The 57,671-nt window shown below is 43.6% G+C and carries 51 protein-coding genes and 1 pseudogene (1 of these 52 running past the window's edge); 18 read left to right on the top strand and 34 right to left on the bottom strand.

Annotation, left to right across the window (positions count from 1 at the left end):
• A protein-coding gene (locus L2747_RS14970; protein ID WP_248999818.1) for an aryl-sulfate sulfotransferase crosses the window boundary here: on the bottom strand, positions 1-579 show its 5' portion. 1,182 nt of this gene lie to the left of the window's left edge; 579 of the gene's 1,761 nt are visible here — the first part of the coding sequence; the start codon lies at positions 577-579; its stop codon lies off the left edge, out of view.
• A gap of 14 nt (positions 580-593) precedes the next feature.
• On the bottom strand, positions 594-1,340 hold the full coding sequence (locus L2747_RS14965; RefSeq protein WP_248999817.1) for an outer membrane protein OmpK: 747 nt from the start codon (positions 1,338-1,340) through the stop codon (positions 594-596).
• Between the two features lie 164 nt (positions 1,341-1,504).
• Between L2747_RS14965 and L2747_RS14960 the strand changes: the two genes are divergently transcribed.
• Positions 1,505-2,191, top strand: coding sequence for a TetR/AcrR family transcriptional regulator (locus tag L2747_RS14960; RefSeq protein ID WP_248999816.1), 687 nt, complete (start codon positions 1,505-1,507; stop codon positions 2,189-2,191).
• 38 nt (positions 2,192-2,229) lie between these two features.
• Here L2747_RS14960 and L2747_RS14955 read toward each other — a convergent pair whose 3' ends face one another.
• From L2747_RS14955 to L2747_RS14940, 4 genes are all read right to left on the bottom strand, one after another.
• Positions 2,230-3,582 (bottom strand): alkyl/aryl-sulfatase, encoded by a 1,353-nt coding sequence (locus L2747_RS14955; RefSeq protein ID WP_248999815.1) that lies wholly within the window; start codon positions 3,580-3,582, stop codon positions 2,230-2,232.
• A 92-nt stretch (positions 3,583-3,674) separates the two neighbouring features.
• Complete coding sequence (locus L2747_RS14950) at positions 3,675-4,505, bottom strand: helix-turn-helix domain-containing protein (protein ID WP_248999814.1); 831 nt, start codon at positions 4,503-4,505, stop codon at positions 3,675-3,677.
• 111 nt (positions 4,506-4,616) lie between these two features.
• The gene (locus L2747_RS14945; RefSeq protein ID WP_248999813.1) at positions 4,617-5,225 is read right to left on the bottom strand and encodes a disulfide bond formation protein B; all 609 of its coding nucleotides are present in this window, start codon (positions 5,223-5,225) and stop codon (positions 4,617-4,619) included.
• A 9-nt stretch (positions 5,226-5,234) separates the two neighbouring features.
• Positions 5,235-5,846, bottom strand: coding sequence for a thiol:disulfide interchange protein DsbA/DsbL (locus L2747_RS14940; protein ID WP_248999812.1), 612 nt, complete (start codon positions 5,844-5,846; stop codon positions 5,235-5,237).
• Between the two features lie 459 nt (positions 5,847-6,305).
• On the opposite strand from L2747_RS14940, the gene L2747_RS14935 reads away from it, so the two are divergent.
• The 4 genes from L2747_RS14935 to L2747_RS14920 all read left to right on the top strand — a co-directional run bounded on the left by L2747_RS14935 (position 6,306) and on the right by L2747_RS14920 (position 10,780).
• Positions 6,306-8,096, top strand: coding sequence for an aryl-sulfate sulfotransferase (locus L2747_RS14935; protein WP_248999811.1), 1,791 nt, complete (start codon positions 6,306-6,308; stop codon positions 8,094-8,096).
• Between the two features lie 51 nt (positions 8,097-8,147).
• Positions 8,148-8,906, top strand: a complete 759-nt coding sequence (locus L2747_RS14930) for an outer membrane protein OmpK (protein ID WP_248999810.1) — start codon at positions 8,148-8,150, stop codon at positions 8,904-8,906.
• 154 nt (positions 8,907-9,060) lie between these two features.
• On the top strand, positions 9,061-10,068 hold the full coding sequence (locus L2747_RS14925) for a LysR family transcriptional regulator (RefSeq protein WP_248999809.1): 1,008 nt from the start codon (positions 9,061-9,063) through the stop codon (positions 10,066-10,068).
• Between the two features lie 238 nt (positions 10,069-10,306).
• Positions 10,307-10,780 carry a peroxiredoxin gene (locus L2747_RS14920; protein ID WP_248999808.1) on the top strand — a complete coding sequence of 158 codons (474 nt, stop codon included), beginning with the start codon at positions 10,307-10,309 and terminating at the stop codon, positions 10,778-10,780.
• Positions 10,781-10,824: 44 nt separating this feature from the next.
• On the opposite strand, the gene L2747_RS14915 is transcribed toward L2747_RS14920, so the two are convergent.
• The 3 genes from L2747_RS14915 to ompR form a co-directional block, all read right to left on the bottom strand.
• Positions 10,825-12,765: a methyl-accepting chemotaxis protein gene (locus L2747_RS14915; RefSeq protein WP_248999807.1), complete on the bottom strand. Its 1,941-nt coding sequence runs from the start codon at positions 12,763-12,765 to the stop codon at positions 10,825-10,827.
• 95 nt (positions 12,766-12,860) lie between these two features.
• Positions 12,861-14,183, bottom strand: coding sequence for a two-component system sensor histidine kinase EnvZ (gene envZ, locus L2747_RS14910; RefSeq protein WP_248999806.1), 1,323 nt, complete (start codon positions 14,181-14,183; stop codon positions 12,861-12,863).
• A gap of 15 nt (positions 14,184-14,198) precedes the next feature.
• Positions 14,199-14,924, bottom strand: coding sequence for an osmolarity response regulator transcription factor OmpR (gene ompR, locus L2747_RS14905; RefSeq protein WP_248999805.1), 726 nt, complete (start codon positions 14,922-14,924; stop codon positions 14,199-14,201).
• A gap of 452 nt (positions 14,925-15,376) precedes the next feature.
• On the opposite strand from ompR, the gene greB reads away from it, so the two are divergent.
• Positions 15,377-15,856, top strand: a complete 480-nt coding sequence (gene greB / locus L2747_RS14900) for a transcription elongation factor GreB (RefSeq protein ID WP_220778305.1) — start codon at positions 15,377-15,379, stop codon at positions 15,854-15,856.
• Positions 15,857-15,996: 140 nt separating this feature from the next.
• Complete coding sequence (locus tag L2747_RS14895; protein WP_248999804.1) at positions 15,997-18,342, top strand: Tex family protein; 2,346 nt, start codon at positions 15,997-15,999, stop codon at positions 18,340-18,342.
• Between the two features lie 152 nt (positions 18,343-18,494).
• Here L2747_RS14895 and L2747_RS14890 read toward each other — a convergent pair whose 3' ends face one another.
• Together L2747_RS14890 and bioH are read right to left on the bottom strand one after the other, a co-directional pair.
• Positions 18,495-18,989: a hypothetical protein gene (locus L2747_RS14890; RefSeq protein ID WP_248999803.1), complete on the bottom strand. Its 495-nt coding sequence runs from the start codon at positions 18,987-18,989 to the stop codon at positions 18,495-18,497.
• Positions 18,990-19,092: 103 nt separating this feature from the next.
• Positions 19,093-19,878, bottom strand: a complete 786-nt coding sequence (gene bioH, locus L2747_RS14885) for a pimeloyl-ACP methyl ester esterase BioH (protein ID WP_248999802.1) — start codon at positions 19,876-19,878, stop codon at positions 19,093-19,095.
• Positions 19,879-19,958: 80 nt separating this feature from the next.
• Here bioH and L2747_RS14880 point away from each other — a divergent pair, with 80 nt between their 5' ends.
• On the top strand, positions 19,959-20,642 hold the full coding sequence (locus L2747_RS14880) for a ComF family protein (protein ID WP_248999801.1): 684 nt from the start codon (positions 19,959-19,961) through the stop codon (positions 20,640-20,642).
• A gap of 8 nt (positions 20,643-20,650) precedes the next feature.
• Here the strand turns inward: L2747_RS14880 and L2747_RS14875 are convergent, their stop codons facing one another.
• Positions 20,651-23,191, bottom strand: coding sequence for a M14 family zinc carboxypeptidase (locus L2747_RS14875; protein WP_248999800.1), 2,541 nt, complete (start codon positions 23,189-23,191; stop codon positions 20,651-20,653).
• Positions 23,192-23,401: 210 nt separating this feature from the next.
• On the opposite strand from L2747_RS14875, the gene nfuA reads away from it, so the two are divergent.
• A complete protein-coding gene (nfuA, locus tag L2747_RS14870) occupies positions 23,402-23,980 on the top strand; it encodes a Fe-S biogenesis protein NfuA (RefSeq protein WP_220778295.1) in 579 nt (192 codons plus the stop codon).
• A 95-nt stretch (positions 23,981-24,075) separates the two neighbouring features.
• Here nfuA and L2747_RS14865 read toward each other — a convergent pair whose 3' ends face one another.
• On the bottom strand, positions 24,076-25,407 hold the full coding sequence (locus L2747_RS14865) for an MATE family efflux transporter (protein ID WP_248999799.1): 1,332 nt from the start codon (positions 25,405-25,407) through the stop codon (positions 24,076-24,078).
• 18 nt (positions 25,408-25,425) lie between these two features.
• Here L2747_RS14865 and L2747_RS14860 point away from each other — a divergent pair, with 18 nt between their 5' ends.
• Positions 25,426-26,472: a polysaccharide deacetylase family protein gene (locus L2747_RS14860; protein ID WP_248999798.1), complete on the top strand. Its 1,047-nt coding sequence runs from the start codon at positions 25,426-25,428 to the stop codon at positions 26,470-26,472.
• A gap of 41 nt (positions 26,473-26,513) precedes the next feature.
• On the opposite strand, the gene L2747_RS14855 is transcribed toward L2747_RS14860, so the two are convergent.
• From L2747_RS14855 to L2747_RS14835, 5 genes are all read right to left on the bottom strand, one after another.
• Complete coding sequence (locus L2747_RS14855; RefSeq protein ID WP_248999797.1) at positions 26,514-27,143, bottom strand: SCO family protein; 630 nt, start codon at positions 27,141-27,143, stop codon at positions 26,514-26,516.
• Positions 27,144-27,231: 88 nt separating this feature from the next.
• Positions 27,232-28,137 (bottom strand): heme o synthase, encoded by a 906-nt coding sequence (gene cyoE / locus L2747_RS14850; RefSeq protein ID WP_248999796.1) that lies wholly within the window; start codon positions 28,135-28,137, stop codon positions 27,232-27,234.
• 68 nt (positions 28,138-28,205) lie between these two features.
• Positions 28,206-29,189, bottom strand: coding sequence for a COX15/CtaA family protein (locus tag L2747_RS14845; protein ID WP_248999795.1), 984 nt, complete (start codon positions 29,187-29,189; stop codon positions 28,206-28,208).
• 11 nt (positions 29,190-29,200) lie between these two features.
• Complete coding sequence (locus tag L2747_RS14840) at positions 29,201-29,743, bottom strand: hypothetical protein (RefSeq protein ID WP_248999794.1); 543 nt, start codon at positions 29,741-29,743, stop codon at positions 29,201-29,203.
• A 193-nt stretch (positions 29,744-29,936) separates the two neighbouring features.
• Positions 29,937-30,671, bottom strand: a complete 735-nt coding sequence (locus tag L2747_RS14835; RefSeq protein ID WP_248999793.1) for an SURF1 family protein — start codon at positions 30,669-30,671, stop codon at positions 29,937-29,939.
• Between L2747_RS14835 and L2747_RS14830 the strand changes: the two genes are divergently transcribed.
• Entirely contained in the window at positions 30,670-30,888 is a 219-nt protein-coding gene (locus L2747_RS14830; RefSeq protein WP_248999792.1) for a DUF2909 family protein, read from the top strand. The two genes, L2747_RS14835 and L2747_RS14830, sit on opposite strands and share 2 nt — an antisense overlap.
• A 17-nt stretch (positions 30,889-30,905) precedes the next feature.
• Here L2747_RS14830 and L2747_RS14825 read toward each other — a convergent pair whose 3' ends face one another.
• The 6 genes from L2747_RS14825 to lexA all read right to left on the bottom strand — a co-directional run bounded on the left by L2747_RS14825 (position 30,906) and on the right by lexA (position 37,167).
• On the bottom strand, positions 30,906-31,784 hold the full coding sequence (locus L2747_RS14825) for a cytochrome c oxidase subunit 3 (protein ID WP_248999791.1): 879 nt from the start codon (positions 31,782-31,784) through the stop codon (positions 30,906-30,908).
• Positions 31,781-32,356, bottom strand: coding sequence for a cytochrome c oxidase assembly protein (locus tag L2747_RS14820; RefSeq protein WP_248999790.1), 576 nt, complete (start codon positions 32,354-32,356; stop codon positions 31,781-31,783). The genes L2747_RS14825 and L2747_RS14820 overlap by 4 nt, the downstream gene beginning before the upstream one ends.
• 2 nt (positions 32,357-32,358) lie before the next feature.
• Positions 32,359-33,963, bottom strand: coding sequence for a cytochrome c oxidase subunit I (ctaD, locus tag L2747_RS14815; RefSeq protein ID WP_220765678.1), 1,605 nt, complete (start codon positions 33,961-33,963; stop codon positions 32,359-32,361).
• Between the two features lie 9 nt (positions 33,964-33,972).
• Entirely contained in the window at positions 33,973-35,541 is a 1,569-nt protein-coding gene (gene coxB, locus L2747_RS14810; RefSeq protein WP_248999789.1) for a cytochrome c oxidase subunit II, read from the bottom strand.
• A gap of 472 nt (positions 35,542-36,013) precedes the next feature.
• Positions 36,014-36,550: a cell division inhibitor SulA gene (locus tag L2747_RS14805; protein WP_248999788.1), complete on the bottom strand. Its 537-nt coding sequence runs from the start codon at positions 36,548-36,550 to the stop codon at positions 36,014-36,016.
• Positions 36,547-37,167, bottom strand: coding sequence for a transcriptional repressor LexA (lexA, locus tag L2747_RS14800; protein ID WP_248999787.1), 621 nt, complete (start codon positions 37,165-37,167; stop codon positions 36,547-36,549). The genes L2747_RS14805 and lexA overlap by 4 nt, the downstream gene beginning before the upstream one ends.
• A 593-nt stretch (positions 37,168-37,760) precedes the next feature.
• Here lexA and plsB point away from each other — a divergent pair.
• Both plsB and mtr read left to right on the top strand, forming a co-directional pair.
• Positions 37,761-40,184: a glycerol-3-phosphate 1-O-acyltransferase PlsB gene (gene plsB / locus L2747_RS14795; RefSeq protein WP_248999786.1), complete on the top strand. Its 2,424-nt coding sequence runs from the start codon at positions 37,761-37,763 to the stop codon at positions 40,182-40,184.
• A complete protein-coding gene (gene mtr, locus L2747_RS14790; protein WP_248999785.1) occupies positions 40,184-41,440 on the top strand; it encodes a tryptophan permease in 1,257 nt (418 codons plus the stop codon). The genes plsB and mtr overlap by 1 nt, the downstream gene beginning before the upstream one ends.
• A gap of 38 nt (positions 41,441-41,478) precedes the next feature.
• On the opposite strand, the gene L2747_RS14785 is transcribed toward mtr, so the two are convergent.
• On the bottom strand, positions 41,479-42,507 hold the full coding sequence (locus L2747_RS14785) for an AraC family transcriptional regulator (protein WP_248999784.1): 1,029 nt from the start codon (positions 42,505-42,507) through the stop codon (positions 41,479-41,481).
• 135 nt (positions 42,508-42,642) lie between these two features.
• Here L2747_RS14785 and L2747_RS14780 point away from each other — a divergent pair, with 135 nt between their 5' ends.
• Together L2747_RS14780 and L2747_RS14775 are read left to right on the top strand one after the other, a co-directional pair.
• On the top strand, positions 42,643-42,984 hold the full coding sequence (locus L2747_RS14780) for an MFS transporter (RefSeq protein ID WP_248999783.1): 342 nt from the start codon (positions 42,643-42,645) through the stop codon (positions 42,982-42,984).
• Positions 42,977-44,200 (top strand): HlyD family secretion protein, encoded by a 1,224-nt coding sequence (locus tag L2747_RS14775; RefSeq protein WP_248999782.1) that lies wholly within the window; start codon positions 42,977-42,979, stop codon positions 44,198-44,200. The genes L2747_RS14780 and L2747_RS14775 overlap by 8 nt, the downstream gene beginning before the upstream one ends.
• 58 nt (positions 44,201-44,258) lie before the next feature.
• On the opposite strand, the gene L2747_RS14770 is transcribed toward L2747_RS14775, so the two are convergent.
• Positions 44,259-45,449, bottom strand: a complete 1,191-nt coding sequence (locus L2747_RS14770) for a GGDEF domain-containing protein (protein WP_248999781.1) — start codon at positions 45,447-45,449, stop codon at positions 44,259-44,261.
• Positions 45,450-45,591: 142 nt separating this feature from the next.
• On the opposite strand from L2747_RS14770, the gene L2747_RS14765 reads away from it, so the two are divergent.
• Positions 45,592-46,374, top strand: a complete 783-nt coding sequence (locus L2747_RS14765) for a VOC family protein (RefSeq protein ID WP_248999780.1) — start codon at positions 45,592-45,594, stop codon at positions 46,372-46,374.
• Positions 46,375-46,520: 146 nt separating this feature from the next.
• Here the strand turns inward: L2747_RS14765 and L2747_RS14760 are convergent, their stop codons facing one another.
• From L2747_RS14760 to L2747_RS14735, 6 genes are all read right to left on the bottom strand, one after another.
• Complete coding sequence (locus L2747_RS14760) at positions 46,521-49,658, bottom strand: efflux RND transporter permease subunit (RefSeq protein WP_248999779.1); 3,138 nt, start codon at positions 49,656-49,658, stop codon at positions 46,521-46,523.
• 14 nt (positions 49,659-49,672) lie between these two features.
• Positions 49,673-51,466 carry an efflux RND transporter periplasmic adaptor subunit gene (locus L2747_RS14755; RefSeq protein WP_248999778.1) on the bottom strand — a complete coding sequence of 598 codons (1,794 nt, stop codon included), beginning with the start codon at positions 51,464-51,466 and terminating at the stop codon, positions 49,673-49,675.
• Positions 51,467-51,490: 24 nt separating this feature from the next.
• Complete coding sequence (locus L2747_RS14750) at positions 51,491-52,105, bottom strand: heavy metal-binding domain-containing protein (RefSeq protein WP_248999777.1); 615 nt, start codon at positions 52,103-52,105, stop codon at positions 51,491-51,493.
• 141 nt (positions 52,106-52,246) lie between these two features.
• Positions 52,247-52,663 carry a hypothetical protein gene (locus L2747_RS14745; RefSeq protein ID WP_248999776.1) on the bottom strand — a complete coding sequence of 139 codons (417 nt, stop codon included), beginning with the start codon at positions 52,661-52,663 and terminating at the stop codon, positions 52,247-52,249.
• Between the two features lie 117 nt (positions 52,664-52,780).
• Entirely contained in the window at positions 52,781-53,200 is a 420-nt protein-coding gene (locus tag L2747_RS14740) for a DUF2057 family protein (RefSeq protein ID WP_248999775.1), read from the bottom strand.
• Positions 53,201-53,366: 166 nt separating this feature from the next.
• Positions 53,367-53,834, bottom strand: a complete 468-nt coding sequence (locus tag L2747_RS14735; RefSeq protein WP_248999774.1) for a hypothetical protein — start codon at positions 53,832-53,834, stop codon at positions 53,367-53,369.
• 392 nt (positions 53,835-54,226) lie between these two features.
• Here L2747_RS14735 and L2747_RS14730 point away from each other — a divergent pair, with 392 nt between their 5' ends.
• Positions 54,227-54,790 (top strand): NapC/NirT family cytochrome c, encoded by a 564-nt coding sequence (locus L2747_RS14730; protein ID WP_248472219.1) that lies wholly within the window; start codon positions 54,227-54,229, stop codon positions 54,788-54,790.
• Between the two features lie 597 nt (positions 54,791-55,387).
• Here L2747_RS14730 and L2747_RS14725 read toward each other — a convergent pair.
• Together L2747_RS14725 and rsmD are read right to left on the bottom strand one after the other, a co-directional pair.
• Complete coding sequence (locus tag L2747_RS14725; RefSeq protein WP_248999773.1) at positions 55,388-55,672, bottom strand: DUF1145 domain-containing protein; 285 nt, start codon at positions 55,670-55,672, stop codon at positions 55,388-55,390.
• A complete protein-coding gene (gene rsmD / locus L2747_RS14720) occupies positions 55,673-56,296 on the bottom strand; it encodes a 16S rRNA (guanine(966)-N(2))-methyltransferase RsmD (RefSeq protein ID WP_248999772.1) in 624 nt (207 codons plus the stop codon).
• A gap of 225 nt (positions 56,297-56,521) precedes the next feature.
• Between rsmD and L2747_RS14715 the strand changes: the two are divergent.
• Positions 56,522-57,671 (top strand): annotated as a pseudogene (locus tag L2747_RS14715) (hypothetical protein); the annotation flags it as partial.

Raw genomic sequence — 57,671 nt, 5'->3', positions numbered from 1 at the left:
ATCACCATTGGTATCAATAATGTTTTGGGTTGGCTTCCAATCCCATTTGTCACGTAGGTTGGGGGTAATGACTTGACCGTCAACTAGGTAAAATCTATCTTCGAATCCTTTTGCAACTTTAACTGGCTCATATTCATATTGGGTTCTATCTTGGCCATCGATATGTTGATGTGGGATGTCATTAGTACGGATCTTATAAGTCTCTTTGACTTTTTTTCCATCAAGCTTATAAGACAGCTCTACTTCATTTAAGTGATCTGGATATAGACCAAATACAGGAATGCCGTTGTGGGTATTTAGTTGCGTTGTACTAACAGGGTAATCGATATCAATTCCCTTCTTGCCTTTGCCTTTTACGGTGACTTTAGCGTTTGAAATTGTTTTACCGCCTAAATCAATGACAGCAACCAATGGACTGAAGTCATAAGGGTCGACATAAACAAAGCCTAATTGTCCTTGTGCAACAGCTGAAGAAGATGTTCCTGGTAAATCACCTGCAGCATTAGCCGATAATGAAATTGTGGTACAGGTTAATACTGATGCTGCAAAAAAAGCAGACATTATTTTATTAAGTTTCATAATTAATCTCTTTGTTAGAATTTATATTGAACTGAGTAAAAAAATGCATCGTGATAGCCTTTTTTACCTAAATTGTTTTCTGCGTATCGATAGCTAATAGCGGTTGACCAATTATTATTAATTATCCAGTTAGCACGCAGTTGCCCATTAAAGCCCACATCCTCCATATCTCCTGCTAATGCAAGGTAATGTTCGTTACGACCAAAATAGAATTCCTGCCACCAGACAAATTTAAAATCTTGATTAAATATATTTAAATCTTGGCTGATATTTAAATATGCGTATCCACCGTTAAATCCTTGCTCATCAAAGCTAGAGTCAAATGCTTTATATGTAGCATTTACAATATGTGCAGCTAACGCTAGTTGAACGTAAGTATCGTCATAAGATTTATCCCAGCTGAAACCGAGTAAAGTATTGGTTTCTCCCCAGACAGGCATAGATTTATCAAAGACTTGGCCATACAAGTTAAAGTCAGTATCACCAAGGTTTATCTGCCCAACTAGATTAATCTCAGTACCAAATAAATCAGTATCATCTATATTTTCAAGTGATACATGGGCATAAATATCACCAAAATCAGTGCCATACGCACCTATCATTTTAACGTAAGGGTTATCGTTTTTTGCTTCACCAAAGTAATCTGATGCACTATTTCTCCAATCCATCAATCCGGCTTCTACAGATAACATTGCGGCATTTGAAGTAAGGGGAATACAGACTGATAAAGCTGCGATTCCTGATAATATTTTTTTATTCATAACTCACCTCTACTGAAAGTGATTAGGATGTTACGAATCTGAATAAGTTGATAACTAGATGGTGCTCACAAAAAAAAATTGGGAACTATTTATATTGTCGAATTATTGATTGCAGGCTTAAAAAATAATAAATTATTTTTTTTAGAGACAGGATTCACATAAAAATGGAAAGTAAGACTTCAGAGCATATTTTAAATGTTTCAGAGAAACTTATTTCTAGGGATGGTGTTGTTGGATTTAAATTTTGTTCTATAGCTAAAGAGGCTGGAATATCTACGACTAGTTTATATAAGTTATTTAGTAATAAAGAAGATATATTAGTAGCTTTATCTAGTAAAAGCTTTTCTAATACGAAGAACAAGAAATGGTGGCTAGATTTAGAGGTTGATGCATTAACAAAAGTGGTTGCGTATTATATCTTTGAGCTGGAACTTGTGAGGAACTTGCCTTTCTATTCTTCGATGTCAACGCTAACAAGTAATCCGCTTATTTGTGGGCGCTCTGTGCATCCGCATATAAGCGAACTGAACAAACATGCCTATGGATTTTGGCAAACACCGATTGCTTTATTAAAACAGTCAAGAGAGCAAGGGCGTTGCCAGTTAAGTGATGAAGCCATTGCTAGATTGTGCGCATTACTCTCAGTCATCATTCGGGGGCAGGAAGTTGTTTCATGTGCCGAGGTGGGTAAAAACTGTAGTGAAGAGGCAAATTTAACTACCGATTGGATCATTGAGTTTTGTTTTATGCAGTCAGGGTTTGAGCATCATTTGATTGCTGATTGTATACGTCAGGCTCAGGAGTTGATCGTAAAGCAAGGACTTAGATCGCAATGCATTGTGAGTGAATAGGGCATCAGGTATTTACCTAGACACCCTATTGCAAGTATTTACTTAATCAATATTTGTTCTAGCTCATTAGCATAGCTGAAGTAATAGTTTCTATTTGGCGCATTGTACTCTCGCGCCGCCAATGCTCTTAGACTACTAATTTGCGCTAGGATTACCTGTTGTGAATCGATCTCGGGCAAATAACTTAGGTGGCTTGCAAGTTCTAGCGCCCATTGAAATTCTTGCGTAGAAACCGCCAGTTGTAACTGGTTGAGTAATTGTTGGCTACCACCCGCCAGTACAGCCATTTTTTTAGCTAATTCTAGGTTTGATAACGGATTAAGGTTTTTAGGGTTGCCGTCAAACCAGCCAAGCATGCCTGAGTATATGGCTCGTGATGCATGGCTGGCTGTGCCGTAAAACTCAGTTAAGTATGGTTTGTCATGTAAATGACTTGGCAATTTAATACTTTGGCCAATACTGATGGGATCGAGCCCGTTATTCATACCAGCAATAGTTTGTTCGAAAACAGATTGGATCGCCTCGCTATAATCTTTTAGGGCGGCAGTTGCTTGTTTTTTACCAATGATAGGTGAAGTGTGGCCGCCAACTATAGCTGTTGGCTCAAATGCTGCCATTTTCGTGACAGATTTAGCCCATACTCGAACATCACGGTAAGGGGTACCACGTATTGCATAAAGGTTAGGAAATGCTTGGTAGAAGTTATCACCACTAAAAAGTACTTGTTCCTTGGGAAGCCATATAAACATGGTGTCATTAGTCTCTCCTGCAGCACGGTAAATCTCAATATCAACGCCAGAAATTTGGGTTTTATAGCGGTCATCAACTCTTATATTTGGTGGAATAAAGCCCTTACCTCGGTCGTGGTCTATCGTTTTTGCTTGGGCTACGCCACGATTGCTTTGCTCATGCGTAGGAAGGGTGCGACCAAATTGACGCATTTCTCTTTTTTTCATGATGTTGTCTAGTGTGGTATCGGTACCATGATGATTATTCATCCCGGATGGGCCGATAATTGTGACATTTTGACCTTGAGTAAACGCGGAAGTCCCACCAACATGATCACCATGACTGTGAGTGTAAATTATCGCTTTAACTGGTTTTTTTGAGTATTTTCGAAAATCGGTAAGCGCATTTTTTGCGCTAGATGGACCCATTAAGGTGTCAATGATAATAACGCCATCGTCGCCAACAATCATAGAGGTTGTCGCACCGTGATAGCCCACAGCGGTATATACATTAGGGGAGACTTGTACAATGCGCTGTTTAAAATGTTGTGCTTGTTTCTGTAGCATTTGCTCCGCTTTATCTGGAGCGACGAGGGTGGTTGCTGAGAGTGAATTGCTACAAGCAAGCGCACATAAAGATAGGGTTAAAATTAACTTTTTCATAGGAGCCTTATTAAATAATCGTTATGGCTAGATGCTATGAAAATTCGATAATTAAGAGCAGGTATAAAGTGATTGTAAAATGGTAAATCTTGTCACTCTCGATGGCGAAATTGCTTTGGTGTGACTCCTGTGTGCTTTTTGAAAAACTTGCAGAAGTTAGTGGTTTCATCAAAGCCGAGTCGATCCGATATCTGATTAATATTCAGCTTTTCAGTAACGAGTAAGCGCTTAGCTTCCAATATTATTTGGTTGTCGATAGTTCGTTTCAGTGTGTAACCACTTACTTTGACACAAATGCCGTTTAATTTGGTAAAGCTCATTGCCATTAACCGACAATAATCAATGCCGTGGCGGCTAGAGACCATGTTAGCCTGAATCAAGGCCTGTAATTGTTGATACTGATGCAGTATTAGGGGGGATTCCGTCGCGCAGCGCTGTCCTTGAGTTGCAATAAGTAACAAGTTAGCGAGTGCTAACTCTTGGCTAAGCAGTGGTAGCCGGTTGAGTTGTTGCTGTTTGAGTAATTCTATACAGCGGGTTAATACTAATGCACTTTCTGGCTGTGGCCGTAATATAGGTTGCTGGCGAAATAGCTTAAGGCTGTCGTCAGGCAGCAGAGTTCGTATTTTGTGGTAAATATTTCGCGTAAATATAATCATTTCACCAGATAAGGGCTGAGAAAAGTCATAGGCGTGAACTTGTCCTGCAGCGATATAAATCAGTTCACCTGCTTTATAGCTGAAGGAGTCAAAGTCTATATGGTGCACGCCTGCTGAGCGACAGCGGAGTAAGCAGTGAAATTCGACTCGATGAAACGAATCGGGTTTTGGTTTGTAATTATCACGCTGTTGATAAAACTTAGCTAAGGACAGGATCTCTATCGGTTGACGATCGTTTCTAAAGCCGACTAAGGGAATATTCATATTGTTTCTTATTAGCTTATCACTATCCGTTCTTATTAAACCCTAAAGCTGCGCACAATATAATAAAAATGGCCATGAAATATCATGGCCATTTGAAAGGTTAAAGGGATCTTATTTTTTAATGAGTGAACGCAACCAGCCAAATGTTTGTGGTGCTAAGCAGACCATAAATACGGTATAAGCGATCATGCAGTAATGTGCCATGTTCATACCGAGTAATGTCCAATCGTCCTCACCACAACCGCCTGTTGGGGCAAACTCGAATGGTAGCCATTCATCAAGAGGTAAATTAAGTGGGAAGCGTGGGTCAGTAGAGCACGCTGAACCTGCTGCATCACCTGCCGCCGCAAAGAAGTCCATCGATTCATCAACAACCATATGTGCCGCATCGTGGATCTTCATTAATTCATAGGACCACATCCAACCTTGGATCACCGCATACCAAGCCAGCAATAAACCTAAGAACTTGAGTATGTTGTTTTTCGGGTCGATCAAGATGATCAAACCGGCAATGACGATACAACACTGGCTGAAGCGAATGTAAACACAGAGCTCACAAGGATCCATTGCCAGAAATAGCTGGAAGTAGAGGATTGCAGATAGAATAAGGAATGCTGCGGCTCCCACCATAACGACCCAAATCGGTCGCTGATTCTGCATGGTCATCAAGTTGTCGGCCGGAGCAGCCTTAAACTGATTCCAATAGTCTTTAATTGACATGATTATTCCTTACTTAGCCGACAGTTCTGCAATCAGCTCTTTCAACATATCCATAGAGCGGATTGATTTAGTGTTAATCAGGTATTTACCGTTAACAGTAATTGCAGGAACCCCTTGGATTTTCGCGACTTCAACACCTTGGTCCCACTTGGTCATTAGCTGTTTTACTTTTGGATCTTGAGCATATTTGTCAAACTCAGCACGACTCATGCCTAAGGTGTCTAACGTAAAGGCGATAGTCGAGTCTGCATCTTTAAACTTCACTTTTTTAACGTGGTATTGGTCGTAGTATTTGTCTTTTAATTGCTTGAATACTTTGTCGCCTTTGATCTCTTTGGCGATAGCGAGAGCAGTGGACTTTTCAACGCCAAAAGGTGGCTTACTGGTGATGTGGAATTGATCTAATGTGCTGCCTGCAGGTAGCAGCTTCTCATTTGGAATACCGGCTTTTTCATATTTGTAGCAGAAAGGGCAGTTAATCGAGTAGATCTTTACCACTTGGTTTGGCGCATTGAACTGTGCAGCTTCTGGTAATATTTGGTATTCAACCCCTTCAGTAGCGGCATTAGCGCCAAAAGATAGGAATAGGGTTGCAGCGATGGCGATGAGAGACTTTTTCATTGGATTCTCCAAAAATATAGTAGTTTTAAAATGATGATTAAAAATTATTTTTACTGGAATTAGATCAGTTATTGTTTTTTTGATGACGCATTCTATTTATAAAAACTGATTTAAAATCGTGATTAAGATCTCACTTTATTTTTACTATTAACTTTCCTTTTCGATACTTTTAACTTGGTTGTGTTTATTTTGCCGATTTTAAAAATTCAAATTGATGCTATTTAAAATTTAAAAGTCATAGTATTTTATTTTTTACGTTGTGTTTTATTAATTGAATATCGGTATTTATGTTTTTTTGATTCGACCGTTATTTCATGTTTTATGTTTTGTTGTGATGAAAGATTTTAGTTTCTAAATTAATAGTGTGACTTTATTCTCAATTAATTTTGTTTTGGTTGTTTATTGTTTTTTCGTTCCCGTTAATTAATTTAATAAATAGAAAATATATTTGGAGATGCGATGAAACGTCATATTTTAGCTGCTGCGGTAATGGCTGCATTATTTCAATCAACAGTTGCTTTTGATTCAGAGGCTGCCGGTTTTAAACCTGCACCTGCGGCTGGTCAATTAGGAGCTATTCTAGTTAACCCATATGGTAATTCACCATTAACAGCAGTATTGGATTTAGGCAGTAAGCGTCCAACTGATGTATCAGTAACCGTGCATGGCAAGGGTAAGAAGGGCGTTGATATTAACTACCCTGTAGGGCAGCAAACCATTAATACCCATGACGGTATCCCACTATTTGGTCTATATGCTGACCATAACAACCAAGTGACAGTCAAATACAAGCTAGACGGTAAAAAGGTCAAAGAAGATTATAAAGTACTAACTGGCCCTATCACCAATGAATATATGGATAACAGAAACGTGACTGTTATGCAGGAGGTTCAGGTGAAGCAGGTGGCTAAAGGCTTTGAAAACCGTCTCTATTTAGTTAACAGCCATACATATAACCAGCAAGGTTCTGATCTACATTGGTCAGGTCAAAAGAGTAAAGATGCTGGTATTTTTGAATCGACTCCTGCAATGGGCTCTATTACTTTTGATAACGCGCCTATGACTTATGTTGTCGATACTAATGGTGATATTCGCTGGTGGCTTGATCAAGACGCGGTTTACGATGGTGTCGGCATTGATGCGAACAAACGTGGCTACTTGATGGGCTTACATGACAATGGCGAAGGTCGTATTACTTTCGTTCAGGGTCAGCAATACGGTACGTTTGATTTACTCGGTAACTTTGAGCAGCGCCGTCTGCCGCGTGGTTATATCGACGCTTCCCATGAACACAACATCATGCCAAATGGCCACTCTTTAGTGCGTGCAGCTAAAGCTAACTACAAAAACCCACAAGGCGATATCGTGCATACGGTACGCGATCATATTCTACAAATTGATCAGCAAGGCAACCTAGTTGATGTATGGAACTTGAATGAAATTATGGATCCATATCGTGATGCATTACTTGAAGCGTTAGATATGGGCGCGGTTTGTTTGAACGTCGATATTGACCAAATGGGCCAAACTGCAGAAATGGAAATCAATGCGCCATACGGTGATATTCCTGGCATCGCGGCAGGACGTAACTGGGCGCATATCAACTCTATCGAATACGATCCAAAAGATGACTCTATTATTCTGTCGTTCCGTCACCAAGGTGTAGCAAAAGTGACGCGAGACAAGGAAGTTAAATGGATTTTAGCCCCATCAGAAGGCTGGAACAAAGAGCTTTCTAAGAAGTTACTTAAGCCAGTCGATAAAAATGGTAAGCCTATCAACTGTACTGAGAAAGGTGTTTGTGAAGGCGATTTCGATTTCACCTACACCCAGCATACTGCATGGCTAAATAACACTACTGGCAACTTAACAGTGCTAGATAATGGTGATGGTCGTGCTCATGAGCAGCCAGCTTTACCAACCATGAAATACACTCGTTTCGTTGAATACAAAATTGACGATAAGAACATGACTGTGCAGCAGACATGGGAATACGGTAAAGACCGTGGCTATGACTGGTATAGCCCGATCACATCAAACGTAGAGTATATGGAAGATAAGAACACCATGTTTGGTTTTGGTGGTTCGGTTCATCTCTATACGCCTGGTGAGCGCACCATTGGTCGAATTAATGAAATTGGTTATGACGATAAGAAAGTGAAGATTGAGATTGACGTATTGTCAGACAAGCCAAATTCACCTCATTACCGCGCAATCATTGTTAATCCTACTAGCCAATTTGGTCAGTAAAGAAATAACCAATCGGGCCCTATGGGCCCGCTATTTTTTTAGGGGAAAATAATGAAAATTTCAACGCCAATTGCCGCTGTAGTATTAAGTCTATCCGGGGTATCAGCTGCCAATGCAGAAGTACTATTTCAGCAAAATAATATTATTGTCGGTTATGAATACTTACTCGATGCCGAAGATAAAAACCCAAATCTCTATGATCAGGCTCATCTAATTCTAGGCCATACCACAATTGCCGACTGGGGAAGTGCGACAGGCTGGTTAAGGTTTGAAAACCCACTAGACAGCGCTGAAAACCAGCAAGGAAAAGATGCAGGCGCAACCACTAAAGCTTGGTTGAAGCTGGATTATAACCTTGGTGATTCACCATTTAATATTTGGGGACAATCATTCACTTGCGCCAATAAACCTTGGATGGAGCAAAATTTTTATTTAGGTGGTTCTTACGATGTCTCCCTAGGAAAACTAAAGGGAACGATAGGTTTAGGTATGCAGTATGCCTATGGCACTTTTTCGCCTACGGGTAAGTCCTTTAATGGTGCATCAGGAGGCGCTACTACTATTATGCTTGGCTACCCTTTGACATCTGAATGGTTCGCTAAGGCTTATTACGAAGCGCAGTTTGATAGAAGTGATGAACATCGTGAAGTATTTGGCTTTGACTCATATGGTCATCAAGCAATTATAGGTATCGACTATCGTTTTAACTCTCAGTTCTTTGTTAGTACGTTATATAAGCACCGCAAAAGCTGGGGGGGCGCGTTGAACGGTGGTGGTGAATTACTCTTTGAAGCAGGTTATAACTTTTAAGGGAAATGGGATGCGGAACAGGTGGTTACTTTATCTCTGTATCCCAGTTTTTTAATATGTGTGAACAACTTATGAGATACAGCTAACGAAGGTGTTTTGCTGGTTCGCTAACGATTAATATCTAAACATGTCAATATGTTCTCAAGGAAGTTAGATGAATAGCAATGAAAGCGTAAAGGATCTATCTATCGCTCACTTACAGTTAATTGTGAGTCTTATAAAGCATGGTAATGCTTGTGTTGCTTCTGATGAACTGGGTATGAGCCAGTCGACGATAAGCTACCACTTGCGACGACTACGCGGCATATTTTCAGATGAGATGTTTATCAGAACGGGTAAAGGGTTGAAACCTACTGAACGATGTTTGCAAGTCGGACATTTTGCTCAAGATATTATTAATCGTGTCGAAGAAGAACTCATTCACGGTAATGATTTTTCACCGTCTCAAATCGAGCGCGAACTTTCATTGGTTGCCGACGATACTGCCTGTGGTTGGTTTGGCAAGTTATTCACAGATCTACAAAAAACTTTGCCCAAGGTAGCGCTGTGCGCAAGGCCTTGGTACCTAAACGCAATGAAGGATTTAGATAAAGGGGCAGTTCATTTTGGTATTCATATTATGCAAAATGGTACTAAAGGAATTTATGATGTTGAAGTCGTCCCTTGTTACAGATTATGCGTAGTTAGAGAGGGGCATCCTCTGAGTAAACAGGGACAAATAACCTTAGAAGATCTCGCTATGTATCCGGTAATTTTAAATGATCTTGCTGGATGGAATAACAATGGTAATTCGCTTATTGAGCGAGTGTTGAAACAGCATGGTCTTGAGCCTAATTTTGTTGGTAGACTCGGTTATGTCAGTAGTATTTTTAGTGCGTTGCATAATAGCAATGCTATTACTTACACTTCGGCAGTTTCCTTACCTAAAGATCTCTCTGGCTTGACCCTTTTGAAAGGTCCACCGCAAATAGATGAAATAGAGTGTAATTATCGTTTGTATATTAGTAAGACGCGCTATGGTTCTCAAGAAACAAATTATTTGATTGAATTCATTTTTAAGTCATTTTTCGATTATGTAAATAGTCAGTACGAAAGGGATGATGTAATTTCAATAATTGGTAATGTAGTTGTTTGTAATAAAGCAATTTGTGAAAGTGTGTAATAAGTGGAACGTTATAGTTTTAATTATATGCAGCATGTTTATTATTAAAAACGCATTATTAATGCTATATATTTAATGGCAATAATTACTGTTAATTAAAGTTCTATTTTTATAAACTCGAGTGTTTTAACTAAGCGTAATGATAACCTTGTTTTCTCTCTGTGTTTGTTTGACGTAAATTCAACTAGGATTAGGGAAATTACTTTTCTACTTAGACACATAATGAAGGAATATTCTAATGATTGAACAAGGCCAAAAATTACCTGCTGGCACACTTTCTGAACTAACCAACGACGGCATGCTTAACCATGATATAACTGAGCTCTTTGCAGATAAAAAAGTCGTGTTATTTGCAGTGCCAGGCGCATTTACCCCCACTTGCTCTGAAGCGCATCTGCCTGGCTTTATTGTATTTGCTGATCAACTTAAAGCTAAGGGAGTTGACTTAATCGCTTGTGTTTCGGTTAACGACGCATTTGTGATGAAAGCTTGGGGCGATACCCAAAATGCAGCTGAGCTGATGATGCTTGCGGATGGTGATGCTAGTTTCACTCAAGCGCTAGGCTTGGAAATGGATACAGCAGGCTTTGGCGGCGTGCGTTCACAACGCTATGCCATGGTGGTTGATAACGGTGTTGTTACAACGCTAAATGTTGAAGCGCCAAAATCGTTTGAAGTCAGTACTGCTGAAGCTATTTTAGCCACACTTTAAATGCTAGCTAGTTCCATGGAGCCTTATGGCTCCTTTTTAGGCTATTAAGCCATCCTAATACCTAAACTCACTTCAATACTCTCAACGCTTTGCTGCACTTCATTGGCTATGACTTCGCTCTGCTCTGATGAAGCCTGTGCATGATTTTTAAGGCTTTGCATGGCAACGACAAAGTCATCTAAGTGTGACACTTGCTCTAGCGTACTATTAGCGCCTTGCTGGGCTGTAGTCGCCATGGCACTTGCTTGAGTTTGTACACTTTGGGCTACTTGCCATAAGCTTTGCGCGCGGCTTCTTTGTGCCTGCGTTGCTTCCTCAATCCCATTGACTCTAGCGTCAAGCTCGCTATTGGCTTGGGTAAGCTGATTAAGGATCTCCATTATTTCTTTAAGTGAAAGCTGTGTACGTTGAGAAAGGTTGCGAACTTCCTCTGCAACAACCGCAAATCCTCTACCTTGCTCACCAGCTCTGGCTGCCTCAATTGCTGCATTGAGTGCGAGTAGATTTGTTTGCTCGGCAATGTTGCCAATTACATCGATAATTCGCGAAACATCTGAAACAGAGGTCGTCAGGCTGGCAAGCGACTGATGACAGTGCTTTACGGCTGCTTGTGTTTCTGTTGTAGCATCGAGTACCGCTTGTGATTCTTGCTGACTTTGCTGCATTTGCAGCATAGTTTGTTGTGCACTTTGCTGTACCTGTTCAGTGGTTTGACTAACATCTTTAGCTAATTGCCGAATATGCTCAGTTTGATTTTGTGCGGTTAACACAATACTTTGGGTTTGCTCGGTGCTGGCGGAGATGTGACAGATCCGGTCAACTAATTGCGAGAGGGATTGCGATACTTGGGTGATCTGTTGCCGTTGCTGTTCATCTTCTTGTTCAAAGCGATGCAATAATTGATTGAAGTGACCAGCAATCTCTCCTGTTTCGCAACGGCGTTGAATCGCTAAGCGTTCACGGCTATTTGATTCGCTTAGCTTAGAAAAAGCGTTATTTAAATGCTTTAACGGATTAATGACTCGGCGTTGTTGTAATATGAAATAGCCAATAGCAAACAGGATAAGGATCGAGACCATAGTGTAGATCGCGAGCATGAGTTCCTGCTTTAACAGCTGGTTTTGTTTATCTTGTTGGGCACCAAGGTCGAGTAATAAGTTTTCGATAATTGCAACATCTTCAATCAATGCTTGCTGGGTACGCTGGTTTTCAATCAATAATGTGTGCGTGTTGGCGACCTCTTTATTGTATCGATTAGTTAAGCTTAGCAACTCGTTACGGTAATTTTCACCTACCTCGATCTGCTCTGCTTCATCGTCGCCCAATGCAAATTCATCGGCCTCTATAGTCTGATAAATGCCTAACAAGACTAAAGAATCAAGCTCATTATGCCATATTTCTAGTTCACTAATCAGGCTAGCTAATATCGATTTTAAACGCTGCTCTTTATCAATTAAGTAGTTCGATGTGACTTGCGATAATTCATAAATAATAGGCGGTAGGCGAGTTGTTAATGCAATATATTTATCGGCAAGTTGTAGGTGTGTTGCCTGTCCTTGAAAGGCATAGTCAGCTAAGCGTCGATTATTATCTATCATTTCTGATTCAGCATGGGCTAAGAGCTGACGCGGGTTACCGGCGAGTTTTCCTGCTGCTCGGTATTCATTGTCTAGTGCTTGGATAAATTGGTGAAGTGTGGCTTGTAGCTTTTTAGTGTTAACGCCAGTTTGCTGGCTGATTTGGCTTTGAATTGCGATTAAGTTGAGCTTTGCCTGTTCAAGCTGACCAGCATTTCCTGTGGATAAATAGCCGTCGAGATCGCGTCTGATTTTGACGAGGAATTTAGTTTGGATCTTTTGTAATTCAGAGGTTTGTTGTTCGCTAAACTGACGTTCTTCGCTGCTCCAAAATACCACGCCAGCCAGCAAGGCTGCGATAATTAATAGAATCGCCGAGGCAGATAGAGACAAAGTTGAGATTTTCATATTCTACGCCAATCTTTAAAAGTGGCGTTAGAATATGGCACTTGAGTTACAAAAAAATTACAACAAACAATAGATTAATTCATCATTTAAACGGTTTATTCAATCGGTAACCACACTTGCGCATGTAATCCTCCTTCGCTGCGATTCGTTAAAATCACTTTGCCCTGATGTCTATCAACAATACGTTTGATAATCGCTAAGCCTAGACCAGAACCAACACTTCCTCGTGCAGTATCGCCTTGTGTAAATGGCTGGAAAAGTTTAGGAATTTGCTCTTCATTTATGCCTGAACCATTATCTTCGACACTAAAACCGATAAACTGTCCGTTAAACTGTGAACTGATTTTGACCCAGCCGTTGCCGTAGCGGTAGGCATTTTCTACCAAATTGCTAATCACACGTTTTATGGCGACACCTTGCATAGGTATGTTAGGGCATTGGCTTAAATCAGAATCGATATTGCCTTCTCGGTTCGATTCCGCTTGGATCACATCTTGTATCAGGTCGTTGATCTGCTCTAACTCGCGGGTGCCTTCTTGATCTTGTCTAATATAAGAGATGAACTGATTGATGATGGCGTCCATATCTTCGATATCATTCACAATGCCATCTTTTAGGTACTGATCTTCTTCCACCATCATTTCAGAGGCTAACCGAATGCGGGTAAGTGGCGTGCGCAGATCGTGAGAAATACCAGCCATTAAGAGTGCGCGATCTTGTTCTAGCTGCCTCATGCTGTGAGACATTTGGTTGAAAGTATTGGTTACTTCAACAATTTCGGTTGATCCACTTAAAGGTAATGGTTCAGGGTAATCACCACGGGATACCGCCGTTGCGGCTTTTTGCAAACGTCGCAGCGGGCGATTTTGCTGACGAGCAAACCACCATCCCCCGGCAACACTCAATGCACCAATTACCATAAGATACAAAGTTAGCGGAGATAGATTTTTTTCATTAAGCCCGGTGAGTGGAACTTTTATCCAAATAGAAGGCGCTTGAGGGGGGCGGATCCAAATTTCAAATTCTTCACCTTGGGCAATACGTACTTCAGCTTCGCCGCCTAAGTATTCAGACATTTGTGATGATAAAAAGCTGTAGTAGGTTGCGCGTTCTATACCGGCTTGGCGAGCTTGTTTTTGATTATAAAAATGCATGGTGTCATCGCGCACCTTGGCATTTAATGCGTCCACCATAGTTAAGTGTTCGCGACCAATATCTACGCCATCAACAAACAGCAATTTTACTTGTCGAGCAATAAGTTGGTTTATCTGTTGGTAGCTAGGTTTTATAAAATAAACGGCAACAGAGATGTAAGATACAAGCTGATTAGTCAGCAGCAAACAGCCAATTAACATTACTGTTTGGCTGAAAGAACTGCGTGGCAGAAGGCGCTGCCACCATCGTCTGTTTAAAGGCATTTTACTTGCTTAAAATTACTTACGTGACTGGCCATCTGGCACAAATACATAGCCCAAGCCCCATACGGTTTGAATATAACGCGGGTTGGCTGCATCTTTTTCAATGAGTCGACGCAGTCGAGACACCTGCACGTCAATAGAGCGTTCTAGTGCTGAGTAGTCACGGCCTCGAGCTAGGTTCATTAGTTTGTCGCGTGATAAAGGCTCGCGTGGGTGGCTCACTAAGACCTTGAGTACCGCAAACTCACCGCTAGTTAATGCAATACTTTCTTCACCATGGTGCATCTCACGAGTGGCCAAGTTTAAAGAATACTCACCAAAAGTGATCTCTTCTTCTTGCAGTGTTGGTGCGCCTGGGACCTCAGGTGTCTGGCGACGCATTACTGCCTTAATTCGCGCTAACAGTTCCCTTGGGTTAAATGGTTTAGGCAAATAGTCATCGGCACCTAACTCTAGACCGATAATTCTATCTACTTCATCGCCCTTGGCTGTAAGCATTACAATAGGTATAGGGTTACCGGTTTGGCGTAGTCGACGACAAATAGAAAGGCCGTCTTCACCGGGCAGCATAAGATCTAATACAAGTAAGTGAAAATTCTCGCGTTCTAATAAGCGGTCCATTTGTTCTGCATTGGCTGCGCTACGCACTTGATAACCTTGCTCCATCAAGTAGCGCTCTAACAACGCACGTAATCTCATATCATCGTCAACAACGAGAATTTTAGAGGTTTCTTGTCCCATGCTTAGGTCCCTTATTGCTATCGATAGGCGTGTAAATAATCGCTACCTAGCTTATTTGTTATTAATCTTATGTGCTTGCTTAATATAGCGTCTTTGCTAATTAAATGACTAGTTAGATTTCAATTAGTTCAGTAACTAAGCATGACTATATTGATGCAAAACTTTTAATTTCATGAATTATAATGTTTTTTATAGCGTATTGTTGCCGGTTAAATTGTAACAAATTAGCTGCTTTGTTGAATATCGATGCAATAATGCTAGTTATAGCTAGCTGTGGGGTAAAAAAGTGCATTGGCCATAAGACCATTGCAACATAGCAAACTAACAGAAATTTAGCGTTAGATAATGCTGTTGTTTATAGTCTGGAGCTTGCTATTGCGCTAGAGTAGGGCTAATAGCCTCGGCTAAAACCTCGATTATCTTAGTTACCATAATTATAGAAAGTAGAACCTATGAGAACCGCAATCGTTACCCGTGAAGGTTTCGAAAAATTACAAAAAGAACTAAATTATCTTTGGCGTGAACATCGACCTGAAATCACTAAAATTGTTAGTTGGGCTGCTAGTTTAGGCGATAGAAGTGAAAATGCTGACTACACATTTAATAAGCGTAAACTGCGTGAAATCGACCGTAGGGTTAGATATTTGCGTAAAACCTTAGAAAATGTGCAGGTTGTTGACTATTCCCCTGCGCAAGAGGGCAAGGTCTTTTTTGGTGCTTGGGTTGAAATCGAAAACGATGATGGCAATAAACTGCAGTTTAAAATTGTTGGTTATGATGAAATTTTTGGCCGCAAAGACTATATCTCAATTGATTCGCCAATGGCGCGGGGTTTGTTGAAGAAAGAAGTCGATGACGAAGCGGTGATCAAGACGCCAAACGGTGAACAAGTTTGGTATATCAATCGCATTTCCTATCAAGGCTTCGAGTAGATTCTTTGGTTTCTGTGAAACGTGTGCCGCGGATCCGCGGCGCAAATAGCATAATTGTCTTAGTATTAGCATTAACCAAAGCCATAGGCTGTGGTATCTTTGGCAAAATCCCCTTTATCAACTAGGCTCGACCTCTATTTATGCAAAATATTGCACAGCTCATCGCTGAAGAACTTAACGTTCGCCAGCAACAAGTTACCGATACTATTTCATTACTCGACGATGGTGCGACGGTGCCGTTTATTGCCCGTTACCGTAAAGAAGCCACTGGTGGCTTGGATGATGCGCAGTTACGCACATTGAACAGTCGTCTTAGTTACTTACGTGATTTGAATGATCGTCGTAATGTGATTTTGTCGAGCATTGAAGCTCAAAGTAAGTTAACGCCTGAGCTGAAAGCTGCAATTAACGCTGCAGATAGTAAAACTCGCCTAGAAGATTTATACCTTCCTTATAAGCCGAAGCGTCGCACTAAAGGCCTCATTGCGATAGAAGCCGGTATTGAACCACTAGCAGATTTCTTATTAGCCAACCGTCAAGCTGATTGTGAAGCTGTCGCGGCTGACTATATTAATGCAGCTGCGGGATTTGCCGATGCTAAAGCAGTGCTTGATGGCGCACGTTTTATTCTAATGGAGCGCTTTGCTGAAGACGCTGAGTTACTGCAAAAAATTCGTACTCAAGTAGAGCAAAATGCAGTACTTGAAAGCCGTATGTTGAAGGGAAAAGAAAAAGAAGGCGCCAAGTTTAGAGATTACTTTGAGCATTCTGAAAAGCTAACTAAAGTACCATCGCACCGCGCATTGGCAATGCTTCGTGGCCGTAATGAAGGTATGCTCAGCTTAAATATCAATGCAGATCCGCATCAAGATGCCAAGCAAGCCAGCTATTGTGAAGTGATTATTATCGACCACTTTAAGCTTGGTCTTAGTGATTCTAAAGTTGATACTTGGTTAAAGACTGTGGTTGCTTCGACTTGGAAGGTGAAGATTGCATTACAGATGGAAACCGAGTTTCTTGGTCGTATGCGTGAAACTGCTGAACAAGAAGCGATTAAGGTGTTTGCTCGCAACTTAGGCGATTTACTGATGGCTGCTCCTGCTGGTGCCAAAGCAACGCTAGGTTTAGATCCGGGTCTACGCTCAGGCGTAAAAGTTGCTATCGTTAACGATACGGGTAAGTTAGTTGCGCACACGACTATTTTCCCGCATGCACCGCAAAATCAGTGGGATAAGTCAGTAAGAACTTTATCTAACCTAGTTAAAATGCATAAGGTTGAGTTAATTGCGATTGGTAACGGCACAGCATCACGCGAGACCGATAAGCTAGCGGCTGATTTGATTAGCCAAGTTAAAGCTGATTTGCCAAGATTGACCAAAATAATGGTTAGTGAAGCGGGTGCATCGGTTTACTCTGCATCTGAACTAGCCTCTGAAGAATTTCCTGATATCGATGTATCGATCCGTGGCGCGGTTTCAATTGCGCGTCGCTTACAAGATCCATTGGCTGAACTTGTTAAAATCGAGCCAAAAGCGATTGGTGTTGGCCAGTATCAGCATGACGTTAGCCAAAGTCAGTTATCAAGCTCGCTAGAAGCGGTTGTAGAAGATTGTGTAAACGGCGTGGGTGTTGATGTGAATATGGCATCTGCAGCGCTACTTGCACAAGTTGCAGGTCTCAACAAAACCTTAGCTCGCAACATAGTGACTCACCGTGATGAGCAAGGGCGCTTTAACAACCGCAAAGCGCTACTTAAAGTTGCACGTTTAGGCCCTAAAGCTTACGAGCAAGCAGCAGGTTTCTTGCGTATTACAGAGGGCGATAACCCGCTTGATGGCTCATCTGTTCACCCAGAGGCTTATGCATTGGTAGAGTCAATTGCTAGCGCTAAAGGGGTATCAGTGGCTGAAATCATCGGTAATTCCGAGTTACTAAAAGCACTTGAAGCCAAAGATTTTATTACTAGCGAATTTGGTTTACCGACTGTAACCGATATCTTGACGGAACTTGATAAACCGGGACGCGATCCTCGTGGTGAGTTTAAGACTGCGACCTTTAAAGAAGGCGTAGAAGAGATTAAAGATCTTAAGCTGGATATGATCTTAGAAGGTGTGGTGACTAACGTAACTAACTTTGGTGCCTTTGTTGATGTGGGTGTACACCAAGATGGTTTAGTGCATATTTCGTCAATGACAGACAAGTTTATTGATGATCCGCACAAGGTCGTTAAAGCTGGTGACATCGTAAAAGTTAAAGTGATGGAAGTGGATGCTGAGCGTCGCCGTATCGGACTGACTATGCGTCTTGAAGATAAGGCTAGTGATGCGCCTAAGAGTGCCCCACGCCCTGCAAGCAACCATAGTAAAGGTGCCCCTAATAAAGGCGCAAATCAACGCCCGCAGCAAAAGACCCACAAACCTAAGCAGCAAGCGAATGCCGCTATGGGTAACGCCTTTGCTGACGCTTTCGCTAAATTGAAAAAGTAACGCGTAAAGCCCGATATTGATGGCAATAGCTGCCAGATAAAATATTCAGCTAAATAAAAAACCGACAACTAAGCTTGTCGGTTTTTTTATACCGTTTCTAAAAAAATTAGAGTCGTCAATAAGACGCCAATAGTGTTCGCTAACGTAAAACTTTACGCGGTTTCTAAAAAAACAGGTTGTGAATTTGGCTCGGTTCGTTGTTGATAAAAGGCTTCAATATGTACACCGAAAGCTTGATAGAACTGTAGAGTTTCATTTGGCATTGGCTGCTTGGGAGAGTTTTTCTCAGCATTCGGTGCTGCTTGCCCGGGTAACTTTATATCACTACGTTTTAGTGGTGCGCGTTGGCTTAATAGCTGCTTTAGGTTTAGAGCTTGATTCTGTTTTTGCTTTTCTTGGCCTGATTGTTCTTGCTGTTGTGACTGACGCTGTTGTTTGTCTTGCACTGATTCGCGCAGTTTAGCTTGAGTTTGGGTTTGGTCGGCAGTACGTTCATGCTGCGGACTAAAGGCACGTTCTTCATGGCCTTTGGTCGGCTGTTGTGGCGGAATAATCGGTGGCCGTTGTTGGCTATCCGTGCGCGCGGAATCAGTTGCGGCATTGGATGTCGCAATTGGCACATTAGGATAGTTAGTGACCACTAACATTTTATAAGCTCGCCCTATTCACTAATTAACATTTGCGTTTAAATATTAATCAATTTGGGCTTGGAAATAAAGTATTACTCGATCTGTAATTACTTGTATTAAATCAGCTTAGGTTAATGCTATTTGCTTGAGTGTTAAGCCAGAGCAAGTAGCCTTCAATAAACTCTGCTGTATGGCTAATAAATGGTGCATGTGAGGCTTTAAGCATTAGCAGATCTTGGCTATTTTCAAGTTGTGGTATGGATTTCATTACGCGGCGAGGCACTAACCCGTCCAGTCGGCCCCATACTCTTAACCAAGGCTGCTTTATTTGAGTTAGTTCAGCCCGAAGATCAACGGTTTCAAGCATTCCTAAACCTTGGGCTAGCGCAGTGTGTTGTGCTCGTGGGCGAGCGAGTACTAACTCACGCAGTTGTTTAATGTCTGCTTTGGCTGTTTGGCTGCCCATGGCTTGAATCGCTAAGAATCGCTCGACGGTTTTATCGAGATCTTGGGTTAATTGGCTGGCAAATTGCCCTAACACTTCAGGCGGGATCCCCGGCCAATCTTCCCGTGCCATAAAGCAAGGTGACGATGCTATGGTACATAGGGCGCTCACTCGCTTTGGGTAATGAATAGCCGCAAGTGTTGCCACTAGGCCACCGAGCGACCAGCCAGTCCAAATTGCGGTCTCGGGCAGCTGTTGCATGATGGCTGTAAGCCAGTTTTGAATATCGCCCGCTACAACTTGGCTATTACCAAATCCCGGCAGATCGACATAGTGGACTCTATACTCTGCTAAAGCATCTTTTAAAGGTGTAAATACGGCGCTGTTAACACCCCAACCATGGAGGATGACGAGATCAGGGCCTTGGCCAATTGATTCAATGTGTAGCTGATTTTGATTCATATCGATCTCGCTGGGTGTACAGATAATAGAAAAGGACTTCACCTATCAACAAAATACCTTGCAGTAGATGGCTTGCGGCTATGTTACCCAATCGCTGTTTGATGTGCCATCAACATATCGTCTCGGATCACAGTGGTTTATGTGCAGTATGTTTGAAAGCATGTTGTTATCAAACGGAGATCTGCTTAGGCTGTGGCAAAGAGTTAACATTACCCATGGCTTTGTGCGGAAAATGCATGCTGTCAGATCCAATATTAGTGATTGCTCCGTGTCGTTATCATGATGGGATTGGCCACTGGGTCGGGCAGATAAAATATCAGGCTCAATTTGCAGTGATTGAGGTGCTGGTTGAGGCACTTGTGTTGCGACTAATTTACTTAGAGCGGTTAGGGTTAGTTGAGCTACCACAAGTATTAATACCCGTGCCACTGCACCGTAATCGGCTGCGACAAAGAGGTTTTAATCAGGCTTGGATTATTGCTAAAGCGCTGTCTAAACGCCTTAATATTCCATTAATCGACGATATGCTCTTTCGCGTCCGAGATACTAAGCCTCAAGCTGGGCTGAGTGGTAAATTGCGCCGTAAAAACCTACAAAGTGCATTTGAGCTTACAGATGAGTTTAACTGGCAGCGAGTGGCCTTGATTGACGACGTGGTGACAACGGGTACCACGGTTAAGGAGATCGCTAAGCTGTTTCAATACAAGCATGTTCAAGTGCAGGTATGGTGCCTCGCTAGGGCTGAGGCACCGGGCGTAAAGTAACTGTGCTCTTAATGTAAAGCAGGGATAAAGTAGAGTGCATTGGCGTAAACTTTCTCACTGCCTAGCCAGATATTTCTAAACAGCAAATTGTCTGCAAGTGCGACGACAGCGCCGTTATTGCGTGACTCAACAATAATTGCTGCACTGTTGCTAAAACTACTTTGATACTCTCGGGCTAAATAGCCACTTAATAAGGGTTGTGATGCATACTTGGCTGCCACGCTAAAGTCGCTATTGACTTGCGAAAACCCAGACACCTTATTTTTCAATACAGGTAATCTATCGCTACGTAAACCAAAATTGATAGGGTGGCTAGTATCGAGTTTAAGCTCCAAAATTGCACCGCCAATGGCTTGTTTTGCGCGGAATTGAGACTTTTCATCGAATGTGAGTCCTTCAGCATCAAACAATTGCTTATAAAAACGATCGCTACGTAAGTTAGTTTTGAGCAGGTTTGATCGACTTAGCCAATTGAGCGCACCTTTCTGCGCGATGACCACGCCGCCTTCGCTGGCAAATTGCCCGAGCTTCCGCGCAAAGCGCTCGTCTAATGTTTGGTAGCGTCCATCGGCCAGCAGCACATGGCTATAATCGCTGAGCTTAATGGTTTCAAGTTGATTAATGTCGACCATAGTTGTGGCAACACCTAAAGTGTTGTCGAGGTAATACCAAAGCTGCCCAACTTCAGATATTGAGGTGCCTTTACCGCTGATGATAAGCGGACGAATAGGCTTAATCAGTTTGAAATCGGGGCTACCAAGATCGATTCCTGCGCTTGCTGAGCTGGTATTCGTGGCGATAACCTCAACTTGCAATTGTAGACTAAGTTCTGCGACTCGTTTAATAATCTCACTCGATGAAAATTTATCCTGTTTGAGTGGAATTTGCAGGCTGCCAGCAGAAAAGTCGATGTTTTGACTATCTTGTTTGATGCTAAAAGGTTTGGCGGCAAACTTCACTAGCATGCCCTGTTCTAGTAGCTGTTGCAGCAGTAAAACGGCTTGGCTTTGACGCCAATCAACCAATAAAGCGACGGCTTTGTCATCTAATTTATTAGCGCTGAATATTGGCGCAGTTTGGCTTAGTACACTTAATTCGAGTTTAACGTTACGGCGTAAAGTTAAATCAAAAGCGTGTTGTAAGTTCCAGGTAGAGATATCATAAAAGGTTGGGTCGACAAACTCAGTTCTGTCATCAAACATGGCTTTTAAGAGCGATGACTGTGCTTGATTATTAGGGATAAAAATACTGCTGTTGACCTCAAAATCAACACCACCTTGAGATAGTGGGTTAGTAAGATAATAATATTCAATTTGGTGTTGGTCGAGCAGTTGAGTCAGTACTTTTATCCGACCACTATCATGTTCGGTACTCATTAATAGCCCAGCTTGACGCGGCTTTTTCTTTATCGCCTTTTGATGTTTTTTATCAAAAAACTCGGCTTGATATTCCTCTAGATCAGATTTTAGTGCCAACGCGCCTTTTAGGCTTGAAATCGACGTTGCGTATTGGTTGTCGATAGCTTCCTGCATAGTGACTAAACCATTTACCGAGTCTTGTTGTTGGCCGCGGGCACTTGCTTGTTCAAACAGCACGCCTATTGCGCCATTAATGTCGGGGTAGGTAGAGCCTTTGCCATAGAAAAAGTCATCGAATAGCTGTCGACTAAAATAAGACTGCTTTTGGGTGTCCAGTTCAGCTTGATGATATGCAGCTAACTTGGCAGTGAGTTTTTGGTTTGCAGCGGGCGTCAGTGGGTGCGTTCTATCGGGAACGCCGGGTTGGAAAAAGTAAGTGTTGTTATGGCCCATTTCATGAAAATCGCCAACATAATGGGGTTGCCAGCGGTGAAATAGCGCAACGCGACCTTGGGATTCTGGATGACGCAGAAATAGCCAGTCACGGTTAAGATCGGCTAAGTAGTGGTTACTTCTGCCTGATGGCCAACCTTGTTTATGCTCTTTATGGTTGGGATCGCTAACCGCCACTTTGCCTGCATAGCCATTAGCCCACGTTGAAAAGCGATCAAGTCCATCGGGGTTTTGGCTTGGAGTGATAAGTACGACGGCGTTATTCAGTAGATCGGTTACCCATTTCTCTTCACTGGTGGCGAGCATATGGCTAAGTTTTAATGCGCTGTGAGCGCCGCTAATTTCATCTCCATGAATTGAGTAAGCTAGCCAAATAATTAATGGCCCACCTTGTTTCGCGCCATATTTTACTTGTTGGCGCTGCGCTAAGATATCATCGAGTTTGGCTTGGTTTTCAACCGAGGTAATCACTGCGGTAAGCTGCTTTCTTACCTCATGGCTAACGCCTGTATCTTCGAGAGACACTCTCGGGTTTTGTTGAGCGATTTGCTGCAGGTAGTAATTGATTTGGTCGTGACGTAATAGGCGCTCGCCAAGTGGATAACCGAGAAACTCCTCTGGACTTATCGTTGCAACGCCATAGAGTGGATTGTCGGTTAGACGCGTCTTCTTCGCTTCAGCAAAAAAGGCGGGTAACATCAAAAAAGCGCACAAAACAACAAGACCGATTCTTAACATGGAGTTTTTCGTTATATTTATAATATTGTTGTTAAATTAACAGCTCGTAGGCGACAAAACCACTCTAGGGGAAGATAAAAAACTGTGACCTGATTCGTGTTAATTCTTAATCTGTGAGCATTAGGGGCTACAAAGGAATGCAGAGTAAGAGTATTATAGGGCTAATTCTTACTAAAACACTCAGGTTTATCCCTGACGGAGCATGTTTTCATGATTACCATTTCCGAAGCAGCTCAGGCGCATTTTGTTAAATTGTTATCAGATCAGCCTGAAGGAACTCACATTCGAGTATTTGTTATCAGCCCTGGCACTGCGCAAGCTGAGTGTGGTGTATCTTATTGCCCACCAGATGCTGTTGAAGCTGACGACACTGAGCTAGAGTTTAATGGCTTTAATGCCATGGTTGACGAAAAGAGCGCTCCTTTCCTTGAAGAAGCGACAATCGACTTTGTAACTGACCAGCTAGGTTCACAACTAACATTGAAAGCACCTAACGCTAAAATGCGTAAAGTGTCTGACGATGCGTCACTACAAGAGCGCATTGAGTACGTTATCCAGTCTGAAATCAACCCACAACTTGCTAGCCACGGTGGCAACATCATGTTAGTTGAGATCACTGAAGACGGCATCGCTGTTCTGCAGTTTGGTGGTGGTTGTAACGGTTGTTCAATGGTTGATGTGACGCTGAAAGATGGTATCGAGAAGCAACTACTTGATATGTTCCCAAGCGAGCTAACAGGCGTTAAAGACGTGACTGAGCACCAGCACGGTGAGCACTCTTACCAGTAATACTCTTGTATTATGTGCTATAAAAAACGCGACGCTAAGCTTTAAGTTTAGGTCGCGTTTTTTTATGTCTGATTTTTATATTGGTAGCGCTGCTATTAGCTTAGTGCTTGTCTTAGTCTAAACCAGTAATGCAGCGATAAAGACACACTGCGCGCTAACATAAAGCAGCTCATTGCCGCCCAAAGTGCATGGTTGCCTTGTGCCTGTAGTAAGTACCACACCGGAAAAAACACACCAAACGTCGATAAGATCATGCTATTACGCATGATGCTGCCTTTGGCGGCGCCAATATACACACCATCAAACAAGTAAGATCCAAAGGCCAATAACGGCAGGAACACCACCCACAACAAGTACTGCTCAGCAACGGCTTGCACCTCGGTTAAGCTGGTCAACATGCTGATGATGTTGGAACCTGCTAAGGCAAAAAACAGCGTGAAGCCAAGAGCCGCGATCGCTGACCATGCCCAAGCTAAGGTGACAGACTCCTGCATTAAACGGCTATTTTTCTGCCCATAAGCTCGGCCTACCTCAGCTTCAGCGTAGTAGGCTATGCCGTCTAAGGCGTAGGAGATTAGCATTAATAAGTTGAGTAACACCGCATTGGCGGCCACTGTATTGTCGCCAAGGCCAGCACCGTAAAAAGTCATAAAGGCAAAAGACAGTTGTAAGCATAAACTACGGATAAAAATATCGGTGTTTAAGCTCATTAGCTTGCCGTAGCTCTGCAGTGATAGCTGCTTAGCCACTGTAAATAGTTTAAAGTCACCTAGTTTACTAAGCTGGCCTTTCACCATCGTCAGTGCGACTAAGAAACCTGAAATATCAGCAAATACAGAGGCTAATGCCGCGCCTTTAACGCCCCAGCCGAGTACCAGTACAAACAGCACGTCGAGAATAATATTGACTAAGTTCGCCACAATTAGCTGCCACATGGCGGCTTTAGGTTGCTGGCGGCCGAGTAGCCAACCGAGCATCACTAAGTTCATTAGCGCAAATGGCGTAGACCAAATACGGACTTGAAAATATTCGCGGCAATAGCGCTCTACTTCTACGCTGGCATCAGACATCGCCATGGCTAAGTTTAGAATTGGATACTGCAGCGCAATGGCTGCGATACCAAACATTAATGCTAAACTTGCAGCTTGTACCAAAAGCTTAAATTGCTGTTGAGTATCATCCGCGCCGTAAGCCTGCGCGACTAATCCAGTGGTTGCCATGCGTAAAAATCCTAGCAACCACAAAATTAAGGTTATAATCGTTGACCCAACTGCCACGCCGCCTAAATAATAGGCGTTGCTAAGATGTCCAACAACGGCGGTATCGACTAAACCTAATAGCGGCACAGTGATGTTTGATAAGATCATCGGCAGCGCCAAGGCGAATAACTGTCGGTTTTTTTGTGGGTTTAACAATAAGGCAATCATTTTAGAGGTCTAATATATATGGTTAAAAACGTGTTGCTAGCGCTATTGGCGCTGACAGGTTTTTCGGCTCATGCGGCAGTGATCCTGCAGTATCATCATGTGTCCGATACAACGCCTGCGATCACCAGTGTGACGCCTGCGCAGTTTAAAGAGCAAATGCAGTACCTAGCGGAAAACAACTTTAATGTTGTGCCGCTTTCAACGGTTGTGGAGTCAATTAAGGCAAAACAGACACTGCCAGCAAAAACTATTGCGATTACTTTTGATGATGGATACCGCAGCATTGCAAATACGGCGCACCCTATTTTAAAGCAATATAAATTCCCCTACACCCTTTTTGTCTCAGTAGAGCCAATTCTTAAAGGCTATGGCGAAATGATGAGTTGGCAACAGCTAATTACTCTTTCAAATGAAGGGGCTGAAATTGCTAACCACAGCTGGAATCACGAGCACCTTATTCGTAAAGAAGGTAACGAAACTGAGGCGCAGTGGATAGCACGTATTGAAAACAATATTTTGCGCACAGAAGCTGAGATTGCTAGAGCGACAGGGCAAAACTTAAAGATGCTGGCTTACCCTTATGGTGAGTACAATCAGCAGGTTGAAGATATGCTAGCTAAACATGGCTTTGTGGCATTTGGTCAGCAATCTGGTGCAGCAGGCCCATATTCACCATTAACTGCATTGCCACGTTTTCCTGTTGCCGGTGTGTATGCAGACCTTAATAGTTTAAAGGTAAAGCTACATAGTCTAAATATGCCGGTGATAGCGCAAACCAACAGTGATCCACAATTAGTACAGGGGCAATGGCGTCCAGAGATAAAAGTGACATTGGATATGAGCGACATTAATAAGTCGCAAGTGATGTGTTTCATTCAAGGACAGGGCGCTAAGAAGCCTAATTGGATTAGTGATAACCAATTTAGTATTCAAGCTGAGCTAGACCTACCTGCTGGCCGTTCACGTTATAACTGTACCGCACCAAGTAAAAGCAAAGGTAGTTATTACTGGTTTTCACAGCCGTGGGTTCGCCCCAAATCTAACGGTCAGTGGATTGCTGAGTAATCTAGATTACTAAAATAAAAGCGCCTAATTAGGCGCTTTTTTTAGCTTGAATATTTGCCTATTAAGGCGTTTACATCATGGATCAGTTCGCTATTTCTAATCTGTGGTAATTGACCCGGTGAATGAGATTTCGGTTTAATAATCGCTACCTTTTCACCTTGTGGCGACACTAACGCAAACGACGCGCTATGGTCGACTTGGTAGTCATCGCCGTCTCCAACCATGGCATAGACAAAACCCAAACTACGAGTGATTGGAAACAATTGCTTATGCTCGCCGGTTACCGCCATAAACTCTGGATTGAAGAACTTGATGTAATTGTTCAGGGTATCGATGTTATCTCTTTGTGGATCAACAGATAGAAAGATCACTTGTACATCTTCGACTTGGTTTAGCCCTGCATAAGCTGACGTTAACTTCCCCATAGTGGTTGGGCAAACGTCAGGACATGAGGTATAACCGATAAAAAACAGACTCCACTTCCCTTGTAAATCTGCATTGCTGAAGCTATTGCCGCGTTGATCTGTGAGTGAGAACGGGGCTAAGGGCTGTGGCGTTGGGTATTCGAAACTGGTTTGCAAGTTAATCGACTGAGGTTGGTTAAGCTGCACGCTAGCATAAGCTCCTGCTGCGATTAATATGATGGCTGCAATACCCAAAATAAGCTTCATATTTGACTCCCTTTCACTACAGTGGCTTCTCAGAGGTTTATGTTTCCATCGTTAAAGCCATAAACAGTGTTTATAAATTATAGATTGGCTATACCCACAGATAGTGGTCAACTAACAAGGCGATAAATAGCAGCATTAAGTGATAGATAGAAAACTTAAATACATCCATCGCAAGCCCAGGGGTTTCATGGTATTTGAGCTGCCATGCTTTATAGATAAAGCCTGCACTGAGTAGGGTGGAACTGACAAGATAAACAGGGCCGCACATCCCCACTAATACTGGTAGCAAGCAGGCTATTGCCAGTAACACTGTGTATAGGAAAATACAGGTTTTAGTAAACTCGACACCGTGAGTTACAGGTAGCATGGGGATATCGACCTTGGCATATTCCGTTTTACGATGAATAGCCAGTGCCCAAAAGTGCGGAGGTGTCCAAGCGAAGATGATGATCACCAGTAGCAATGCATTGCCATGGAATTCACCCGTTACTGCAGTCCAACCTAGCAACGGTGGCATAGCTCCTGCCAAGCCGCCGACCACAATGTTTTGTGGTGTCGCACGTTTCAAATAAGCGGTATAGACCACGGCATAGCCAATTAAGCTGGCAAATGTTAGCCAGGCCGTGAGTGGATTGACGAGGGTGTATAGGAGCACGAAGCCTAAAATACCTAAACCAAACGAAAAGGTTAGTGCCTTAGCAATAGAGACTCTGCCTTTGGGTAAGGGTCTATTGTAAGTACGCGCCATTAAACCATCGATTCGGCGATCAATGAGGTGATTAAAGGCTGCCGCAGAACCTGCCATCATGCCGATCCCTGCCATGCCTGCAATTAATGGCGTAATCGGCACTGCGCCGGGAACCGCTAGACACATGCCGACTAACACCGTTAGCAGCATAAGTGCGACTACTTTAGGCTTGGTCATTTCATAATAGGCACGCCACTGAAACATAGGCGTTGATTGGCTGCGTGTGATTGCAATTTGTTTGGCCATATTCGGTACCTCACTGTACTCAGTAACAAAAAAGAAAGGCGTTATTTGTTGTCATTTATCGAGCCTTCCTATGCTTTGCGCCATAAGGCGTAATTGATAAAAACTAGGTTGAGCAGCAATAGCGCAGCACCAGCGTTATGGGAGACTGCAATTCCTAGCGGAAGGTTAAGCACGACATTGCTGACGCCGAGTGCAACCTGTAAAACGACCAAACCAACGAGTAACCATGCTGCATTGCGCATAATGTTTGAATTGGCATTGCGAATAAGTTTAAATGCGAGATACAAGAGTATGGCGGCTGTGATTACTGCACCAACACGGTGGGCCACATGAATGGTCATTCTGGCTGGGTAATCTAATACGCCATATTCAAAGCTGGCGTGGTCGCCTTGAAATGGTGAAAAGGCTTTTGCAAAACTGAGGTTGTCGACCCAATTACCTTCACAAATTGGCAGTGTTGTACAGGCGAGGGCAGCATAATTCGATGACGTCCAGCCGCCTAATATAATCTGTAATAACAACACTCCGATGCAGATGGCCGCTAAACCTGCGAGTTTACGCGCTGCTGTATCGCCACCGGGAATCCTTAGGGGCTTACTGCGAAGGTAGAGCAGTAACAGCAGTGAAAATAGCGCGAAGCCGCCAATTAGATGCGCCATGACTATGATAGGCATCAGTTTCATGGTGACGGTCCACATGCCTAATGCGGCTTGAAAGATAATCAAAGCAGCAATGAATATCGGCAGTTTCTTGGGAGCGTCAGTGGCTTTGAGGCTGAGTATTAAAATCAGTAAAACCAGCAACCCAAGTGCACCAGCTATATAGCGGTGGATCATTTCCAGCCATGCTTTTTCGGTTTCAACTGTATGATCAGGAAACGCTTGCTGAACTTGATTTAGTTCATGGGTTTCAGTTGGCACCTTTAGCATGCCGTAACAACCTGGCCAGTCAGGGCAACCAAGGCCCGCGTCAGAGAGTCGTGTATAAGCTCCCATCATAATCACGCACAAAGTAAACACTAAAGTGATTTTCAATAACGACTTAATCTGCATCAAAGTCCCCCTTATCCAATCCGTGAAAGCTTGAGTAGCTTACGCAGATCGGCTACTAGCGCTTTACCTTGCATGATTTGTGCTTGATGGTCTTCGGCAATCGGATAGCTCATGACTAAGCTTCCAAGCGGATCGACTATCACTAGCTCTTGTTGATTGAGCAGCTTACTAAGCTGTTTAGAGGGAGCTGCAGTTACAAAATCAAAGCCTGTTAATGCGGCGGTATCGCTGTGTTGGTTAACCATAATAATGGTGTGTACGCGATCTTGATTACGGCCAAGGGCAACATGGCTCTGCTGCAAGATGTAGAGCCTGTCTTCACAGATGGCGTCGCAATGGCTAGGTAATTGATACAACAGCTGCCACTCTTGAGGTTGAGGGTTAGCCATGGCGAGATTGGTATAGCTGATGCTATCTAATAGTTGGCCTTTATTGGTCGCTCCACCTTGGTATAAATCAAAGCTGAGTACAATCTTGGCAGCCATTACTGGCAGTACAAAAGCCAATAACAAAAGTATGAGGGTTTTCTTACCGTTCTTTTTGGGGGAGTTCATTCCATCTCCTCTTTCTGTTCTTTCATCCTTTCTAGCGCACTGACTAACGTACCTTATCAGTCTGTAATGGCTAAAAATGGTGACAATAATCCATCAAAATAATTGATCAGAATTGAGCTTCCCGGAACGGCTGGGTCGCTTAATTTCTAACCTACAGTGTCTGTATATAGTTAGCAATAGCCTATTTATTTTCTTATTTATCTGATTGTTTTAATTTACGAAACAATAGATATCCCATTAAAAATGCAAACACAGCGGCCATCGAAAACCATTGCACCGCATAGCCGTGGTGTTTTTGCGATGATAACGGGATTGGCTGCCAAGGGTGAGGATACGGGTTGTCGAGGTTATTGGGCTGCAAAACCAGATTAGCCAAAGGTTTATCAATTAACTGAGCAAGCTGGGGAATATTGAGATTCTGAATGCGCTTGGGCCAAGCGTTTTCAGCCATTAACTCTGAGCTCATCGGGTTTATCTGCTTCTGATAAACCCGCCCCTCTAGCGTGATAGGCTGACTGATGGAGTCTACGTCAGGCAATTGTGAACGATTTAACCCCGCAGGAACAAAACCTAGCTCGACGAGCAGCCAAGGCTGAAGCTCTTCTACTTGCAGTGCTTGCAGTGCAAGGTAACCGACTCGACCTTGATAGATTTGGTTATCGAGTAAAAAAATATCACTCGAGACAGGAGTGACTGTAACACTAAGTTTAAAGCCAGTTAAAGATTCATCTTTAGCTGAATTAAGTATCTGAGAATAGCTGAGTACTGAGGCTGCTTGTCTTTGGCTTAGCTGTTGCTGCCATTGCGACTTATATTGTGCGCGTTCGAGTTGCCAAAAACCTAGCTTGACCAAAGTTGAAAACACTATCACAGTAAGAAGCACAATAAATAACCACGCAAGATTCACCTTAACACGAGGAGAACCCATGTCTGTTTTGTTTATCTTTAAAGTCGTCTTAGTATTACTACTGCTATTCATACTGTTTAATCTAGGTCGCGCCCTATTTATTATGGTGAAAGGAGAACAGACAGTCCCGATGAGCCAATATTTAGGTAGACGGGTACTGTTCTCTGTTTTAGTTGTTGTCTTGCTGCTGGTGGCATTAGGGTCTGGCGTAATCAGCCCTAACGCCAGACCTTACTAAAGATTCAGTTCTATCTTTTACAATACGTAAACAAAGATAAATAGACATAACCAAACCACATCTACAAAGTGCCAGTACCAAGCGCCAGCTTGGAAGGCAAACTGCTTATCTGGGGTGAAATGCCCCTTGAGCACTCTAAAGAACAGCACAATCAAGAATACAGTCCCCAAGGTAACGTGCATGCCGTGAAAGCCGGTTAACAGGAAGAATGTATTGCCGTAAACGCCCGCATCGAGAGTCAGTCCCATCTCTTGGTAAGCATGGATATACTCTTCAGCCTGTAAAAATAAGAACCCAATACCCAGTAAAATGGTTAGCCCTAGCCAAACCGTTAGCGCCTTACGTTTATCTTGTTCAAGCCCGACATGAGCAAAGTGTAAGGTTACCGATGAGGTTAACAGGATTAAGGTGTTATACAGGGGCAGTCCCATCCAGCCCATAGCTTGGGTGGTGGTACCATCGGGTGTCGTGACCAGCGGCCAAACTGCTTCGAAAGTGGGCCATAACACTTCATTGGTCATAGCGTTGTTTGAAGCGCCACCTAACCAAGGCACTGCAATCATACGCGCATAAAATAGTGCACCGAAAAAGGCAGCGAAGAACATCACTTCAGAGAAAATAAACCAGCTCATCCCTTGTCTAAATGAGCGATCCATCTGCTTTGAATAGAGTCCAGCCATCGATTCGGCAATGACAGTTCTAAACCAGCCAAAGATCATAAAAATGATCACAGCGATCCCTGCCAGCAGAATATAACCGCCGCTGGTACTGTCGGTCTTTAATTCTGATACATAGCTGCCAGCACCAAACGCGATTAGAAATAGGCCGATAGCCCCAATAATCGGCCAAGCGCTCTGGGCGGGAACATAATAGTTTTCATGTTTTTCTATAGTCATCTTGCGGCTCCTTGCTCTACAGCAGTGCTGGCGACATAGCCCTTGTCGGTGATGTTGTAGAGGGTATAAGAGAGGGTCAAGGTTGATATTGAATCCGGTAACTCGGGATCCACAAAAAATATCAGTGGAAGATCAGCTTCGGCTTGGGCCGTTAATACTTGCTGATTGAAACAGAAGCATTCCGTTTTGTTAAAGTAGGCGGCGCCTTGTCCTGGCGATACTGACGGAATTGCTTGGCCAACAATATGTTTAGCAGACAAATTTGTCGCAACAAAATGGGTCCGAATAAGCTCACCGGGGTGAACTTGCATAGTGTTGACCTCAGGTTTGAAGGTCCAAGGCATGTCGCTTTGTACCTGAGACACAAACTCAACGGTTATGCTTCTGCTTTTATCGATGACGACGGGCTGATAAACGCTAGCGGTACTTTGGGTTTTGCCATTAATCCCCAGCGCGTCGCACAGCACATCGTATAAAGGAACAAGCGCAAACCCAAAGCCGAACATGCCCAGAGAGCTAAAAATTAGCACTATGATCAGTTTCTTATTAGATTTACGCTGTAACTTATCCATGTTTACTTCACCTCTGGCGGTGTTGTAAATGAATGGTAAGGCGCAGGACTTGGAATGGTCCATTCCAGACCTTCTGCTCCTTCCCATGGCTTAGCTGGCGCTTTCTCCCCACCGCGAATACATTTAATCACCACGGCTAAGAAAATCAGCTGTGACAGACCAAAGGCAAACCCACCAATCGACACAATTTGGTTAACGTCGGCAAATTGAATCGCATAATCTGGGATCCGTCGTGGCATACCGGCAAGCCCGAGGAAATGCATCGGGAAGAACAATACGTTTACTGAGATCACTGAACACCAAAAGTGCCAGCGGCCTAGGCTTTCGCTGTACATGTTCCCGGTCCACTTCGGCAGCCAATAATAGGCTGCAGCCATGATGGAGAATATCGCCCCAGTGACCAGCACATAGTGGAAATGCGCCACCACAAAGTAAGTATCGTGGTATTGGAAATCCGCAGGGGTGATTGCCAACATGAGTCCGGAGAACCCACCGATAGTGAACAAGATGATAAAGGCGACCGCAAATAACATAGGGGTCTCAAAGGTAATTGAGCCTCGCCACATAGTGGCTACCCAGTTGAACACCTTTACGCCCGTTGGCACCGCAATCAACATGGTGCAATACATAAAGAACAGCTCTGCAAACACCGGCATACCTGTGGTAAACATATGGTGCGCCCAAACCAAGAACGACAAAATAGCGATACTGGCGGTGGCGTAAACCATCGACGAATAACCAAATAAGCGTTTACGGCTAAAGGCGGGCACAATGGCGGAGATGATACCGAATGATGGCAAAATCATGATGTACACTTCTGGGTGACCAAAGAACCAGAAAATATGCTGGAACATGACTGGATCGCCACCACCGGCCGCATCAAAAAAGCTGGTGCCAAAGTATTTGTCGGTAAGTACCATGGTGACCACGCCCGCAAGTACTGGCATCACAGCAATCAATAAGAATGCGGTGATAAGCCAAGTCCATACGAATAGCGGTAGCTTCATCCATGTCATGCCCGGCGCGCGCATATTAACGATGGTTACGACTACGTTAATCGCACCCATAATTGAGCTTATGCCCATAATATGCACCGCAAATACAAACAATGCTGTGCTGTCTGGACTATAGGTGGTCGACAAAGGTGCGTAGAAGGTCCAGCCAAAGTTAGGTCCGCCTCCTTCCATAAATAGTGAGCTTAGCAGGATCGAAAATGCAAAAGGCAAGATCCAAAAGCTCCAGTTATTCATCCGCGGTAGCGCCATATCTGGCGCACCAATCATCATAGGAATTAACCAGTTAGCCAAGCCTGTAAAGGCCGGCATTACCGCGCCAAATACCATGATCAAACCATGGACTGTGGTCATTTGGTTAAAGAAGTTAGGCTCGACTAATTGTAAGCCGGGTTGAAATAGTTCTGCTCGGATCACCATTGCCATGGCGCCGCCGGTGAGGAACATGATGAAACTAAACCATAAATAAAGCGTACCGATATCTTTATGGTTAGTGGTTAATATCCAGCGCATAATGCCTTTCGGCGCCCCATGATGGTGGTCATCATGGTGATCGTCGTGAGCGGCTGGTGAATCTTGTGTAATTGTGCTCATTTACATCCCCTACTTAGCGTGACCATCGACATCAGTTGCCTGTACGGCATCACCTGAGTTATTACCCCAAGCATTTCGTTCATAGGTAATCACTGCGGCTATCTCTTGTGGCGTTAACTGCTGCGCAAACGCCTGCATAGCAGTGCCCGGTTTACCATTAATCACAATCTCAAGATGGTCGGTAACAGGCCCTTTAATAACAGGACTACCAACGAGCGATGGGAATGCGGGTGGTAAGCCTGCACCTGTGGCTTGGTGGCAAGCAACGCAACTGGTCATGTAGACTTTCTCGCCCATGGCCATCAGTTCATCCATGGTCAAATCATCTAGCACCACTGCGGCAGCTGTTGCGGCAACAGCCTCGTTCTCTAACGATTGAGTATCATCTAAGGTGGCGGGGAGGGTTGTTGGTGTGCCTGTATCGTTAGCACTTGAATCGGCAGCATCATCAGTTGCAGCGTTACCATTTGCATTGATATCGGCAGCTTGCACCATCTCACCGGAATCATTGCCCCAGGCGTTACGCTCAAAGGTCACTACTGCCGCAATTTCAGTTGCAGTGAGCTGTTGTGAAAACGCCTGCATTGCAGTACCAGGCTTACCGTTGACCACAATATCAATGTGACCAGAAACTGCGCCTTTGATCATTGGACTGCCAATAAGTGATGGGAAAACACCAGGTAGGCCGGCACCATTAGGTTGGTGACAGGCGGCGCAGCGAGCCATATACACTTGCTCACCTTGACTCATTAGCTCTTCCATTGTCAGAGTTTGCGACAAGGCGGCTTGGGCTGCAGCTTCAGCGTTACTGGCTTCTTGCTGTTGGGCGATTAGCCAAGCGTCAAAGTCTTCTTCTGATAAGGCTTCAACCACAATGGGCATAAAACCGTGGTCTTTACCGCATAGCTCAGCACATTGACCACGGTAGATCCCAGGTTTATCAATCTTGGTCCATGCTTCATTAATAAAACCGGGATTAGCATCTTTTTTAACGGCAAAAGCGGGTACCCACCAAGAGTGAATAACGTCTTCAGAAGTCATTAAAAAGCGCACTTTACGGTTAATAGGCAACACTAATGGCTTATCAACTTCCAGTAAGTAGTTTTCGCCTTTAGTTGCATTGCCTTCAATTTGGTCCCTCGGAGTCGAAAGTAAACTGAAAAATGATATGTCTTTATCGAAGTAGCTGTAATGCCACTTCCATTGGGAACCCGTCACTTTAATGGTGAGATCGGCATTACTGGGATCTTCCATAGCAATCAGTGTTTTGGTTGCCGGAATGGCCATACCGATAAGAATAATGAAAGGCACAACAGTCCATAAGATCTCGACTTTAGTGCTTTCGTGAAAATTGGCGGCAACAGCGCCTTTAGATTTGCGGTGGTTGATCATGGCATAAATCATTACGCCAAATACCACGATACCAATAGCACAACAGATGTAGAGAATTATCATGTGGAGGCTGTAGACCTGACCACTGATATCCGTAACACCTTTTGTCATATTAAGCGGCATTTCTGATGCAACAAGCGCGGGCGTAAATAGTAGCGCTAGCACACTATACAACAATTGCTTCACTAGACTTCTCCTCTGTCAACAAGACAAAGAAGAGTCACACAGTAAGTCTCTGCTCTATGTAAACTCTTCAGTTCCCAAAAAAGCAACGATGACTTCAAAGTGCGCGAGTGGTTTTGTCAAACTTGTCGTACTAACTTAATTACGACAGCGACTATTGTATATTCAGTATTTACTACTGCTTTGTATCACCACATTGGCACCTACGGCTGAAATATATCAGGCCGATTTCAGTCTCAATTTGAATCATAATTTGTTTGTTATCAAACTAAAGACCGACGACTAAATCGTTCGGATATAACAAAATATCGTTGTTATCACTTCCTACACTACTTGGTGTTTAAATATTGATCAAGATCACTTTTCGATTGATTTACCGAATAACGGAAATAAAAAAGCTCTCATATGAGAGCTTTTTTATTACTGTATTTCTTTACTAGAAAGAATAGATTAGCAAGGTTAGCAACAAAATTTATTAATGGATGCCACCAAACAGAGAAGCTTGTGAAAAAGCATTATCCTGTATGTTAATTGCGCTACTTGGTAAGTGACCATTTACATTTTCAGTATTATTATCGAGAGTGTTCTCGATAATAATGCCTGCTGCACGAGCACTTTTTGCTACAATTTGTAATCGTCTGCTATCGCGAGCATCAAGTGAGGATGTCCAAGTAATCACTGCACTAGAAGTGCCGCTAGTTAACGCCTTTTCCATTGCCCATAAGGTTTCAACTTCATCTTTTGCGTGGACTAATAATATTCTGTCCATACGCACACCCGCTGCGGCTAACATTTGTTTATAACCAATATTTGGCGGGCTAATGAGTACAATCCAGCGACCCTGTTGGCTTAGCTGCGAAAGCTGTGCACTAATCTGTTTCAGTTCATCACGGCCTTGGGTTTGGGTAACCATAGTCGTGATGTCGTTGATAGGATTGTTTGCCAATGTGGTCGATGGCATATCTTGCCAAAGACCTGGGTGGCGCGGGCTTGTTCCCATTAGTTTATTCATTGCCAGTCTCCATTGCGGATCACACCAACAGCTAAACCTTCAATGCTTAAGCTTTGGTTTGCTAGATCCACTTCAATTGGTGAGTAGTCTTCGTTTTCAGCGTGTAAGAAAACTTTATTGCCCTTTTTCTCAAAACGCTTAACGGTAACATCGTCTTCGACTCGTGCTACAACAACCTGACCATTTCGAGCCTGCTCTATCTTATGCACAGCTAACAGATCACCTTCGAGAATACCGATATTCTTCATGCTGTCACCGCGCACTCGCAGTAAGAAGTCTGCAGCAGGACGGAACATTGCTGGGTCAACTTGATAATGTTGTTCAACATGTTCTTGAGCCAGAATAGGTTCACCCGCAGCCACTTGGCCGATAAGTGGTAAGCCTAAATCCGCTTCTTCAGTGCTTTCTTGGGTTAATTTAATACCACGCGAAGTGCCCGGCATAATTTCAATGCAGCCCTTTTTGGCTAGCGCTTTTAAATGCTCTTCGGCAGCATTGGCAGATTTAAAACCTAAACGTCGTGCTATCTCGGCACGGGTAGGTGGCATGCCTGTATCAGCAATATTACGTTTAATTAGCTCTAAAATTTCTGCTTGGCGTGGTGTTAGTGGTCTCATTATTAACCCTGTCTTTCTATACAGTACCTGTCAGTATATACAGTAATTTTATGAGTGCAAGTAATAACCAGATATAACTTTTTTCTAGGTGTGGGATCCAGTTTCAAATGAAATAAATCCAGCGATATGAAATTGATAACTTCTATCTCATCCGATATCCACTAGAGAGGTACTCGGTAATTGGCTTAACAGCCGTTTGATGCCGGTTAGCGTCCTTAATTGGTTGAATAGATCAGTTTCATTGTCGCCGGATTGCTGCGGATAATTTCATGTTATCGCGGTAAGAAACAATGTAGTTATGCGGATTCTAGTCGTTAAACTATTGATTTAACATTAGAGGTAGTTTCATTTCCAACTGGATCCCACAAAAGGATTCTATGACATTAATGGCACAGTGGACGGTCAACAAGATGAAATAAGCATGAACGTAATTTAATTGGGTGTTATCAGCAGTTTTTACATTTTTTGTTTGTAAGTCTTTGTTCTATAAATATACAAGTCGGATTATGTGTATAAACAATACAATCGCGCAAAGCGTTTCAATATCTGGTATTCTAGCGCCTTATTAGAAGCGACTAACATTGCATATAAACATGTCCAAACAAGACTCTCTTTGGTTTAAATCTTTACGCTGGTTGCAGCGCAAATTGGTGCACACTGTTGTTGTGCCTCACGATCCATTTGACGATCTCAATCTTGATCCGAGTAAGCCACTCGCCTATGTCATGAAAACGGAGTCCGTTAGTGATATTGCGGCTTTGAGTGAAATGACTGCCAAACTCGGATTACCAAGCCCTTATGAGGACTTGGAGGTTAATGGTGTTAAAGCGCCTAGAGTTGTTTGTTTAGAGGGCAGTAAGCCACTTTTTGGCCAACGAGAAGGTGGAGAGCAATATATTGATTGCTTCAAACGTCTACTCAGCGTGCATAAACAAAATCGTGAGTTAGATATTCAGTTGGTGCCGGTAAGCCTTTATTGGGGGCGTACTCCTGGTAAAGAAGATGACACCATGCGCGCGGCAGTGCTTGAGCGCCAAAATCCAACGTGGTTACGTAAGTGCTTGATGATTTTGTTCTTAGGTCGTCATAACTTTGTCCAATTTTCTAATGCTGTCTCATTGCGTTACATGGCTGATGAACATGGTACTGATAAGCGTATCGCGCAGAAGTTAGCTCGTGTTGCGCGAGTGCATTTCCAACGTCAACGTAAAGTGATGACGGGTCCACAGTTGCCAAAGCGTCAGGCACTATTTCACTCACTGCTAAAGTCAGAATCTATTACTAAAGCGATTAAAGAAGAAGCTGCGAGCAAAAAGATTTCCGAGGCAGAAGCGCGCGCTAAAGCCATGGAATACTTGGACGAAGTCGCTGCAGATTACTCTGACAGCCTAGTGCGTATTGCCGAGCGATTCTTAACTTGGTTATGGAACAAATTATATAAAGGCATCAACATTAAAGGTGCCGAGCAAGTAAGACAGTTACACCATGACGGCCATGAAATCGTTTATGTGCCTTGTCACCGTAGCCATATGGATTACTTGTTACTGTCTTATATTCTTTATTATCAAGGCATGGTACCGCCGCATATTGCTGCGGGTATTAACCTTAACTTCTGGCCTGCAGGCCCAGCGTTCCGCCGTGGCGGTGCTTTCTTTATTCGCCGTAGTTTTGGTGGCAACAAGCTATATACCGCAGTATTCCGTGAGTATTTAGATCAGCTATTTACCAAAGGCTATTCGGTTGAGTATTTCACCGAAGGCGGGCGTTCGCGTACAGGTCGTTTATTAGCGCCAAAAACCGGTATGTTGGCTATGACATTGAACAGCGTGCTGCGTGGTGTTGAGCGCCCTGTGACTTTGGTGCCAGTGTATTTGGGCTATGACCATGTAATGGAAGTCGCGACTTACCACAAAGAGCTTAGTGGTAAGAAGAAAAAGAAAGAATCTGTGTGGCAGGTATTTGGTGCTATTCGCAAGCTAGGTAACTTCGGTCAGGGCTATGTGAACTTTGGTAAACCAATTACCCTACACAATTTCCTAAATGAACAAGCTCCAACTTGGCGTGAAGATCTTGCTCAAGATCCAGAGCAGAAACCATCTTGGTTAACCCCAGTGGTTAACACGCTTGCTAATCGAGTCATGACCAATATCAACGATGCGGCTGCGGTAAGCTCTGTCACCTTAACCAGTATGGTTCTATTGGCGTCTGAGCAAAATGCCCTAGAGCGCTCGCAGCTAGAGAAGCAGTTGGACTTGTATCTAACTATTCTGAAAGAGCAGCCTTATACGGAATATACCTCTGTACCTGAAGGCACTGGACATGATTTGGTTTCTCAAGGCTTAGAGCTTAAGAAGCTGCAAATTGAAAGCGATCCGCTTGGCGATATTATTTCTATCGATCAAAGCATCGCGATCACAATGACTTACTATCGCAATAACATTATTCATTTAATGGTACTGCCATCGTTAATTGCTGCTTGTTTATTGCGGAAAGAAAACTGCAGTCGTAATGATGTAGTGAGTATCGTTAACGACTTCTATCCACTGCTTGAAGCTGAGCTATTCATGGGGATAGAAGAACCAAGTCTATATGCGAACCAAATCTTAGATATTTTCGTCGCTCAAGGATTAGTTGTTGAAGCTGAGCACTTTGAAGTGGTTGATAGCAACATTAATCAGCTACTGCTGTTATCGGGTACGATTAGTGAAACCATGCAGCGTTATGCGATTTTGTTTAACTTACTTGAAGTTAAACCTAATATGGAACGCTCTGAGCTTGAAAAAGACAGTCATCGTCTAGCACAAAGATTAGGCGCGCTTCACGGTATTACTGCGCCAGAGTTTTATGACAAGAAGCTATACGCTACGCTGAGTGTCAAATTGAAAGAGCTAGGCTATCTAGCAGACAACGAAGGGTGCGCGGATATCAAACGTATAAAAGAGAGAGCGAACTTATTGTTACGCTCATCCGTAAGACAAACTATTGTCGATAGTGTACATGCGGAGCAAAAAGCTTAATGGCAAATCATATGAATGCAGCCAAAAATAAGGTTGCTGGTAAATCGCTATTAGGTGGAGCAATGATCATTGCTGGTACAACGGTAGGAGCGGGTATGTTCTCGCTACCTGTTGTAGGTGCTGGCATGTGGTTTGGTTATTCAATGGTAATGCTATTGGGTATTTGGTTTTGTATGTTGGTGTCGGGTTTGATGCTACTAGAAACCAATTTGCATTTTGAGCCAGGTGCTAGTTTCGATACGTTAACTAAAACCACACTTGGGCAGTTTTGGCGTATTGTAAATGGTCTATCTATCGCATTTGTACTGTATATCTTAACGTATGCTTACATCAGTGGCGGTGGCTCGATTGTAAATCACAGTCTTGCAGGCTTAGGTATTAATTTGCCTCAAAGTATTGCAGGTTTAGTGTTTGCTGGAGTGTTGGCAGCAATAGTCGTCATTAGTACTAAAGCGGTTGATAGAATTACTACTGTAATGCTCGGTGGTATGATAATCACTTTCTTCTTAGCGGTTGGTAATCTGCTGATTGATATCGATACCTCTAAGCTATTTATGCCTGATGGTGAACAAAGTTTTGCGTCATATTTGCTTGCTGCTTTACCTTTCGGTTTAGCAAGTTTCGGTTACCACGGCAACGTACCTAGCTTAGTAAAGTATTACGGTAAAGAGCCTAAGACGATTATCAAAGCGCTATTCATTGGTACTTTCATTGCGCTAGTCATTTATAGTTGCTGGTTGATGGCGACCATGGGGAACATTCCTCGTAGCCAATTTATCGATATTATCGCGCAAGGCGGTAATATGGGGGTGTTAGTTGGTGCCTTGTCTGAGGTAATGGCAAGTAGCTGGTTAAATACTATGTTGACCTTGTTTGCTAACCTAGCTGTAGCGTCATCTTTCTTAGGGGTGACCTTAGGCCTATTTGATTATTTAGCAGATCTATTTGGATTTGATGAGTCGCGTGCAGGTCGTTTAAAAACTGCAGCGGTGACTTTTATTCCGCCAACTATTCTGGGTTTGTTATTCCCAAATGGCTTCTTAATTGCTATTGGTTTTGCGGCGCTAGCGGCAACGATTTGGGCGGCAATTGTCCCCGCAATGATGGCCTATAAGTCACGTAAGATGTTTGCCGATAATGACAGTTTCAGAGTGCCAGGCGGCACACCTTTAATTGTATTGGTGATTATTTTTGGCTTGGTTACAGGTGCTTGTCACCTATTAGCAATGGCCGGTTTACTTCCTGTTTATGGCTAAGTCTTGAGCCAACATTAAGCATTAATCCAAAGCCTCTTTTAAAGAGGCTTTTTGTTTTTTAGATTAAGTCTAGCGAGGTATTGAGTCGGTGTTTGCCTACGAAAACGGGTAAAAGAGCGACTGAAGCTGTGACTGTTGCTATAACCGAGTAATTTAGATATTTCCGCAAGCTCTCGGCCTTCCAACATATACTTTATTGCTTGATTACACAGAATATAGCCTGATAGATAGGTGAAAGTGAACCCGAGTTTTTGCAGTCGCCTTTGCAGCTGTTGACGTGAAATATCAAAAAGAGCTGCCACAGTATCAACACTTGGTAAGCCGTAATAACGTGAATAATTAACCATTTCGTATAACACCTTAGGGGTGTCAGTTGGTTGTGGCATATTCAAATATTTTTCTAGTTGAGAAAGTGGGATGGCAGCTGTAAGAGGTTCAGGGGTATAAATATAATCATCTGTCGACATCAGTAAGTCATCAATATCTAACCAAATCTCGGTTTGCGGTGCATTCCATGTCACAGGGCAGCCAAATAATGTTTCAAGTGCTTGTTGGTTAATCGGTGGGCCACTAAGTCTTACTTTTTTAGGTTGGTAATGGTCGCCTACATAGTGCCTGATGGCGTTAAATAGAGTTAGTGCGACTCGCAAAGAGTCATGGGCACGAGCTTTATCTTTTACAAAAGGATTGTTATAGCACCACTTCAATAGTTTTCCAGATTGCTGCGCATAGTAACTGGCACCGGATTGAAAGCAGCAAATACCATGATTAATTCGCCTAAAAGAAATGGCTAGATCAGGGGCGCTTAAAAACCAATTTCCGGGAACCTCAAGATGACTTAAGCTGAGATGAGGACGGATCTTTAGCATAAAGTCGGCATCCCCAGTTAATACTTCAATCTGTTCAAACCAGGTTGATACTTCAGTATAAGGGATTAATGTCATTGCTTCTTGCAGCAATAAATCAGGCACGCCGAACGCTTGAGCTTTAATGCCATAATGCGCTTCGACTCCTTTTAGCACAGGCAATATATAGCAGCAGCGGATAAAGGCTGTATTGAGTAACATAAGTTTATCCCTCTAAAACATCATACCTCATTGAATCATAAGTTGATGCTATTTGATACATAAGTGTATTCAATCTTGTTGTTAACCCTAAGTAAGGCAAACTAGCTATCCAAACATTGTTTTAAGGTTGTCGTTATGAGTCTAATTAGCATGCCATTTGTCGATTCAGGTGTAGATACTGCCCTGCATGGTGTTGCTGCCGTTGTGATGGTGGTTACAGTTGCTGCTGCCGCTTTTGGTTTTTGGAAAATCCATGAAATGCCTATTAATAAAGCTCATAAAAAGCAGCATCAACAAATAGGCTTAATCACAGCGCTCACTTGGATAGGTTTTGTCTGGCATTGGGTGTGGGTGATAGCGGTAATGGTAGCTTTCGTTGATGGCGATAAAGCGCTACGCAGGATCCGAGACGTGTGGCGAGAAAAAGAGCCTGAAATAGAGTCGTCAATAACGCAAGAGGAGCAGAATAATGCTTGAGGGTTTAGCAGTTTGGGCGTTATTTATCTACCTATTACGTTTAGTCGGTATGCCTTGGAATCTATACAGTAAGGGCTTTGCTTACTTAGGAGGAACAGGATGGTTAATGTTTGTTTGGGTGGGTTTACTTAATTTCACCCCAATGGATCTTTCTGGGGGTTCTTTGGTGCAATCACCGCATATTCAACTGCGACCGGCTAACTCTCAGATCCGCGGCAAAGTTGAAAATATCTATGTTCAACCTAACCAAAAGGTTGAGGCGGGACAGTTAATCTATGATCTTGATGCTGAGCCGTACCAGATAGCGTTAAACAAAGCCTTAGTTGCGCAAGAGACGGCAAAAGTTGGATTGTCACTGGCCAATGAAGATGTAAAGCTTGCATTGAAGCAACATGAAGTGTCGATAGCGGATGTCAGTATTACTAACAACCAACTCAATGCTGCTAGCAAAGATTTAGCCTGGAAGCAGAAAACCCTCGCTCGCTACATTGAACAAAATAGAGTGGTCCCTGACACAATTACTAAGAGTCAGTTAGATGAACAGCAAACTGCTGTCGATCTCGCTCAGGCTCAAGTCAATACTTATTCGACGCAGATTGAAAAGGCGCAAATGGCAGAACATACGGCTTTGCTTAATATTGAAAAGTCTCGTCTAGCTGTAGAAAGCCGCCAATCGGATTTGTATAGTGAGCATGAGAATGTAGCACAGGCTCAATGGAACATAGATAACACCAAGATTTATGCTCCTACTGATGGCTATGTGACTAACTTTATTATGCGTGAGGGGCAGTATGTTGGTGTTGCACCACGTATGCAAATGTATACCAATGAAAAATACGTATTGATGCGAGTAAACCATCAGGCTATTCGCAACGTTAAAGTTGGTCAGCAGGCAGAGTTTGCATCAGCAGTTTATCCGGGTAAAGTGTTTAGTGCTGAGGTCGAAGGTATTGTTGAAGCCACAGGGGAATCTCAAGGACGCTTATTAGCATTGGACGATAATGTTAGGCAGACGACGGGGCAAAATCTCAATAACAAACATCACTTTGTTAGGCTGAAACTTAATGAGTCGGAAGGTTATGATATTCCTGTCGGTTCAGTTGGATTAGCGTGGGTCTCTGGTACTAAGCCAATTGAGTTTTTAGCTTTCTTAGATGTTATCCGAGGAATCGTCATTCGCATGAAATCGCAAATCTACTACTTTTACTCAATCTAAATTGTCGACCCAAGCCAATTCCTTTGTAGGCTAGGCTTGGGTTTGCCAACGTAAGTTATCAGGCAAACACACAATTCCTGCCATTATCTTTTGCTTTGTATAAGGCCTTGTCTGCCCGTTTTAAGGTGTTATCAAATGAGTTTTCACCGTGTTGCTCCGCTACACCTATTGAGATCGTAATATTTACCGTCGGATTTTGACTATCAACAACGTCTCTATCAGCTTTGCTGGTTAGTTTTCTTTTTTCATTACGCAGCACAATATCGTATTGGCTGATCTTTTTTCTTAGTTTTTCAAGGTGAGGCAAAACAACTTCAATATCTTTGTTTTCAAATACTATTGCAAATTCCTCACCACCATAGCGATACACTTTGCCGCCACCTTGGACTTTTACTAATTTTGCAGCGACCAGACGTAATACTTGGTCTCCGACATCGTGGCCATAGGTGTCATTGAAATGCTTAAAGTGGTCGATATCTACCATCGCGAGGCTGTAATGTTTGTTGAGCGACAGTGCTACAGTATTAAGCGCTCGCCGTGAAGATAAACCGGTTAATTCATCCCGATAAGCTAAGTGATAGGACTTGGCTAAAATAGAATAGATATAGGCTATACCTATTAGGGTGAATAACACTGAGATTGGCAGTTGATCAGGCATGTAGTAACCAAATAACCAAATAAATAGGGTTATGGCAATTGTTGAGTCTGTGCCTGTGGAGCGCCATACCGAGAAGATACATACCACAATACAAGCGACTCCAATCGGTACATATAAAGAAAGCAGCAAGCTAAGTGAGTCGGATATCTTTTTCGGAGGCAAACTCGCTAGTAGGTTAATCGCTACATGCCAGCCCCAAGCCAGTAGGGCGCATAAAATCATGCCAATTATTATTTTGAAAAAGTGCATTGAAAACAAGGAACGATCTTTACTTATCGCTAAAAACGCAATGATAAAAGTGCCAATAAGAAAAGCTTGCTCGTCGCTAAATATAACTAAATCGTCAGCTATAAAAGCACCCTGCTTTAAACTGTAAAAAATCAGCAGAAATAGCGAGAGATAGGTAATGCGGGCACTGTTAAATTGCAGCGCAAGTAAGGCGGAAACACCAAATAAGTAATAGGGGAGTTGTTCTATTTTAGGTAACCAATTTTGCCAAGTGAGTGCGAGTTGTTGTATGCCAACAATACAAAGAAAAACAATAATAATCGGCGCAAAGAGGTAGTGCAGGCTGCGTGTTAATACTGGCACTCTGAATCGTCCATGATGACGGCTGGTACTAGATTATAGTTCATTCTCAGATGCGTGTTTTAACGGCGACTGGCGTAGGATATTGGACAGGCCAGCAATCAGGGTCTTAACTCAAAGGATTGTCTCATTAAGGATAAACGTAATGAAAGTGGACCAATATTTTCAAGGTCAGCCCTGTTGGGCGGAGCTTGCTTCGCTAAAGATCGATAGTAGTAAGCATTTTTATAGTAAGTTATTTGGCTGGAACATTGTCGATCTGCCGATCCCTGAAGGGAGCTATAGCATGTTGACCATCGAGGATGATGATATAGGTGCCATGTATCAACTTCCTGATGAGATGGTTGAAAATGGTGAAACGACCCAATGGACCATTTACTTTGCGGTGGAGAATTTAGATTCGTCTTTAGTTGATGTCACTGGTTCTGGTGGCACAGTGATTGTCGGCCCTCATGATGTCGGTGAGGCTGGGCGTATGGCGGTGATAAAAGATTCAGAAGGCGCAAGGTTTGCACTATGGCAGGCCAAGAATCATATTGGCGCTAAACGGGCAGGCGAAAATCATACTTTATGCTGGGTTGAGTTAGCTTGCCGTGATACTGAACAAGCGAAACAGTTTTACCCCCATGTGCTGGGTTGGGGCACAAGAGTCAGTAATATGGAAGGGATGGAATATACTGAGTGGCAAGTCGGTGCTCAGGATGTGGGTGGCATGATGGCGATGACTGAGGAGTGGGGCGATATGCCTGCTCACTGGATGTTGTATTTCACCGTGGAAAGCTGTGATGACAAGGCTGCACAGGTTGAGCAACTAGGCGGTAAAGTGTGTGTGCCGCCAACGGATATAGCCAATGTGGGTCGCTTCGCGGTGATTAACGATCCTGATGGTGGCTTCTTTTCTATAATTGAGTTACGCATGGGCGTTTAATAGCAATCAGTATAAGAAATTGATCTGCTCAGAGCGTTTTTGGCAAACTAATTCAAGCCGAATGACGTAAAGATAGAGCTAAAGAAAAGGGTAGCAAGCTTGCTACCCTTTTTATTGATGGTCATGAGTTTATTGCTCTAGCAAAATTACTTTTTATTAAAGCCGCGACCATAAATAAGTAAGTAAATTGCTGGAATTACAAATAGCGACAGCAGCGGTGCAGTGACCATACCGCCGACCATAGGTGCGGCAATCTTTTGCATCACTTCATTACCGGTACCGCTACCCCACATAATCGGCAGTAGACCAAAGAAGATGGTCGCCACTGTCATCGCTTTAGGGCGAATACGCATAACCGCGCCGTGAATAAGTGCTTCACTTAAATCGTTGCGTTCATTGTACTGACCGGCGGCTTGGCGATCTTTAATGCTGTTATTGAGGTATACCTGCATCACCACACCAAACTCTGCCGCGACTCCAGCTAGCGCAATCATGCCGACTGAAACGGCGACTGAAAAGTTGAAATCTAACAAGTACAACAGCCAAGCACTACCTACGAGCGAAAACGGTAGACTTAACATGATCACTGACGCCTGAATAAATGAGCTAAAGGTCATCATGAGTAGCATAAAAATCACCGCCAACATCAATGGCACGACTAACTTCATTTTGGCTTCAACCCGCTGCATATACTCATATTGCCCTGCAAAGGTATAGCTGTAGCGGGCAGGCAAGGTTATTTGCTCGTCCAGTGCCGCTCTTGCAGTTTCTATGTATTCACCAATTGAGATATTTTTTAAATCGACAAATACCCAACTGATTAGGCGGCCGTTTTCACTGGCAAGCATTGGCGCCCCATCACTAATGGTGATGCTAGCTAAGTTGCCTAACGGTAGGTATTTGCCGGTTTTAGTCAGTACTGGTAAATCTTCCAGCTTTTCAATACTGTCACGTAACTCTCGCGGATAACGAATATTAATCGGGTAGCGTTCTTGCCCCTGAATCGATTGTCCTACTTGCATACCGCCAATGGCCATTTGCACCACATCTTGAATGTCCTTTAAGGTCATACCGTAACGGGCGGCATTTTTAAGGTTAGGCTCAATATCAATATAGCGGCCACCACTGGTGCGCTGGGCAAAGGCCGATTCGGTGCCGGGGATCTTACTGACCACAGCTTCGATTTCGGTACCTATGCGTTGTAACTCTGCAATATCAGCACCGGATATTTTGATGCCAACCGGAGTTCTCACGCCAGTAGAAAGCATATCGATACGGGTTTTGATTGGTTGCACCCAAGCATTGGTCATGCCCGGTACTTTTACGGTTTTCTGTAGCTCTGCAATAATGCCTTCCAAGGTCATACCTTCACGCCAAGTTTCTCTTGGGTTAAGCATAATCGTGGTTTCCAACATGGTTAGCGGCGCAGGATCGGTTGCTGTCATTGCGCGGCCAACTTTACCGAATACCTGTTTTACTTCCGGTACCGTTTTGATCAGCCTATCGGTTTGCTGCAAGATCTCAGCGGCTTTACCTGCACTGACGCTAGGTAAAGTCGTTGGCATATAGAGCAAGTCGCCTTCTTCAAGCTCAGGCATAAACTCGCTACCCATCTTGGTCATTGGGTACACCGCACTTGCCAAGGTCACAATGGCTAACAAGATGGTGACTTTCGGAAAGCGCAGTACTAAGCGCAACGTCGGCTCATAAATCGCAATTAAAAAACGGCTAATTGGGTTTTTACGCTCATCGGGAATTTTACCGCGAACAAAGTAACCCAGTAGTACCGGAATTAATGTGATAGCGAGAATCGCACTGGCTGCCATAGCAAAGGTCTTGGTGTACGCCAAAGGATGGAATAAGCGGCCTTCTTGCGCTTCTAAAGCAAATACAGGCACAAAGCTTAAGGTAATGATCAGCAGACTGAAAAACAGTGCTGGCCCTACCTCAACCGAGGCTTTGCGTACTAGCTCCCAATGCGCTTCTCCTGTAGGTGTTTCGCCATTGTGCTGCTCACGATAATGCTCTAGATGTTTATGGGTGTTTTCTACCATCACAATGGCGGCGTCTACCACTGCGCCGATCGCAATTGCAATCCCCCCTAGGCTCATAATATTGGCGTTGACGCCAATAAGGTTCATTACGATAAAGCTGATTAATATCGAGATTGGCAGCGAGATAATTGCCACCATGGTTGAGCGTGCATGCAGTAAGAAGATCAAACAGATCACACCAACAACCAGCATTTCTTCTAGCACTTTGTGGGTAAGGTTATCGACCGAGTTAAGAATAAGCTCAGAGCGATCGTAAGTGATCACTAGCTCTACGCCATCGGGCAGACCGTTCTCTACCTCTTTGAGTTTGTCTTTGACATTGTTAATGGTCGCAAGGGCGTTTTCACCGTAACGCATCACTACAATGCCTCCAACCACTTCGCCTTCACCATTTAACTCGGCAATGCCGCGGCGTGCCGCTGGACCTGTGCGCAGCTGCGCCACATCTTTCATTAATACTGGCGTGCCAGATTCAGACACAATACCCAGTGGGATCTCTTCAAAGTCAGCCAAGGTTTGACGATAACCACTGGAGGTTATCATATACTCTGCTTCTGCCATCTCAATTACAGAGCCACCGGTTGAGCTATTTGAATTATCTAGGGCATTTTTTACCGTCATCAAATCAATTTGATACAAAGCCAACTTATGTGGGTCGACGATGATTTGATACGACTGCTCCATGCCGCCAATGGTCGCCACTTCTGACACGCCCGATACGCTTTGTAGCTCAAGCTTGAGGAACCAATCTTGTAATGAGCGCAATTGGGCTAGGTCATGTTGGCCTTTGCGGTCGACCAAAGCATATTGGAACACCCAGCCGACACCGGAGGCGTCAGGCCCAAGAGTGGGGGTGACGTTATCTGGTAGCTGGCCTTGAGTTTGCGACAAATACTCAAGTACCCGCGAGCGAGCCCAATAGATGTCAGTGCCGTCTTCAAAAATGATGTAGACGTATGAGTCACCAAACATTGAAAAACCACGTACGGTTTTAGCACCCGGTACCGCGAGCATAGCAGTCGATAACGGGTAGGTTATCTGATCTTCCACTAACTGCGGCGCTTGTCCTGGGTAGGAGGTTTTTACAATTACTTGCACGTCAGATAAGTCTGGCAGTGCATCAAGTGGTGTCATGCGCATCGCTTGATAGCCAATTAAGGCTATCACTGCAGTCAGCACTAACACCATCGCCCGCTGTTTAATCGAGGCGCTAATAATTCTTTCTAACATAATCAGCCTCCCGATTAATGATGTGCGTGCGGATCACTAGCGGCGTCGCCACTATTATCGTCAGTGCTATTACTACCGCTTAAGCGCTGTAAGCTGCCTTGAATGCTGGCTTCAGAGTCGAGTAAGAACTGTCCCGACACAATCACCTTATCACCTGCTTGTAAGCCTTCAATGATTTCAGCTTTACCTTGGGCAATCATGCCGACTTTTACAGGTACAGAGGCAAAACGGTTATCATCGCGCTGCACGACCACGCGATTTTCCCGTCCGGTAAGGATCAGTGCTTCGGTAGGAACAGACAGCACTTCGCGCTTAGGACCACCAAACAGTTTTACATCAACTAAGGTGCCGGGTTTCAGGAGCTTTTTCGGATTGTCGAGTTTGATGCGTACACGCATCGCGCGCGAGACGGGGTCAAGTTCTGGGTAGATATAATCAATCGTCGATTCAAGGTCAAACAAGCCTTGCGCGGCAGAGGTAACCTCTACAGGGCGCCCTTGTTCAAGCCAGCTTTGCTCATTTTCAAACACATCAGCAATGATCCACACACTACTTAGATCAACGATTTCAAATAGTGTATCGCCAGGCTGAACATACATGCCGTGACGGACTGTAAGCTTACTGATAAAGCCATCTTGCTCGGCATAAAACGGCACGCGATAGATGGTATTACCTGTACGCTCTAGCTGTTTAATGCTTGCGGAGCTGACCCCTAATAGCTCAAGACGTAGACGAGCCTTACGCAATAAACCTTGGCCACGGCTCTTGTCTTGCTTGAGGTAGTCAACCGCTTGCATATAGTCATCTTGGGCATTGATAAGTTCTGGAGAATAAAGCTCGTAGAGCAGCTGGCCTTTTTTAACCCGCTGTCCAACGTTATGCACCATTAAGGTTTCAATCCAGCCGTTGACTCGAGTATGGCTGTGACCGATGGCGTTTTCGTTATACTCCACGGTGCCGATGGTTTTCACCAACTTCCATAGCGTACCTTCAGTGACTTGCTCACTGCGCATGCCGAGTGCTTGCTGCATACCGCCTGATACGCCGACTACCACTTCTTCACCAATTCCGCCGACAGTGACTTTTTCCAAATCCATGCCACAGATTGGGCATGAGCCTGGTACGTCTGACACCACATGGGGATGCATCGGACATACGTATTTTATATTGCCGTCGTTGTTACTCTGCGGAGAGGGAACAAGCGTTGGTTTAGGCTGACTTAATAGCTTGTCCGCTTGAGATTGTTCAGAGGCATGTTGATGAACGTTCTGCTCGTCGACTTGACTCTCTTCTTCCTCTTCTTTAACGAGGAACATTTTGCACTCAGGGCAACGTCCAGGCTCGTGGCTGGTGACCTCTGGGTGCATCGGGCAGTAATAGTTTTCTACTGTCGCGCTTGTAGATGTTTTTTCAGTTTGTTCATCGGTGACTTCATCTTTAACGAGGAACATTTTGCACTCAGGACAGCGACCCGGCTCATGGCTGGTGACTTCTGGGTGCATCGGGCAGTAATAGTTTTCTACTGTCGCGATTGTAGATGTTTTTTCAGTTTGTTCATCGGTGACTTCATCTTTAACGAGGAACATTTTGCACTCAGGGCAGCGCCCCGGCTCGTGGCTGGTGACCTCTGGATGCATTGGGCAATAATACTCAGCTCCATCTTTATTGGACTCATGCTGGTGGGCCTGAGCGTGCTGATGTGCTGTTTCTGCCGCTTGGCTAAATGCCTGTTGCGGCGTAGCCACAAGCATAAAACTGAAGGCGCAGATCAGCGGTATTGCCGCCTTGTTTGACTTTAGTGAACTCATAATGCCTTATCTCCACCCTAAATATTAGTGATGCTGATGACCAGATTTAGTCGCTGTATCGCCGGTTGCGATTGGCTCTAAGTCCATTCCGCATTTAGGGCAGCTATCGCCTGCTTGACCTGTAATAGCTGGGTTCATTGGGCAGGCATGGGTATGCTTGCTCATATGTTTGTGGTGTTTTTTAGCTTTATTAGGGCACGACTCTTTGTTTGGGCAAGAGTCACAGTTTTTAGCGTTGTCAGCCTTAGCAATAGGTTCTAAATCCATGCCACATTTAGGGCAGCTGTCGCCAGCTTGCCCTGTAATAGCTGGGTTCATAGGACAAGCATGGGTGTGCTTGTTCATATGTTTGTGGTGCTTTCCAGCTTTATTAGGGCATGACTCTTTATTTGGGCAAGAGTCACAGTCGTTTGTATGAGTTTTAGAAGCTGTTTGTGTTGCTTCTAAATCCATACCGCATTTAGGACAAGAATCATCTTTGCTACCTGTCACTTCAGGGTGCATTGGACAGGCGTAGTCTTGATGCTGGGCAGCGTGCTGGCCTTTATGTGCACCATGATGGTGTTCATTGGCTGACGCTGTTGGTGCCCAAGACAAAATTAACAAGGCAGATAAGGCTAAACTTAAAAGGGTTTTCATAACTCAACTCCATCAAAGAGATGGCCGGATGACTGCGCTTAACATAAGCAACAGAACAATTAACGGCATAAATAATTGCTGATTAAGATTAATATCGATTTTTAGGTGCGAATGATATTCGCCAGAAACTTAGAGTCTCTGTTAAGCGATTGGAGGTCTTAAATCTTGTGGCAATGAAATAGAGTGGAAATGAGGCATTGGAGTGGCCATTACAATTTCGGAAGTGCTAAACCCAGGCCAAGGTGATGCACTTAACAGGCTACCTGTTACAGAAATTACCAAGCAATGGCTGCAGTCGCTCTGGCATGATCCATTGCCATTGCAGCAAGGTTGGTCGCTGCCGGGAAGCATTTGCGTTTGCGTTTCAACTTCGCAGCAATGAGCGTCTTCATCCATTTGCATAGGGTGACAATCTGTTCCGTCTTGCATGCTCATCATTGGCATATCATCAGCCATAGCATTGGGTACCATCAGCGACCCATTAGAAAGCACTAGCTGACTCAACAATGCGAGTAGCGTAAAGGCTAATAATGTATGGCGACGGATTATGCTAAGCATGATGTTTCCAAATAATAAACTGTGCTAAGTCTACCATAGGAATTAAGCGGCACATTGATTAACTTCACAATTTTGTTGGCTCAATGTGCCATTCCTATTTAAGAATAGATAAATATCTTACTGTTTTGATAACAATAATTTGGTCATCAATTGGCCATGGGTCATAAGGCTAATGTGTTGCTCTCCGCCCATATTATCTGTGAGTTTGATCATTGGGTTATCGATAAACTGATAGGCATCCTCTTCAGACTGAATACTTGGTGTAATTGCTTTGTAATTGGCGGCAGTATCAAAGTCTACATATAGATAGAGTGGCTCTGAACGTACCCAATTTGAATCTTCTGCGTTGCTTTCAAATAAGTCTCTATATTGCACTTCGATAAGGTTTTGTCCGTCGTTTAGTTCTAAATAGCGGCTATCAACCTTGCTGAGTCCGTTAACGGCTAAGACTTCAATTGATTCAGGGAATGACACTGATGCCGCTGAAGAGATAAAGCTAGCAAGTGATAATGCGATTACGCTAATAAACTTTTTCATAATAAACTCCAAAACTTTTGTTAAATCATCACCAACGATACTGATGAATAAAACGCACGGTATCGTTAGCGCCGGCTATTGTTTGTTTCAATAGCAAAGGCTCAACTTTGTTTTTTATAAAGCATGTTGATTAAGTACAGGTCTTAATCAGCTGATGATGTAAAGCTTACAGAGGGATTGGAGGGGGATTAGTCGATGCTAACTCGACAGTTTGTAGAGACCAAAAACGGGTTTGGATACTAGCTAAAGAGCTAGGCTCGTTAAATGCGAGTAAATGTTGCTCTATTATCCCTGGTGCGGAGGCACCATGGGATGCACAATTTTCAGCGCCTAGAATATCGCAAAGTGCTTCACAGTCAATTTTCGGCAACGTTAAGTTGACGGTATTAGATGCGCAATTCATTGCATCATCACCTTGAAGCTCTGCGGCTAAGGAACTGTCATTAAAAGGCGTAGTAGCAGATAGATGGTTTGGCGCGGCAGTTACACCTGTCATTGAGTTAACAGCCATTGCTTGCTGATGCAGTGCGTGTGAGCTTGCATGCAAAAATTTAGGCATAGCCATCGCTGGAGATAACACAAATTGTGCTACTAAAGTGATGAAAAATGCTAAATATGCAATTTGCTTACGCATCTTTGGCCTTTTAGTTATTGAATCAAGTCGATGTAAATATAAAGACCTATGTTTTGTTGGAAAAGTTTCAAAAATCAGAAATTTTTTGATTTCAACTGTGTGCTGTACCTCACTTTTACATCTAAAAGAATTTCAAAGGATTTGCTTTAAAACACTCTAATATCAAGCTTCTAGGTTATTAACCTTGCGATAATCAAGGCTTTAGAGTAGCTTTAGTGAAAGTGCATATAAAGTGAGCGGAATTAGACTCGGATGAGAGAGTTAGAGCCATGTCTCATTTTGCACTTTTAGTTCCAGATCAATGAGTAGAATCTAGTTTATAATGGATCACATAAATTAAAGGTGAAGATTAATTTCATCGTTAGAAAAAATTAAATACTTGGAGAAGAGTGATGAACTGGCGAGCACTATTTAAACCCAGCGCAAAATATTCGATTCTGGCATTGTTAGTCGTCGGTATCGTTGTCGGTGTTGTTGGCTACTTTGCTACACAACAAACTTTACATGCAACAAGTACAGATGAGTTCTGTATGAGCTGTCATAGCAACCACTCATTGAAAGATGAAGTGTTAGCTTCTGCTCACGGCGGCGGTAGTGCTGGTATCGTGGTTCAATGTCAAGATTGTCACCTTCCACACAACCCTGTTAAGTACCTAGTTAAGAAGATCATCGTATCTAAAGATCTATACGGTTACCTAACAATTGACGGCTTTAATACTCAAGAGTGGTTGGATGAGAACCGCAAAGAGCAAGCTGATCTAGCGCTTAAGTACTTCAAAGGCAATGACTCAGCTAACTGTCAGCACTGTCACTCTCGCATCTACGAGAATCAGCCTGAAACTATGAAGAAGATGGCGAAAAGAATGCACGCTAACAACTTCAAGAAAGAAGAAGACAAGCGTAAGACTTGTGTAGACTGTCACAAAGGCGTTGCTCACGTTTATCCAAAAGGATAAGTCTCAGGCTAAAGCCTAGAGTGTCGTAGCGACCCAGACCTAACGTCTGCAAGTCAAAATACTAAAAGCCCCTTTATTGGGGCTTTTTTGTTTTTTAGCTTCGGAAAGTAAAAGAAGGTCCTAGGAAAGGCTGAGAAAGGTTCTAGGGAAAGCTAAGGCGGGAGAGCAAAGAAGAACGGCCTGCGGCCTAGGGAACGTGACTGCGTCACTGACGGAACGCTGCGCTTACGGAAAAAGCTAAGAGACAGAAAAGATGGTGCTTTTGGCTTTTGCTGTTCCTAGCAGGGCGTAGCCCGTCCTCGCAGCGTAGCGTCCTAGGATCTAGGTCCTTCTTTTAGAGCTAAGACGAACGGCCTGCGGCCTAGAGAACGTGACTGCGTCACTTACGGAACGCTGCGCTTACCGAAAAAAGCTAAAACGTAAAAGCCTTTTTTGCTGTAGGTTGGGCTTTAGCCTGTAAGTCTTTTGATTTTCCTAGCAGGGCGTAGCCCATCCTCGCAGCGCAGCGTCCTAGGATCTAGACTCTGAAAAAAGCACAAAATAAAAGGCAAAACAGCGGATACTGTTTTGCCTTTGTGGTCTTGGCTTGTCCGGCTATTAACTGTTTTGAGCCTGATTATCCATAACCTGTTTGCGATACTGCAATAGGCTAAATACACCAAATAAGAACACCTGCAAATAATCGCTCTTCTTCAGTTCGAGCAATTTGCTAAATAGGCTGTGAAAAATAAAAGTCTGAAAGCAATGCATAAAGATTGTCATGGCAAACAAGATATTCAGTACGACTGCAACGCTGCCATCAAAAGGCACTACTAAGTTATAAAGCATCATTAACCAAGCAAATCCAGTGACAACTTTTCCTAAAACTAGCATGGCTTTCATTTAACTCATTTCCTCTGAATCACTGTTAGTTTCTGCCTCGGAGCTTTCTTCAGCAGTATATTGATATAAACGATAGATCACTTGGCCGGCTTTTTTCTCTTTTATTAATGCCCAGCTAGCGGGTACGTTGAGCACTGCTATTTCACTTTCAGTTTCTACATAGATAAGCGCATCATCGTTTAGCCATTGGTGTTTATCGATAAGTGCGATACTTTTCTCGGCGAGTGACTTTCTAAACGGTGGATCGATAAAAGCAATGTCAAAACCTTCGTTTGGCGTATTAGCCAGTAAGGCAAGGCTATCGCCTTTTATCACATCTGCATTTTCGCACTTAAGGGTGGCTAAGTTAGCAACGAGTTGTTTAGCCGCTTGTGTTTGTAGTTCGAAAATCTTGGCATAGCTCGCATACCGAGATAGTGACTCTAGGCTTAATGCACCACTTCCTGCAAAGCAATCTAGAACGCGAGAACCACGTACATCATTGGCAATCCAGTTAAATAAGGTTTCGCGTACACGATCTGTTGTTGGGCGTAAGCCCTCAAGATCATGGATCGGCAATTTTCGCGATCGCCACTGGCCTGAAATTATCCTAACTTGACCGCTAGAAGGTCTTTTTTTGACCATGATATCCTCGTGATTTTGCCTGATGAAAGAAAGTGGTAGACTATGCCGTCTGAAATAAGGCCGTTATTTTATATCAAAGCATAGCTAAAAGGTAAAAAGCAGTAAGCGGAATCTTTTAGAATCGCTTTTTTGCTGTTTTTGTCAGCGAAATTTGACCATAATTTTGATATAACGTCTTCCACCCTAATGCATTTATGTACAGCTATTTGAGCACCGGTATAACACATGGCAAAGAAAGGTTTTTTTTCCTGGTTCCGCAAGGACAAGTCTAAAGAAGAAGCGGAAGCTGCTGAAGCGGCAAAATTAGCAGCAGAACAGCAGGAGCAGGAACAGCTCGCAGCTGAAAAAGCAGCCGAAGAAGCACGTATTGAAACTGAACGTCTTGAATCTGAAAGAGCTGCTGCAGAACAAGCCGCGGAAGCTGCTCGAATCGAGGCTACACGCATTGAAGCTGAGTGTCTTGAATCAGAAAGAGTTGCCGCCGAACAGGTTGAAGCGCAAAGAGTTGCTGCAGAGCAAGCTGCTGAAGCAGCTCGAATCGAGGCTACTCGTATTGAAGCTGAGCGTCTTGAATCAGAACGCGTTGCCGCCGAACAGGTTGAAGCGCAAAGAATTGCTGCAGAGCAAGCTGCTGAAGCTGCTCGAATCGAGGCTGCTCGCCTTGAAGTTGAGCGTCTTGAATCAGAAAGAGTTGCCGCTGAACAGGTTGAAGCGCAAAGAGTTGCAGCAGAAAAAGCAGCTGAAGCAGCTCGCCTTGAAGTTGAGCGTCTTGAATCTGAAAAAGTTGCCGCCGAACAAGTTGAGGCGCAAAGAGTTGCTGCAGAGCAAGCGGCTGAAGCTGAGCGTATCGAGACTGCTCGTATTGAAGCTGTGCAAGCTCAAGTTCAAAGAGCTGCCGCTGAGCAAGCTGAAGCGCAAAGAGTTGCAGCAGAACAAGCAGCTGAAACTGAAGCCCGAATTTTAGCAGAGCAAGCTGAGAGTATCAGAGTTGCTGCTGAGCAGGCTGAAGCTGAGCGTATCGAGGCCGCTCGTATTGAAGCTGAGCGCCTTGAGTCTGAAAGAGTTGCCGCTGAGCAAGCTGAAGCGCAAAGAATCGCAGCAGAGCAAGCGGCGGAAGCTGCTCGCATCGAGGCTGCTCGTCTTGAAGCTGAGCGTCTTGAATTAGAAAGAGTTGCCGCTGAGCAAGCTGAAGCGCAAAGAATCGCAGCAGAGCAAGCGGCGGAAGCTGCTCGCATCGAGGCTGCTCGTCTTGAAGCTGAGCGTGTTGAATTAGAAAGAGTTGCCGCTGAGCAAGCTGAAGCGCAAAGAATCGCAGCAGAGCAAGCGGCGGAAGCTGCTCGCATCGAGGCTGCTCGTCTTGAAGCTGAGCGTGTTG

This window comes from Shewanella marinintestina, assembly GCF_023283845.1.
GTDB classification, from domain to species: Bacteria; Pseudomonadota; Gammaproteobacteria; order Enterobacterales; family Shewanellaceae; genus Shewanella; species Shewanella marinintestina.
The sequence above is the reverse complement of the archived record's forward strand: the minus strand, read 5'-3'. Positions and strand labels throughout refer to the sequence as shown.

Excerpts from the sequence above, each read along its gene's own strand:
- L2747_RS14965 (WP_248999817.1), bottom strand. The coding sequence starts at position 1,340 with ATGAATAAAAAAATATTATCAGGAATCGCAGCTTTATCAGTCTGTATT.
- L2747_RS14960 (WP_248999816.1), top strand. The coding sequence starts at position 1,505 with ATGGAAAGTAAGACTTCAGAGCATATTTTAAATGTTTCAGAGAAACTT.
- L2747_RS14955 (WP_248999815.1), bottom strand. The coding sequence starts at position 3,582 with ATGAAAAAGTTAATTTTAACCCTATCTTTATGTGCGCTTGCTTGTAGC.
- L2747_RS14950 (WP_248999814.1), bottom strand. The coding sequence starts at position 4,505 with ATGAATATTCCCTTAGTCGGCTTTAGAAACGATCGTCAACCGATAGAG.
- L2747_RS14945 (WP_248999813.1), bottom strand. The coding sequence starts at position 5,225 with ATGTCAATTAAAGACTATTGGAATCAGTTTAAGGCTGCTCCGGCCGAC.
- L2747_RS14940 (WP_248999812.1), bottom strand. The coding sequence starts at position 5,846 with ATGAAAAAGTCTCTCATCGCCATCGCTGCAACCCTATTCCTATCTTTT.
- L2747_RS14935 (WP_248999811.1), top strand. The coding sequence starts at position 6,306 with ATGAAACGTCATATTTTAGCTGCTGCGGTAATGGCTGCATTATTTCAA.
- L2747_RS14930 (WP_248999810.1), top strand. The coding sequence starts at position 8,148 with ATGAAAATTTCAACGCCAATTGCCGCTGTAGTATTAAGTCTATCCGGG.
- L2747_RS14925 (WP_248999809.1), top strand. The coding sequence starts at position 9,061 with ATGAATAGCAATGAAAGCGTAAAGGATCTATCTATCGCTCACTTACAG.
- L2747_RS14920 (WP_248999808.1), top strand. The coding sequence starts at position 10,307 with ATGATTGAACAAGGCCAAAAATTACCTGCTGGCACACTTTCTGAACTA.
- L2747_RS14915 (WP_248999807.1), bottom strand. The coding sequence starts at position 12,765 with ATGAAAATCTCAACTTTGTCTCTATCTGCCTCGGCGATTCTATTAATT.
- envZ (WP_248999806.1), bottom strand. The coding sequence starts at position 14,183 with ATGCCTTTAAACAGACGATGGTGGCAGCGCCTTCTGCCACGCAGTTCT.
- ompR (WP_248999805.1), bottom strand. The coding sequence starts at position 14,924 with ATGGGACAAGAAACCTCTAAAATTCTCGTTGTTGACGATGATATGAGA.
- greB (WP_220778305.1), top strand. The coding sequence starts at position 15,377 with ATGAGAACCGCAATCGTTACCCGTGAAGGTTTCGAAAAATTACAAAAA.
- L2747_RS14895 (WP_248999804.1), top strand. The coding sequence starts at position 15,997 with ATGCAAAATATTGCACAGCTCATCGCTGAAGAACTTAACGTTCGCCAG.
- L2747_RS14890 (WP_248999803.1), bottom strand. The coding sequence starts at position 18,989 with ATGTTAGTGGTCACTAACTATCCTAATGTGCCAATTGCGACATCCAAT.
- bioH (WP_248999802.1), bottom strand. The coding sequence starts at position 19,878 with ATGAATCAAAATCAGCTACACATTGAATCAATTGGCCAAGGCCCTGAT.
- L2747_RS14880 (WP_248999801.1), top strand. The coding sequence starts at position 19,959 with ATGTTACCCAATCGCTGTTTGATGTGCCATCAACATATCGTCTCGGAT.
- L2747_RS14875 (WP_248999800.1), bottom strand. The coding sequence starts at position 23,191 with ATGTTAAGAATCGGTCTTGTTGTTTTGTGCGCTTTTTTGATGTTACCC.
- nfuA (WP_220778295.1), top strand. The coding sequence starts at position 23,402 with ATGATTACCATTTCCGAAGCAGCTCAGGCGCATTTTGTTAAATTGTTA.
- L2747_RS14865 (WP_248999799.1), bottom strand. The coding sequence starts at position 25,407 with ATGATTGCCTTATTGTTAAACCCACAAAAAAACCGACAGTTATTCGCC.
- L2747_RS14860 (WP_248999798.1), top strand. The coding sequence starts at position 25,426 with ATGGTTAAAAACGTGTTGCTAGCGCTATTGGCGCTGACAGGTTTTTCG.
- L2747_RS14855 (WP_248999797.1), bottom strand. The coding sequence starts at position 27,143 with ATGAAGCTTATTTTGGGTATTGCAGCCATCATATTAATCGCAGCAGGA.
- cyoE (WP_248999796.1), bottom strand. The coding sequence starts at position 28,137 with ATGGCCAAACAAATTGCAATCACACGCAGCCAATCAACGCCTATGTTT.
- L2747_RS14845 (WP_248999795.1), bottom strand. The coding sequence starts at position 29,189 with ATGCAGATTAAGTCGTTATTGAAAATCACTTTAGTGTTTACTTTGTGC.
- L2747_RS14840 (WP_248999794.1), bottom strand. The coding sequence starts at position 29,743 with ATGAACTCCCCCAAAAAGAACGGTAAGAAAACCCTCATACTTTTGTTA.
- L2747_RS14830 (WP_248999792.1), top strand. The coding sequence starts at position 30,670 with ATGTCTGTTTTGTTTATCTTTAAAGTCGTCTTAGTATTACTACTGCTA.
- L2747_RS14835 (WP_248999793.1), bottom strand. The coding sequence starts at position 30,671 with ATGGGTTCTCCTCGTGTTAAGGTGAATCTTGCGTGGTTATTTATTGTG.
- L2747_RS14825 (WP_248999791.1), bottom strand. The coding sequence starts at position 31,784 with ATGACTATAGAAAAACATGAAAACTATTATGTTCCCGCCCAGAGCGCT.
- L2747_RS14820 (WP_248999790.1), bottom strand. The coding sequence starts at position 32,356 with ATGGATAAGTTACAGCGTAAATCTAATAAGAAACTGATCATAGTGCTA.
- ctaD (WP_220765678.1), bottom strand. The coding sequence starts at position 33,963 with ATGAGCACAATTACACAAGATTCACCAGCCGCTCACGACGATCACCAT.
- L2747_RS14805 (WP_248999788.1), bottom strand. The coding sequence starts at position 36,550 with ATGAATAAACTAATGGGAACAAGCCCGCGCCACCCAGGTCTTTGGCAA.
- lexA (WP_248999787.1), bottom strand. The coding sequence starts at position 37,167 with ATGAGACCACTAACACCACGCCAAGCAGAAATTTTAGAGCTAATTAAA.
- plsB (WP_248999786.1), top strand. The coding sequence starts at position 37,761 with ATGTCCAAACAAGACTCTCTTTGGTTTAAATCTTTACGCTGGTTGCAG.
- mtr (WP_248999785.1), top strand. The coding sequence starts at position 40,184 with ATGGCAAATCATATGAATGCAGCCAAAAATAAGGTTGCTGGTAAATCG.
- L2747_RS14785 (WP_248999784.1), bottom strand. The coding sequence starts at position 42,507 with ATGTTACTCAATACAGCCTTTATCCGCTGCTGCTATATATTGCCTGTG.
- L2747_RS14780 (WP_248999783.1), top strand. The coding sequence starts at position 42,643 with ATGAGTCTAATTAGCATGCCATTTGTCGATTCAGGTGTAGATACTGCC.
- L2747_RS14775 (WP_248999782.1), top strand. The coding sequence starts at position 42,977 with ATGCTTGAGGGTTTAGCAGTTTGGGCGTTATTTATCTACCTATTACGT.
- L2747_RS14765 (WP_248999780.1), top strand. The coding sequence starts at position 45,592 with ATGAAAGTGGACCAATATTTTCAAGGTCAGCCCTGTTGGGCGGAGCTT.
- L2747_RS14760 (WP_248999779.1), bottom strand. The coding sequence starts at position 49,658 with ATGTTAGAAAGAATTATTAGCGCCTCGATTAAACAGCGGGCGATGGTG.
- L2747_RS14755 (WP_248999778.1), bottom strand. The coding sequence starts at position 51,466 with ATGAGTTCACTAAAGTCAAACAAGGCGGCAATACCGCTGATCTGCGCC.
- L2747_RS14750 (WP_248999777.1), bottom strand. The coding sequence starts at position 52,105 with ATGAAAACCCTTTTAAGTTTAGCCTTATCTGCCTTGTTAATTTTGTCT.
- L2747_RS14745 (WP_248999776.1), bottom strand. The coding sequence starts at position 52,663 with ATGCTTAGCATAATCCGTCGCCATACATTATTAGCCTTTACGCTACTC.
- L2747_RS14740 (WP_248999775.1), bottom strand. The coding sequence starts at position 53,200 with ATGAAAAAGTTTATTAGCGTAATCGCATTATCACTTGCTAGCTTTATC.
- L2747_RS14735 (WP_248999774.1), bottom strand. The coding sequence starts at position 53,834 with ATGCGTAAGCAAATTGCATATTTAGCATTTTTCATCACTTTAGTAGCA.
- L2747_RS14730 (WP_248472219.1), top strand. The coding sequence starts at position 54,227 with ATGAACTGGCGAGCACTATTTAAACCCAGCGCAAAATATTCGATTCTG.
- L2747_RS14725 (WP_248999773.1), bottom strand. The coding sequence starts at position 55,672 with ATGAAAGCCATGCTAGTTTTAGGAAAAGTTGTCACTGGATTTGCTTGG.
- rsmD (WP_248999772.1), bottom strand. The coding sequence starts at position 56,296 with ATGGTCAAAAAAAGACCTTCTAGCGGTCAAGTTAGGATAATTTCAGGC.